This is a genomic window from Spirochaetales bacterium, assembly GCA_016930085.1.
GTDB lineage: Bacteria > Spirochaetota > Spirochaetia > SZUA-6 > JAFGRV01 > JAFGHO01.
The window spans coordinates 57,672-115,342 of sequence record JAFGHO010000093.1; the positions used below are offsets into that span (position 1 = coordinate 57,672).

General features: G+C 49.8%; 40 protein-coding genes (2 of these 40 cut by a window edge). 19 read left to right on the plus strand and 21 right to left on the minus strand.

Features of this window, described 5'->3' with window-relative positions; genetic code table 11:
- The 4 genes from JW881_16080 to JW881_16095 form a co-directional block, all read left to right on the plus strand.
- Positions 1-197, plus strand: partial view of a caspase family protein gene (locus tag JW881_16080; GenBank protein ID MBN1699038.1) — the 3' portion only. Its footprint begins 2,695 nt before the window's first position; the window shows 197 of its 2,892 coding nt (coding positions 2,696-2,892); its start codon lies off the left edge, out of view; its stop codon occupies positions 195-197.
- A gap of 12 nt (positions 198-209) precedes the next feature.
- Complete coding sequence (nadD, locus tag JW881_16085; GenBank protein ID MBN1699039.1) at positions 210-884, plus strand: nicotinate (nicotinamide) nucleotide adenylyltransferase; 675 nt, start codon at positions 210-212, stop codon at positions 882-884.
- A gap of 142 nt (positions 885-1,026) precedes the next feature.
- The gene (locus tag JW881_16090; protein ID MBN1699040.1) at positions 1,027-2,241 is read left to right on the plus strand and encodes an OmpA family protein; all 1,215 of its coding nucleotides are present in this window, start codon (positions 1,027-1,029) and stop codon (positions 2,239-2,241) included.
- A 38-nt stretch (positions 2,242-2,279) separates the two neighbouring features.
- Positions 2,280-3,995 carry a glutamine--tRNA ligase/YqeY domain fusion protein gene (locus JW881_16095; GenBank protein ID MBN1699041.1) on the plus strand — a complete coding sequence of 572 codons (1,716 nt, stop codon included), beginning with the start codon at positions 2,280-2,282 and terminating at the stop codon, positions 3,993-3,995.
- A gap of 71 nt (positions 3,996-4,066) precedes the next feature.
- On the opposite strand, the gene yccX is transcribed toward JW881_16095, so the two are convergent.
- Positions 4,067-4,378 (minus strand): acylphosphatase, encoded by a 312-nt coding sequence (gene yccX, locus JW881_16100; protein MBN1699042.1) that lies wholly within the window; start codon positions 4,376-4,378, stop codon positions 4,067-4,069.
- Between the two features lie 101 nt (positions 4,379-4,479).
- Between yccX and JW881_16105 the strand changes: the two genes are divergently transcribed.
- Positions 4,480-5,139 carry a DUF434 domain-containing protein gene (locus JW881_16105; GenBank protein MBN1699043.1) on the plus strand — a complete coding sequence of 220 codons (660 nt, stop codon included), beginning with the start codon at positions 4,480-4,482 and terminating at the stop codon, positions 5,137-5,139.
- Positions 5,140-5,227: 88 nt separating this feature from the next.
- Here JW881_16105 and JW881_16110 read toward each other — a convergent pair whose 3' ends face one another.
- From JW881_16110 to JW881_16125, 4 genes are all read right to left on the minus strand, one after another.
- Positions 5,228-7,216 (minus strand): pyruvate carboxylase subunit B, encoded by a 1,989-nt coding sequence (locus tag JW881_16110; protein ID MBN1699044.1) that lies wholly within the window; start codon positions 7,214-7,216, stop codon positions 5,228-5,230.
- 36 nt (positions 7,217-7,252) lie between these two features.
- Positions 7,253-7,444: a hypothetical protein gene (locus tag JW881_16115; protein MBN1699045.1), complete on the minus strand. Its 192-nt coding sequence runs from the start codon at positions 7,442-7,444 to the stop codon at positions 7,253-7,255.
- A gap of 8 nt (positions 7,445-7,452) precedes the next feature.
- A complete protein-coding gene (locus tag JW881_16120) occupies positions 7,453-8,946 on the minus strand; it encodes a methylmalonyl-CoA carboxyltransferase (protein ID MBN1699046.1) in 1,494 nt (497 codons plus the stop codon).
- A 299-nt stretch (positions 8,947-9,245) separates the two neighbouring features.
- On the minus strand, positions 9,246-12,779 hold the full coding sequence (locus tag JW881_16125) for an NHL repeat-containing protein (protein ID MBN1699047.1): 3,534 nt from the start codon (positions 12,777-12,779) through the stop codon (positions 9,246-9,248).
- Positions 12,780-13,118: 339 nt separating this feature from the next.
- Between JW881_16125 and fabZ the strand changes: the two genes are divergently transcribed.
- The 3 genes from fabZ to JW881_16140 all read left to right on the plus strand — a co-directional run bounded on the left by fabZ (position 13,119) and on the right by JW881_16140 (position 15,869).
- Complete coding sequence (fabZ, locus tag JW881_16130; GenBank protein MBN1699048.1) at positions 13,119-13,550, plus strand: 3-hydroxyacyl-ACP dehydratase FabZ; 432 nt, start codon at positions 13,119-13,121, stop codon at positions 13,548-13,550.
- Positions 13,551-13,829: 279 nt separating this feature from the next.
- Complete coding sequence (locus tag JW881_16135) at positions 13,830-14,372, plus strand: hypothetical protein (protein MBN1699049.1); 543 nt, start codon at positions 13,830-13,832, stop codon at positions 14,370-14,372.
- A 423-nt stretch (positions 14,373-14,795) separates the two neighbouring features.
- Positions 14,796-15,869 carry a dockerin type I repeat-containing protein gene (locus JW881_16140; GenBank protein ID MBN1699050.1) on the plus strand — a complete coding sequence of 358 codons (1,074 nt, stop codon included), beginning with the start codon at positions 14,796-14,798 and terminating at the stop codon, positions 15,867-15,869.
- A 46-nt stretch (positions 15,870-15,915) separates the two neighbouring features.
- Here JW881_16140 and JW881_16145 read toward each other — a convergent pair whose 3' ends face one another.
- Both JW881_16145 and JW881_16150 read right to left on the minus strand, forming a co-directional pair.
- Positions 15,916-19,947, minus strand: a complete 4,032-nt coding sequence (locus JW881_16145; GenBank protein MBN1699051.1) for an OmpA family protein — start codon at positions 19,945-19,947, stop codon at positions 15,916-15,918.
- A 203-nt stretch (positions 19,948-20,150) separates the two neighbouring features.
- Entirely contained in the window at positions 20,151-20,603 is a 453-nt protein-coding gene (locus tag JW881_16150) for a divergent PAP2 family protein (protein ID MBN1699052.1), read from the minus strand.
- A 175-nt stretch (positions 20,604-20,778) separates the two neighbouring features.
- On the opposite strand from JW881_16150, the gene JW881_16155 reads away from it, so the two are divergent.
- The 3 genes from JW881_16155 to JW881_16165 all read left to right on the plus strand — a co-directional run bounded on the left by JW881_16155 (position 20,779) and on the right by JW881_16165 (position 24,011).
- Positions 20,779-22,113: a tetratricopeptide repeat protein gene (locus JW881_16155; protein ID MBN1699053.1), complete on the plus strand. Its 1,335-nt coding sequence runs from the start codon at positions 20,779-20,781 to the stop codon at positions 22,111-22,113.
- 192 nt (positions 22,114-22,305) lie between these two features.
- The gene (locus JW881_16160; GenBank protein ID MBN1699054.1) at positions 22,306-23,691 is read left to right on the plus strand and encodes a hypothetical protein; all 1,386 of its coding nucleotides are present in this window, start codon (positions 22,306-22,308) and stop codon (positions 23,689-23,691) included.
- Positions 23,692-23,699: 8 nt separating this feature from the next.
- On the plus strand, positions 23,700-24,011 hold the full coding sequence (locus JW881_16165) for a hypothetical protein (protein MBN1699055.1): 312 nt from the start codon (positions 23,700-23,702) through the stop codon (positions 24,009-24,011).
- A 284-nt stretch (positions 24,012-24,295) separates the two neighbouring features.
- On the opposite strand, the gene JW881_16170 is transcribed toward JW881_16165, so the two are convergent.
- The 6 genes from JW881_16170 to amrS all read right to left on the minus strand — a co-directional run bounded on the left by JW881_16170 (position 24,296) and on the right by amrS (position 36,920).
- Positions 24,296-25,663 (minus strand): MFS transporter, encoded by a 1,368-nt coding sequence (locus JW881_16170; protein MBN1699056.1) that lies wholly within the window; start codon positions 25,661-25,663, stop codon positions 24,296-24,298.
- Between the two features lie 119 nt (positions 25,664-25,782).
- A complete protein-coding gene (locus JW881_16175) occupies positions 25,783-28,671 on the minus strand; it encodes a PAS domain S-box protein (protein MBN1699057.1) in 2,889 nt (962 codons plus the stop codon).
- A gap of 1 nt (position 28,672) precedes the next feature.
- Positions 28,673-29,896: an ABC transporter substrate-binding protein gene (locus JW881_16180; protein ID MBN1699058.1), complete on the minus strand. Its 1,224-nt coding sequence runs from the start codon at positions 29,894-29,896 to the stop codon at positions 28,673-28,675.
- 291 nt (positions 29,897-30,187) lie between these two features.
- Positions 30,188-34,150, minus strand: coding sequence for a 4Fe-4S binding protein (locus JW881_16185; GenBank protein MBN1699059.1), 3,963 nt, complete (start codon positions 34,148-34,150; stop codon positions 30,188-30,190).
- Complete coding sequence (gene amrB / locus JW881_16190) at positions 34,134-35,726, minus strand: AmmeMemoRadiSam system protein B (GenBank protein ID MBN1699060.1); 1,593 nt, start codon at positions 35,724-35,726, stop codon at positions 34,134-34,136. Before amrB ends, JW881_16185 begins: the two co-directional genes overlap by 17 nt.
- A gap of 222 nt (positions 35,727-35,948) precedes the next feature.
- The gene (gene amrS, locus JW881_16195) at positions 35,949-36,920 is read right to left on the minus strand and encodes an AmmeMemoRadiSam system radical SAM enzyme (GenBank protein ID MBN1699061.1); all 972 of its coding nucleotides are present in this window, start codon (positions 36,918-36,920) and stop codon (positions 35,949-35,951) included.
- Between the two features lie 210 nt (positions 36,921-37,130).
- On the opposite strand from amrS, the gene JW881_16200 reads away from it, so the two are divergent.
- Positions 37,131-38,564 carry a family 16 glycosylhydrolase gene (locus JW881_16200; protein ID MBN1699062.1) on the plus strand — a complete coding sequence of 478 codons (1,434 nt, stop codon included), beginning with the start codon at positions 37,131-37,133 and terminating at the stop codon, positions 38,562-38,564.
- A gap of 19 nt (positions 38,565-38,583) precedes the next feature.
- Here the strand turns inward: JW881_16200 and JW881_16205 are convergent, their stop codons facing one another.
- Positions 38,584-40,491, minus strand: a complete 1,908-nt coding sequence (locus tag JW881_16205; protein ID MBN1699063.1) for a PAS domain S-box protein — start codon at positions 40,489-40,491, stop codon at positions 38,584-38,586.
- Between the two features lie 276 nt (positions 40,492-40,767).
- Between JW881_16205 and JW881_16210 the strand changes: the two genes are divergently transcribed.
- Positions 40,768-42,669, plus strand: coding sequence for a CotH kinase family protein (locus JW881_16210; protein ID MBN1699064.1), 1,902 nt, complete (start codon positions 40,768-40,770; stop codon positions 42,667-42,669).
- Positions 42,670-42,768: 99 nt separating this feature from the next.
- On the opposite strand, the gene JW881_16215 is transcribed toward JW881_16210, so the two are convergent.
- Positions 42,769-43,611: an EFR1 family ferrodoxin gene (locus JW881_16215; GenBank protein ID MBN1699065.1), complete on the minus strand. Its 843-nt coding sequence runs from the start codon at positions 43,609-43,611 to the stop codon at positions 42,769-42,771.
- 484 nt (positions 43,612-44,095) lie between these two features.
- Between JW881_16215 and JW881_16220 the strand changes: the two genes are divergently transcribed.
- Complete coding sequence (locus tag JW881_16220) at positions 44,096-44,296, plus strand: 4-oxalocrotonate tautomerase family protein (protein MBN1699066.1); 201 nt, start codon at positions 44,096-44,098, stop codon at positions 44,294-44,296.
- A 221-nt stretch (positions 44,297-44,517) separates the two neighbouring features.
- Here the strand turns inward: JW881_16220 and JW881_16225 are convergent, their stop codons facing one another.
- Positions 44,518-46,854, minus strand: a complete 2,337-nt coding sequence (locus JW881_16225; protein MBN1699067.1) for a substrate-binding domain-containing protein — start codon at positions 46,852-46,854, stop codon at positions 44,518-44,520.
- A gap of 186 nt (positions 46,855-47,040) precedes the next feature.
- Here JW881_16225 and JW881_16230 point away from each other — a divergent pair, with 186 nt between their 5' ends.
- Positions 47,041-47,889, plus strand: coding sequence for a GGDEF domain-containing protein (locus JW881_16230; GenBank protein ID MBN1699068.1), 849 nt, complete (start codon positions 47,041-47,043; stop codon positions 47,887-47,889).
- Positions 47,890-48,024: 135 nt separating this feature from the next.
- Here JW881_16230 and JW881_16235 read toward each other — a convergent pair whose 3' ends face one another.
- On the minus strand, positions 48,025-48,741 hold the full coding sequence (locus JW881_16235; GenBank protein MBN1699069.1) for an AAA family ATPase: 717 nt from the start codon (positions 48,739-48,741) through the stop codon (positions 48,025-48,027).
- A gap of 157 nt (positions 48,742-48,898) precedes the next feature.
- On the opposite strand from JW881_16235, the gene aroA reads away from it, so the two are divergent.
- From aroA to JW881_16250, 3 genes are all read left to right on the plus strand, one after another.
- The gene (aroA, locus tag JW881_16240) at positions 48,899-50,152 is read left to right on the plus strand and encodes a 3-phosphoshikimate 1-carboxyvinyltransferase (GenBank protein ID MBN1699070.1); all 1,254 of its coding nucleotides are present in this window, start codon (positions 48,899-48,901) and stop codon (positions 50,150-50,152) included.
- 10 nt (positions 50,153-50,162) lie between these two features.
- On the plus strand, positions 50,163-50,693 hold the full coding sequence (locus JW881_16245; GenBank protein ID MBN1699071.1) for a nitroreductase family protein: 531 nt from the start codon (positions 50,163-50,165) through the stop codon (positions 50,691-50,693).
- A gap of 258 nt (positions 50,694-50,951) precedes the next feature.
- On the plus strand, positions 50,952-53,003 hold the full coding sequence (locus tag JW881_16250) for a hypothetical protein (GenBank protein ID MBN1699072.1): 2,052 nt from the start codon (positions 50,952-50,954) through the stop codon (positions 53,001-53,003).
- Between the two features lie 66 nt (positions 53,004-53,069).
- Here JW881_16250 and JW881_16255 read toward each other — a convergent pair whose 3' ends face one another.
- Both JW881_16255 and JW881_16260 read right to left on the minus strand, forming a co-directional pair.
- Positions 53,070-54,917, minus strand: coding sequence for a glycoside hydrolase family 3 C-terminal domain-containing protein (locus JW881_16255; protein ID MBN1699073.1), 1,848 nt, complete (start codon positions 54,915-54,917; stop codon positions 53,070-53,072).
- A gap of 11 nt (positions 54,918-54,928) precedes the next feature.
- Entirely contained in the window at positions 54,929-55,828 is a 900-nt protein-coding gene (locus JW881_16260) for a hypothetical protein (GenBank protein ID MBN1699074.1), read from the minus strand.
- 213 nt (positions 55,829-56,041) lie between these two features.
- Between JW881_16260 and JW881_16265 the strand changes: the two genes are divergently transcribed.
- The gene (locus JW881_16265; GenBank protein ID MBN1699075.1) at positions 56,042-56,245 is read left to right on the plus strand and encodes a hypothetical protein; all 204 of its coding nucleotides are present in this window, start codon (positions 56,042-56,044) and stop codon (positions 56,243-56,245) included.
- On the opposite strand, the gene eno is transcribed toward JW881_16265, so the two are convergent.
- Together eno and JW881_16275 are read right to left on the minus strand one after the other, a co-directional pair.
- Positions 56,227-57,522: a phosphopyruvate hydratase gene (gene eno / locus JW881_16270; GenBank protein ID MBN1699076.1), complete on the minus strand. Its 1,296-nt coding sequence runs from the start codon at positions 57,520-57,522 to the stop codon at positions 56,227-56,229. The genes JW881_16265 and eno overlap by 19 nt on opposite strands.
- 100 nt (positions 57,523-57,622) lie before the next feature.
- On the minus strand, positions 57,623-57,671 hold the end of the coding sequence (locus JW881_16275; protein MBN1699077.1) for an HAD-IIB family hydrolase. Its footprint extends 806 nt past the window's final position; the window shows 49 of its 855 coding nt (coding positions 807-855); its start codon lies beyond the right edge, outside the window; it ends in the stop codon at positions 57,623-57,625.

The window sequence follows — 57,671 nt, forward strand, 5'->3', positions numbered from 1 at the left end:
ACGGCGCGTTCACCCTCGCCCTGGTGGAAGGAATAAGCGGAAAAGCGGATTATATCGGTGAAGGAACCATTACCATCAATCAACTCGATCTCTACATCTCCGAGCGCGTCAAAAAGCTGACCGGGGGAAGGCAGACACCGGTCACCGCAAAGCCGGATACGATCAGGGATTTTCCCATAGCACTGGCCGGGAAATAAGGGATACGGAACATGTCGGATCTGCAAAGAGAAATCGACGAGGCCTTCTCGAAACGTTTCGGCCGGTACCGGGGGAGGGAAAAGAAAATCCAGGTCGCGATTCTCGGCGGGGCGTTCAATCCCGTTACCAGAGCGCATATCGAGATCGCGTCGTTTGTCCTCGATACCGTCCGGATTTTCGACGTCGTGTGGATTATGCCCTGTTTCACCCATATCTTCAACAAACGCCTGGCATCGCCGGAACATAGACTCACTATGTGTTCCATGGCCGCTTCAAAGGATGCGCGCGTCGAGGTGTGCGACTACGAAATAAGAAACGAATTTTCAGGCGGTACTTATTATCTCATGAAAAAGCTGCTCGATGAAGCATTTATAAAGGAAGGGTACGAAATCAGTCTCATTATCGGCCTGGATAACGCCAATGCATTTCATACATGGGTCGAGTACGAGGCACTGGAAAAACTCGTGAGATTTGTCGTCGTTCCGAGACAGGGAGTGGCGGTCGACAATACCGTGGAATGGTACCGCAAGCCCCCGCACATGTATCTTTCCGCGGACAAGCCGATAATGAAGGTTTCATCGACACAGGTGAGGGAATTATTGAAGGATAAAAAAGACATCGAAGCATCGCGATACCTCGATCCGGCGGTTTTTGCATATATTGTCGAACACGGGCTTTACAGGTGAACAAAGACAGCGGGGCAGAAAATTGCTTGACTTTTTTTATGACACTCTTTACAAATTATATACGTTTACGATCGCTTTTTTAAATAACAATAAAGCGTGCCGGACTTTTTCACCTTTTGTTCCATGAGAGGAGGAGCATTATATGAAACGAAATATTTTGGGTATCACGGTATTATGCTTTGGCTTATTATTTCTGGGATGCGGAACAACTCCGCAGGAACCTGAACCGACCGCCGAACCGGAAGCCGAACCGACTCCGGCAAACCTCGGGGCCGCCAAATTCGACACGAGCGCGATCTCTGCGTCAATCCGGGCGATTTCACCGGGCTTTTCTCCCAATGGAGACGGGGTTGTCGATACCATCGAATTTGAAATCGCAGCGAGTCAGACGGATAAATTACAATCATGGAAGGTTGAAATGACGCATTCCGCAAGGGGTGCACAGAAAACCTTTTCCGGCAACGGAGCGCCGCCCGAATCCCTGCTCTGGGACGGCAAAAAGAACGGCGGTCTTGCCGATGAAGGCGTTTACACGGGCGTGCTTACCCTCAATTACATAAACGGGAACAAACCTGTTTCTGAGAATTCGGGAAAATTCACCCTCGACAATACACCGCCGCAGCCCCGGATCGAGGCAAATCCCCTCCCTTTTTCACCGGACGGTGACGGCCGGAACGATATGCTTACCATATCCTTTTCCTCCGATGATATAAGCGGAACCGAAAGCTGGAAGATCGAAATATATAATGAAGAGAATGAATTGTTTAAAACCTTTACCGGCATGGCAATCCCTTCAGGCGGTGTCACCTGGGACGGGATCGGTGACGACAGTACGATCGTCGATATCGCGACGGATTACCGGGCAAAGATAACCATGACGGACGCGTGCAACAATACGGGAAGCTCAGAGACAAAGATTCCCGTGGATGTCCTCCTTGAAAGGACAAAAGACGGGCGATACCGGATAAAGATATGGGCCGTCGTATTCAACGCCTATGAAGCTGATTACTCGAGGGTCGACAGCGATAAAGTCAAAATGAACAAAAAAACCATCAGGACAATCACCCGACTCCTGAAGCGGTATCCGGATTACAGACTTCAGATCGAAGGCCACGCCCTCATGCCTAAATCAAAAATAAACGATAAAAAGGCGGCCGAAGCCGAGAACACCAATGTGCTCATCCCCCTGACAAAGAAACGGGCGGAAGCGATAAAAAAAGAGCTTGTCGATGAGGGCTGTGATCCGTCAAAAATTGAAACCATTGGTCATGGGGCAACCTATCCCCTCGTTCCCCATAACGATATGGTCAACAGGTGGAAAAACAGGCGCGTCGAGTTTTATCTCGTAAGGGATTGACAATACATCGATATATAAAAAGGGGGAGGAGAATAGTGATGGGAAACGAGGAGACGAATATTCAGGGAGAAGAAAGATCTCTGGATTTTATTCGTGCAATAATTGCCGAGGACATAAAAAACAACAAGAACGGGGGAAGGGTTCATACGCGGTTTCCCCCGGAACCGAACGGATACCTCCATATCGGCCACGCCAAAGCGATCTGTATCAATTTTGAGATCGCCCTGGATTATAGCGGTCTATGCAATCTTCGATTCGACGATACAAATCCCGAAAAAGAGGAGGTTGAATACATTGAGTCGATACGTGAGGACATACGGTGGCTCGGTTTCGACTGGGAAGACCGGGAATATTTCGCATCGGACTATTTCGAAGCGCTTTACGAGTACGCGGTTGCCCTGATTAAAAAGGGAAAGGCATATGTCGATAATCTGAGTCCCGATGAAATACGTGCATATCGGGGAACACTCACCGAACCGGGGGAAAACAGTCCCTACCGTGACCGCAGCGTCGAAGAAAACCTTTCCCTCTTCCAAAAAATGAAAAACGGGGAATTCGATGAAGGCGCCTGCGTTCTTCGCGCCAAAATCGATATGGCCCATCCGAATCTCAATATGCGCGATCCCACGATATACAGGATCAAAAAAGCGCATCACCATCGAACAGAAGATATATGGTGTATTTATCCGATGTACGATTTCACCCACTGCCTTTCGGATTCGATCGAGGGCATCACCCATTCGCTCTGTTCGCTTGAATTCGAGGACCACCGGCCGCTTTACGACTGGTTTCTGGACGAACTCGATGTCGAATGCCACCCGCAGCAGATCGAGTTTTCCCGGCTCAATCTCACCTATACGGTCATGAGCAAACGCAGGCTTTTGGAACTCGTGCAGAAGGGATATGTGTCCGGATGGGACGATCCGCGGATGCCGACGCTTTCAGGACTCAGACGCCGCGGCTATACACCCGCGGCGATACGGGCATTTATTGCCCGTGCCGGTATTTCCAAAACCCTGAGTACTGCCGATATCGCCATGCTCGAATACTATATCCGGGAAGAGTTGAACAAACACGCCCCGCGGGTGATGGCGGTCCTGAAGCCCCTGCGGGTCGTTATCGACAATTACCCCGAAGACAAAGTCGATTGGTTCGATGCCGACAACAACCCTGAAGACGAAAGCATGGGAACGAGGCAAATACCCTTTTCCCGTGTCATTTACATCGAACAGGACGATTTCCTCGAGAATCCGCCGAAGAAATTCTTCAGGCTGTCTCCGGGAAAAGAAATCAGACTCAAACATGCCTACTATATCACATGTATCGACGTGGTTAAGGATAAAAAAACCGGAGACATCATCGAACTGCACTGCACTTATGATCCCGAATCCCGCGGCGGATGGACGTCCGACGGAAGAAAGGTCCTCGGCACCTCACATTGGGTGTCGGCGGCCCATGCGATACGTGCCGAAGTGCGGATGTATGACCGGCTTTTTACAAAGGAGAACCCCCTCGATATAGAAGAAGGAGATGATTGGACGGTCAATATCAACAAGGAATCACTCGATGTGATAATGGATTGTATGATCGAACCCGGATGCGCGGAAACTCAGCCGGGACAGACATTCCAGTTTTTACGCCAGGGGTATTTTTGCGTCGATCCCGATTCCTCCCCAGGCCATCCCGTCTTCAATATGACGGTAAACCTCAAGGATTCGTGGGCGAAAATACAGCGTTCCATGACGAAAAAATAAATACGGCGATGATACGGCGCGCCGGTAAAAGGCACCACGCCGGGGGCGAACGCCTTCATTAGGTATTACGGCTAATATTCGACACCGAATGTTCTGTATGTGCCGGAATAGGGTATGGGGTGTGAATCGACTCTGTCGACCCGGGAACCGGTGGGCCCCTTTTTGAGCCAGGAAAGCAGGCGACGGAGATGTTCGACATCCCCTTCCGCGACAACCTCGACACTCCCGTCGTCCATATTTCTTGCATACCCGCAAAGAAACAGCCCCCTCCCCTGCATTATGGTGGAATATCTGAATCCCACGCCCTGCACCCGGCCGTATATACGGGCATACAATCCCTTGTTATTTGAAATATCCTGTTTTTTGCTTCTTTTCTCTTCCATGATAATATTTATCATTGTATAGTATTTGTTTGAGCATTGTCAATGACGGAAAACCGCAGGACGCAAATACCGGTATTGAAAAAAAAACGCAAGGGATTTCCATGTCGTTCAGAGACGCAATCGACGATTACCGTTTTCTCAGAAACAGACAGTATCCGCCAAAAGCACTCCTGAAGCTCGTCGGAGACAGATACCGATTGACGAGGCTGCAGAGAAACTGTTTGTTCAGGGGAGTCATTCAGGATGAGGTGGCCGCGACACGAAAAAAGAAAATGATCCGGCATGAAGCGGTAAAAGCACGTCCTTTAGGTATTGACTGGTATAACGTCCTCATCACGATCGAAAGTTATTTAAAGGGTTTTCCGGTTTTTATTTCGGACGACGGTGTGGTGAGGGATTCTTCCGGAATTCACGGCAGCTATCGTCCAACGAAAATAACGGAGCGCGCCATCAGCGAAATTTTCAGCGTTTTTACGGTCCTGTTACCCGGACGACTCGATCTCTATATCGATGCCCCTGTTTCACACTCGGGAGAAATGGCCCGCGATTTGCGCGGGTATTGCAAGGCGCGGTTTCATTTCCCGATTTCCATCGAAGTGGTACCGTCCGCGGATTATCCGCTGAAAAATTATACGGGTATTGTCATTTCATCGGATTCGATTGTCCTGGATCACGCCGAATCGGTCTTCGATCTCGTACGCCACGTGCTTGCGACGCGCTTCGAATTTACTCCTCCCGGACTCGATCGACTCGTTATATGAACACGAGATATCGATACGCCGTTCACAAGCGAGGATCGCGCCCTTCGAAAACGGTTATCCGTTTTCGAGAACCCGGTACGTACGGCCGCTATTCCTTTTCGATAACGGCGAGTACCGCGCCCTTTGCCACGGAATCCCCTGCCGAATGAGATATTTCCTTGACGACCCCGTTGCAGGGAGCGTCAATGTTGTTGTTCATCTTCATTGCTTCGATGACGAGGATCGTCTCTCCGGCCTTTACCTTGTCACCCACCCCTTTCTGGTAATCGACGATCATACCGGGCATCGGTGCCGTAACGACCGCACCTCCTTCAGCCACGGCGATCGCAACAGGTGTTTCAACCGGTTTTGATGCCTGCTTAACCGCCCCGGCGGATTTTTCAGCGGGTTTCTGATAGGTCGCCTTTATGGGAGGAGTGACGGATGCCTGCACATCCCCCTGTTCGTTTACTTCGACCTTGAAATATTCTCCGTCGACGAATACGTCGAACGCCCTGATATGTTCCGGTTTCTGGGGAACTTCCTTTTTGGGTTTTTCCGCAAGCTCACCGGCGAGTGCCTTTTCGATAAGCTCGTTTTCCTTTTTGACATCTTCGAGTGTTTTTGGTTTTACTTCGGGCGGTATTTCCTCGAGACCGTATTTCCATTTTAAAAACCGTTTACCCGTTACCGGGAAAAGCGCGCATACGAGCACATCGTCCATATCCTTTGCGAGATCCTTGACGTCTTCCTTCACCTTCCCGAGTTCCGGTTCGAGAATCTCCCCGGGCCTGCATGTTATCGGTTTATTGCCGCGCGGATAATCTTTCAGGGCTTTCTCCATTACTTCGGGATTTATCGGTACCGGGGTTTTCCCGTATAGCCCGAAACAAAGATCCTTTACCTGTTCGGTGATTTTTGAGTACCGATCGCCGTCCTTGTCGAAAAGAACATTGTTGACTGTCTGAATACCGACAATCTGGCTTGTCGGGGTGACGAGGGGCACCTGCCCCAGATCCTTCCTTACTCTGGGGAGTTCTTCGAACACGTCGTGCAGCCGATCGAGTTCTCCCATCTGTTTCAGCTGATTCACGAGATTGGAAAGCATTCCTCCCGGTGTTTGATGAAGCAGGACATTGATATCGATGACCGAAAGCCTCGTGGAATCGAGAAAATGTCTGTACTTGGGAACCAGTCCCTCGATTTCCTTGTCGATCTCGGCAAGTTGTTCGATATCGAACCCCGTATCGCGGTTCGTGCCCAGAAGCGATACCACGATCGGTTCGATCGCGGGATGGGATGTCCGGTAGGCGTACGGCGCCATACAGGTATCGACGATGTCGACACCGGCCTCGATCGCCTTCTGGAGGGCGAGATCGCCCATACCCGAGGTGAAATGAGTATGGAGTTGAATGGGTATTTTCACTTCTTCCTTCAATGTCCTGATAAGGTTGTAGGCATCATACGGTGCGATAAGTCCGGCCATATCCTTGATGCAGATCGAATCCGCGCCCATATCCTGAAGTTGCTTTGCCTTCTTTACATAATAATCGAGATTATAGACATCCCCGCCCATCCGCTGTTCGGTAAGGGAATAGCAGATCGATCCCTGGAAATGTTTTTTATTTTTTTGTATCACCTTGACGGCCGTCGAGAAATTCCTGAAATCGTTCAACGCATCGAAAACCCGGAAAATGTCGATTCCGTTGTCACACGCACGCCCGACGAATGCTTCAACGACATCGTCGGCATAATTCCTGTACCCGACGAGATTCTGGCCGCGAAGAAGCATGGACAGCGGGGTATTGACCAGATAACGTTTGAGGACACGGATTCTCTCCCAGGGATCTTCACCCAGATAGCGGTGTGCGGCGTCAAAGGTCGCGCCGCCCCATACTTCCATCGAATAAAATCCCACATTATCCATTGATTCCGCGATATGAATCATATCCTCCGTCCGTCCGCGCGTGGCGAAAATAGACTGGTGTCCGTCCCGGAAGGTAAGATCCTGTATTTTAACAGGATTCGCGGCTTTCGGCCTTTTTTTCCCATACTGCATACCGGTAAGTTCAACCTTTCCATGATTATCCGGCTTCATCGGTAACCTCCTCATACTTGTTTTTGAAAACGACCCCTATATCCGTTTCAGGACGCGACGCTGAATCAGATTTCTCATATGCATCATCGACTGCCGCCCCTGAAGCTGCCAGGGACTCGGCATACGTGCTACGACCGGCGGCCTGATCTGCTGCTGGAGTTCCTCCTCCGCTTTTACATAATAGAGGACCGCGGCGATTGCCGCTTTCTTTTTAAGGTCTGAGTCCATGTTTCCTCCTATACAGGTATATTACCATGCTTTTTGGGCGGAAGTACTTCACTTTTGGTACTCATGATCTCCAATGCGTCAATAAGCCGGTAACGGGTATCACACGGCCTGATAACCGCGTCGATGTATCCCCGCGCGGCTGCTATATACGGATTATAGAGGAGTTCCTCGTATTCTTTGATTTTCTCTTTTCTTCGTTCATCCTGATTTGCCGCTTCCTTGATTTCGTTTCTGTATATGATATTGACGGCCCCTTCGGCGCCCATCACCGCTATTTCGGCGGAGGGCCAGGCAAATACCATGTCCGCGCCCAGGTGGCTCGAACTCATCGCGATATAGGCACCGCCGTAGCATTTTCTCGTAATCACCGTCAACTTCGGGACCGTCGCCTCCGAATAACTCCAGAGAAGTTTGGCGCCATGACGGATAACCCCCCCCCATTCCTGGTCCGTACCCGGAAGATATCCCGGAACGTCGACCATCGACAGAAGCGGTATGTTAAAACTGTCGCAAAACCGGATGAACCTGCTCGCCTTGTCGGATGCGTTGATATCGAGGCACCCTGCGAGGATTTTCGGCTGGTTGGCGATTACGCCGATCACCCTCCCGTTGAGCCGGGCGAAACCGATAATGATGTTTTTCGCGTAATACCGGTGGGGTTCGAAGAATTCCCCGTTGTCGACAATCGTTCTGATGACATCCATCATGTCGTACGCCTGTTTGTTACTGTCCGGAATTATCTTGTCCAGGTTATGGCAAAGCCGCCGGGGATTATCCTTTGTATCGACGACAGGAGGTTCTTCCAGGTTATTACTGGGAAGAAAGGTAAGCAGGTATTTGATCTGTGTTATCGTATCCTCATCATCCTCACAGGCAAACTGGGCGCACCCGCTTTTAATATTATGGGCCATGGCGCCGCCCAGATCTTCATGGGTCGTTTCCTCCCTGTTGACCGCGCGCACGACATCAGGTCCGGTAATATACATATAGCTCGTGTCCTTTACCATAAACACGAAATCCGTCATGGCCGGAGAATAAACGGCACCCCCGGCGCACGGCCCCATGATCGCCGAAATTTGGGGGATGACACCGGAGGCGCGGGAGTTCCTGAAAAAAATGCTTCCATAGCCGTAGAGGGCGTCGACACCTTCCTGTATCCTCGCGCCGCCCGAATCATTGAATCCGACGACAGGCACCCCTGCCTTGATCGCCAGATCCATTATTTTACATATTTTATGCGCGTGCATCTGGCCGAGGGAACCGCCCCTGGCCGTAAAATCCTGAAAATACGCGAAAACCGGTCTTCCATTCACATAGCCGTGACCCGTTATGATCCCGTCGGAAGGGATTTCTTTCGTTTCCATGCCGAAATCCGTGCTTCTGTGCCTGACAAGCATGTCGATTTCACGAAAGCTTCCCTTATCGAAAAAAAGCCGTATTCGTTCCCTGGCGGTGAGTTTTCCAAGGTGATGCTGCTTCTCGACCTGGGCATCCCCGCCCATTTTTTGTATTTTGATCTGTTTTCGCCGTAACTGTCTTATTTTTTCTTCAACAATCCCCATAATTCCTCCACGGAGGTGTAATTTTTACCCTTAAAACCTGATATGGAAAAGGCGTTGAATAGATACCATATTATAATATTCATGTCAAGCATATGCAAGGGAGGAGAGAAAAGGAGGGGGCTTTTTTTGAAGAATGAGGAAAAAAGCCGGGTATTTGGCTTTATTTTAAAAAAGGGCTGTCCGATTTTATCGGACAGCCCCATTATCTGCAAGGTATAGGTAAATCATCCCGGATTACATCATATTCCTTCGAAGATAAGCGCCCGGTGGTTGTTCGCATCGATAACCAGAAGTTTATTTCCATCATAAAGCGTCGCCCCCGAGGGCCAGTTGAACTCGTTCGCCGAACAGCCCGCCGATCCCGTCGTAAAATTCGGCTGGCCTAAAACAACGTCCGCGGAAACGCCATTTGCAGCCGGAATCGAATTGAATATCAGTACCCGGTGGTTATCGAGGTCCGAGACGACAAGCTGATTCGATGTGGTGCTTGCGGAAAAATTCCACTGCCGCTTGAATTTGTTCGCGGCCGTTCCCGATCCCCCTGAAGTGAAGTTGTTCTGGCCGACGACCACATCGGCGGCCTGGCCGTTTTCGGTAGGGAAGGAATTCCAAATGAGGATCCTGTTGTTGTTTGCATCCGAGACCATCACTATGGTGCCGTCACTCCAGACATCGGAAGGGCCTTTGAGTGTCGTGGCCGAAGTACCGGAACCGCCCGAGGTAAAGCTCGTCTGTCCGAGTACCAGATCCGCGGAAGCCCCATTGGAAGCCGGAATTGTGTTGTAAATCAACACCCGGTTGTTGCCGTAATCGGCGACAAGCAGTTTGCCGTTTTCAGTAATCACGGCGGATTCCGGATTCTTTACCGTCTGTGCCGTTGTACCCGTCGTATTTGACGTGAAGGATGTCTGGCCCACGACGACATTCGCCGCGGCCCCGCTTGAAGAAGGAAGCGAGTTGTAGATGAGGATACGGTTGTTGTTGTAATCGACGATGGAAAGTTTCGTCCCGTTCGAACTGACCGTCTCGGGTCCGTTGAAGACCGTATCCGACAATCCGGCGGTGTTGCTCGTGAGATCGGGCTGTCCGATCACATAGTCCGCGGATGCATTGTTGAGTGAAGGCACCGAATTGAAGACAAGGACGCGGTTATTGCCGTAATCGGGCAGGAAGAGTTTGCCGCCGACAATCGCAACGCCCCCGAATGCCTGGCCGTAGGTGTTGGGTCCCACGGACCCGCCCTGATTTTCTGAGTTTGTGGTGAAATTCGTCTGGCCGATAACGACCGCGGCGTCCTGGTTGCTTTCGAGTTCGACATACGATTCGGCGTAATCGATACTGAATTGCACGGCGGCGGTATTGTCATTGCCCCCTGTATAATCGCTGCACACCCCGGCCGGAACGTCCACGATAACCGTTCCGCTTTCTTCCGGCGCCCCGTCCGGAGTGATGTCGAAGGTGAACACCGTGTCGTCCTGGGTCTGGAAATTCCCTTTCGTTCCACCCGTGACCTCGATATCTCCAAGCGTGAAATCAACGACCGGTTCGGTGAAGGTGACGGTCACCTGCACCGGCACCGCTTCGGTGGGACTTGATTCGGTGGAAGTAATAGTTACTGCCGGCGCCTCCGCGTCGTATTCGACCTCAAAGCGGTCGGCCGCGGTATTCTGGTTGCCCGCCCCGTCCTCCGCCGCTCCGGCCTCTATATCGATGGTAACGGTTTCATGCGTAGAGGCCGGCGTGATATTCGCCGTAAAGACGATATCGTTTGAGGTCTGGAAATTGCCCGCGCTCCCGTTTCCCACACTGATGTCGCCCGCTGTAAATCCCGCAACCTCTTCGCTGAAAACGATGGTAATCTGGATGGGAGCAGTTTTGGTCGGATTCGAGGCCCCCGAGGTGATTTCGACCGAAGGCGCACAGTTGTCGTATTCGATCGCAAATTGCGCGGCGGCCTCCATGGCATTGCCCGCAAAATCATCGGCAGCACCCGCGCCGATGTCGACGGTAATATAAACCTCCGAATCGGAAGGAACGATTTCCGCCGTATAGACGATTCCGTCTTCGGTCGAAAGGTTCTGTATCGAGCCGTTAGCCGCCTCGATATCCTCAGCTTCAAAGCCGCTTACTGCTTCGTTAAAGGTAAAGGTGAGGAGTATCGGACTTTCGGTTGCCGGATCGTCCGCCTCAGAGGATATAACCGCCGCAGGGACGACCTGGTCGTCGTAGACCACCGCGTACTGCGGGGCGGCCTCATTGCCGTTTCCCGCCGCGTCCGAGACGCTGTCCGCATCGATATCCACGGTAACGCGGGCCCCGATAGCAACGCTGATTTCCGCCGTGTATTCGATATTATCCTCCGTCGCGAAGTTTCCGGCTTCCCCGTATGCCACTATGATATCTTCGAGCGAGAAACCCTCGACCGGCTCGGAAAAGGTGATAGTGACGGGAATCGTCGATTCGGTCGTCGGGTCCGATACTATTGAAGCGATCGCCGCCTGCGGGGAAATGTCGTCATATTCAATAAGGAGGTCCTCCGCCGCGATATTCGGATTACCGGCGCCGTCGTTGGCCGCCCCGGCCGAGACGGAGACGGTGACCGTCCCCGCGGTTCCGGGGATAATCGCCGCGGTGAATACCGGGTTCTCCGAATCGTCGAAATCCGTGACGGTTCCGTTCTGTACGCCGATATCGGTCTCATCAAACCCGGTCATGAACTCGGAAAAGGTGACGGTCACCGGTATGGGATTCGCGTTTGTCGGAGTGGCGGACGTCGATATCGCCGCTTCCGGCGGGATGATATCGGTATAGACGATGGAGAAACGTTCGGCTTCCGTATTGCCGTTCCCGGCCCCGTCCCGGGCCGTACCGGCCGGAACGTCCACGGTCACTTCCCCCATCGCAGCGGGAATGATGTCGACCGTATATTCGATATTGTTTTCAGAAAGCAGGTTTTCCGCTTCACCGTTTCCCACGGCAATATCTTCAAGGCCAAAACCTTCGACCTCTTCGGTGAAGGTGATTACCACGGGAAGCGGATAGGCATCCGTCGGATCCGATGCGGTCGATGTGACGATCACCTCCGGAGCGGCGCTGTCAAAGGTCACGGTCAATACGTCCGAAACGAGATTCTCGTTTAAATCGTTGTCAGTACACACACCGGCCGGAATCCAAACGGCAACCCTGCCCTGGTCTGTGGGGACGATATCGGCGGAAAAAACGGTATCGTCCGCCGTCTCGCAGTTTTCCACAGCGCCATTGTCAACCATAATATCTTCCGCCCCGAATCCGGACACCGTTTCCGTGAAGGTAATAGTCACCGGTATCGGATCGAGATTGGTGATGTTCCCCGCCATTGTCGTGACGACGGCCGAGGGTATATTCGGATTATAGGTGATGGAAAACTGATCTGCCGGTTCGTTTACATTACCTGCCGCATCTTCGGCGACATTGCCGTATACGTCAATGGTCACGAGACCCTCGTCTATCGGACTTATCAAAGCGATATAGACGATATTGTCGGTTGCGTCGAAATCATCGACCGTTCCATTATTCACCGAAATATCTTCCGCTTCGAATCCCGTTACTGCTTCGCTGAATGTGACGGTCACGGAAAATGGAAGAGCGACCGTCCCGCTTTTTTCCGACGTAATGGCGACGGCCGGGGGAGTCGTGTCGCCTTCATCTCCCCCTCCCCCGCCGTGCGGGGACGCACAGGCAAACAAAATGACAATTAATAAAATAACGATTCCCGATAATGTGAAAGATTTCATAAAAGCCTCCATATCCGACCTCTACAATGAGCCGTCAAGGGCTTTTCATTTTTAAGAAGAAAATACCTATTACTTTCACATATTATTAAGATTTTTCGCGGGTAGAGATACTCTACTCAAAATATACAGCCGGTTACATGAAAAATCAATATTTTACACATATTTTCTTTCATCAATAATCGGCAGCATCGCGAATCCGCACAGAATGAGGATGGCGGCAAACCGCGCATCACGCAATGATAAATCCCGAAAAAACCCCTTGCATCACGCAGGCCTTCTCTATATACTGAGCAAATTATCTGAAAACCATACAAATATTCGTGAAAGGAAATAATATTCATGACGGATATGACATCGTTACTCCCGCACAGGGAGCCCTTTCTTTTTGTGGAAAAACTGGAAAAAACGACGAAAGAAGAAATCATCGGGTACAAACGATTTTCGAACGACGAGTTCTTTTTCAGGGGCCACTTCCCCGGTTACCCCGTGGTCCCCGGCGTGATTCTGGTCGAATCGATGGCGCAATGCGGCGGCGCGGGGATATGTTCGCAGGGAATTCTCGCCGAGGACGCACTCTTCTTCCTGGCCACCGTCAACAAGGCCAAGTTCAAACGCCAAGTCAGGCCGGGCGACGAAATAAAGATGGTTATCAGCAATCTCAGAATATCGCCCGGCATGCTCAGGCAGTCGGGGAAGGCGTACGTCGGTGAAGAACTCGCCGCAGAGGCGGAATGGATGTGTATCGTCGGATCAAAGGATCAGGCCGGCTAACATGCTTTTCTCACATACAGTAGCAAATTATTAAAAACTGTTTTTAAAATAAATAATTAATTCCTGTTGAATAATTATCCGGCTGCCTTTTTAAAAATTTCTCTTACGAAACACAGAGATTAATGATTATTTTTTTTTTTATATTACTTTTCTGGATTATATAACTATTGTATATCGGAATTTGTCGGGTTTTTTGTCGTTTTTATAATAAAAATCAAAGCAGCATGCACTTTTTATGCGTTATATCAAATATAATTACAATTATTCAAGGAGCCTCGTATGATAGAATCCGTTCGGCATGAATTTCATTGTATCATGACGGACAATTTAAGAGAGAGACTGCTCGACCTGACATTGTTCGGTTCGAGGTGTTCGTTGTCCGGTGTCGTTGTAAAAATATTGACCTGTATCGATCCTTTGATTATAAAGGAACACATTTGGGGAAAACAACAAATGAGCCGGTATCGAGCGGTTTCAGATGATCCCGATGAAAGCCGTAAACATGCGCATGTGTATTTTACCGAAGAAGTGTACCGGAAGATCAAGCTGCTGCATGCCGATTTGAATTGTTATAGTATCGCACAGCTTGTGCGGTGGTTGCTGGAGTTGTTTTTGGCGATGGTGGAGAGATATGGAAATAGGGTGATTGAAGAATTCGAGAAACGATTTATGCAATGGAGTCGTGAAGAGAAGGGATTACAAGAGTCCCCTCGAAGGAATTTGCGACAATTGTATAGGATAATTCAACATCTCTCTGAGCGAAATAGATTTATTTCTCTCTATACGGGTCATTATTCACCATTTTGGATACTTCAACTCTAAGAATACATCTTCATACAACACCCCGTTTATCACATATTCACTCCAGTCCGACCAAACGGAATAATCGCACCTGTCGTAAACTGATTACACCCATACACACAAAATACCGGGCCGGAAAGAGTTATTATTCAAAGAATCACTTAATCAACAGGAACTAATTATTAGAAATATCAAGAAATACTTAAAAAGGTGAGAAAAGCGCTAAAACCCAATGAAGAAATAGGTTTCTCACGATCAACTCAGAACACCATATTTTTTAGTTGACAATAAAAATCATCCGTGTTAAGATTTGTTCCGTTTACCGGTGAAAAAGGATCTTTTGCCCGAAAACGCTTACACACCTTTGGCCGACCTAATCATACCTGCGAATACCCTACCGCAAATGCATCCTTAATCATTTCACACCGGGAAAAGGAGGATTGTATGGCACATGTGTTTATTATTTTATGCAGGCGTATGAAGAGGTACTGCCTTCTGTTTTCGTTTTTTTTCGCCTTCGTCTTTTCCGTCACGGCCGACGGATTTCTTCAATGGCCTTCGGCCGACATTACCGTCTATGAACCCGGACAGAAAGCGATCATCGGATGGAACGGCGAACGGGAGGTGATGATTCTTTCAACGGACGTTTACGCGAGTACGCCGGCTTGGGTCGTCGAATTGATACCCTTTCCCTCGTTGCCCGACAATCCGGTGATCGGCAATTACGACGGATTCGACCTCATCGAGGAAATCATCAACCGCCGCGGCATGTACTGGGAAGGGGGGGACGTCAACATGGACGGAAGCGTCAATATCGTCGACGCCCTGATGGCGGCACAGCACTATGTCGGGATGATCATGCTGCCCCATGAATCGATAGGCGATGTGAACGGCAACGGATCGACGGACATCATCGACGCGCTTATGATCGCGCAGCGTTTAGTCGGGCTGAACACTCCTTCGTGGAATTCCCCGGGTTACCGGGAGTACGTTGAAATACTTTTCAGCGAACAGACAGACGTCCACGACATCACCGGACTCAGGGCCGAGAACGCGGATGCCCTCATATCGGCGGCCCGCGACCTTATCCTCCGGAAGGTTTCTACCCTCGATATTACTTGGGAGGAATTACGAAATACGGCGGGGGATTACATCGGCAGGGGGATGAACTACTGGGTCATCGATCTTCTCGAGTTGGGGGACAGAAAAAAAACAAGGGAACCGGTCGCCTACACATTCGATTCGGACAGCCTCTATTTCCCACTGAAAATTTCCTCGGCGACAAGCGGGGACACCGTGATATCACTCTTCACGATTACGGAAGAGAAACTCGACACGAAATCCGTGACGGGAGACTGGAAACACTGGATCGGGCAGTCGGGTTTTGCCGTCACTACGGCTGAAATGTCATCCATCTCTCCTGAAATTACCGGCCTTTTCACGGGAGAAGCCGTTTTAGGATACTACCAGTACAGCGGCCCGCTGGGAGAACTCGATTATGATTTTATCGCCCGTTAAAGGGGGCTTCAGCCCCCTTTAACGGCCGCGATTGACGATAGACGTTTTACTTCCCCTTGACAAGGATGAACTCCACGCGCCTGTTTTTCCAGCGGTTCTGAAGATCGCCGTGGGGGACAACCGGTTCGGTTCCGCCGACGCCCACCGTGCTGATCCTCGCCGCTTCGATTCCCAATTCGACAAGCCCGTTTTTGATTGCCTCCGCCCGTTTTTTCGAAAGGGGAAGGAGGTCGTTTTCCTGTTCGATTTTCGCTTTTTCCGGATTTGCCCATTCCAGACTTACCGCATGTCCCTCGATGATAATATTGTATGCGGCGTATTTCTTGAAAATCTCGGCGAGCCTGTTGAGAGTTTTGAGGTTTCTTTCCTTTCTTTCCGGTTCGACATCGAGATAATCCGGTGTATACGGCTTGAAGGTAATGCTCGGTATTCGTATCTTGTACCGGTCGCCCACTTTCATAACGAGAATATCGATGGGGATCGTATGGGTGACGAGGGCCTTGTTACCGAGGTCGTCGTACACTTTGAACTCCGCCTTGTAATCCTCCGCAGACTGGACCAATTCTCCCGTATCCGAAAGTCCGTTCCAGATAATCTTTTTCGACGGCTTTCCTTTACCCTGATACGAAATGAAATGAACGTTCGTGGGATCGAATATCTCCATTTCCCACCGAACGATTTCACCGGGATCGTTCACGTCGATGATGATGGTCAATTCGTCGTCGATTCCGTCATTGTCGGGTGAAAAGGGCTCGGGGAGTGCATTGAGCGAGACTTCCGGCGGAGAGACGTCGAGTCTGAATCGGGCCGACTCCGACCGGGGAAGATTTCCTTTTTTATATTCGACGCTCAACACCGCCGTATAGAACCCTTCGGGCGCGAGGGTTTTCTCTTTCTTCCCGTCCCATGTGAAGGAAGACGGTACCTGTTTGTCGCCGGAGAAAACTTTCTGCACCCCACCCGTCGCATGAACGAGCTCGAGTTTCCATTCGCCGATCCCTTCCTGGAGTCCCACATAGGCTTTGAAACCGATCGTATCGAGATTACCGTCACCGTCAGGCGACAACCCGTTTCCATCGACGGTGAGAAAAACGGATGTCTGCCGTGTATCGAGGAGGAGTCCGATAATCTTTTTTTCCGTCCTGTTTCCCGCCTTGTCCGTCGAATGTATCGCGTATGAATACTGGCCGTCCTCGAGCTTGTTGCCGTCGTCATCCCGGCCGTACCATTCGACGGGAGATGTCTTTCCCTTCCAGTAGTAGGTTCGTACGACCTCATTCTTTTTGTTCCTTATTTCCCCCTCCCACAGATCTTCCTCACTCGATGTCTGCCGGATCGATATGATATCTTTCCGCCCGTCGCCGTCGGGCGAAAAAAGCGTGTAGTCCGTGCCGATATCGATCGACGGGAAAACGGTATCGATATGGAAGGGTTGCGTTTCGCTTTCCGGGTTATTTCCGTTTTTATAGAGAACCTCAAGACGCGCCGTATACCGGCCGTCGGGGAGGGTTTTCCCCGATTCGTCCCGTCCGTTCCATTTATACTCGGAAGGTTCCTTTCCGGTCCCCGTTATCGTCCTTACCGTTCTGTTCCCCTCGTCCCTGACGGTAAGGGTGAAGCGTTCGATATCGGTCTTTACCTTGAGCTGGGGGATGATGGTAATCGTATCCACGGAACCATCGGCATTCGGGGAAAACCAGGTCACATCGGTCGAAAGAAGCACCGGCGTTTCTTCCGTGTTGAGTTCGAAAGCGACCTTGTTCGAGGTCCCGTAATTACCGGCCTTGTCCGTCGAATACACGAAGTAGGAATATCTGCCGTCCTGGGCGAGTCTTCCGTCATTCCCCCGTCCGTCCCATTCGACACTCAAGTCGGCCCTTCCGCGGAAGCCGTACTTTTTTACCACTTCATCGCTGCTCCCCCTGATTTCTCCGGTCCACTGGATTTCCTCGCTTGTTTCGTTCGCGAAAACGATCGTATCCTTGTTTCCGTCATTGTTCGGAGAAAAAACCTGCTCGTTCGCGTTGACCGTCGCGCGCGGCGCCGTATAATCGACGGTAAACTCCGGGGATACGGCGGAAGGGTTGTTCCCGTTCACGTAGACGAGCTGGAGGACGCCGGTGTAAGCGGTTTCGGACAGCACCTTTCCCCCTTCGTCCTTACCGTCAAAATCGATATGGCCTGAAATTTCGTCCGTACCGGAAAACGTACGGACGGTTTTTCCTTCCCTGTTCCGCACATCGAGTTTCCAGCTTTCAATACCGCGGGTGACGGGTATATCCAGGTTGAATCTGAGGGTATCCTTGATCCCGTCGTCGTTCGGTGAAAACTCCGAAAGCCCTATCGTGATATTGATCGGTGTCGCTTCAGTGTTGATGATGATATTATCCACCTTTTCTTCACGGACATTACCGGCACGGTCCCGGGCGGTCAGCCGGTACCGGTACACACCGTCGGGAACCAGAACCCCTTCCTTGTTTTTCCCGTCCCATTCAAATGTCTGTGGTTCGGTATTTTCCCAGCTGAATGTCGCTATCTCGTTTTCGTTCAAGTCCGTGACCGTTCCCGTCCAGAGATCCTCAACCGAACCGCTTTGTTCGATAACGATCGCGTCCTTGTTGCCGTCATTATTCGGTGAGAAAATGAGGTATGGCGTTGCCACCTCGGAGGAGGGCGTCGTTTTGTCGATGACAACGGTCCCCTCGTCGCTTTTTCGCGTGTTGTTATTGTCGTCCCAGGATTCGAGATAGTAATGATATGTCCCGTCCTCGACGATGGTTCCCGTATTCGACCGTGCGTCCCAGCGGATCGAATCCGGAATCGGGATACCCTGCTTTACATAAAACAGCCTGTCCATGACGTTTTTGAAGCTGACATTTTCGGGCCGGGCCTCCTTGTTTTCGATCTCCCGCACGACATTCCCTTCCTCGTCCGTCACCACAAAACGGTACCCTTTGACATAGCGCCGGTCGGTAATCGAGACGGGAAGATCGATATCATCCTGAACGCCGTCGTGGTTAGGAGAAACATACATCGTTTTTTTCGTTTCGATCTTTATCTCCGGGGGCGTTTCGTCGATCACGCCGAGGGGGATGTTGAACCCCCCGCCGATCCCGTAGGTCCCGTGCGAGATCGGTACAAAGACGAGATTCGCCTTGATCTCGCTTCTGCCCCATCCCTGGTCCGATATACCCAGAAAATCAATGTCTTCTTTGACCGGCAGCTTGAATTTGACGGCGGCGCCGAAGGAGTAAAAGGGCCGGTCGGACGCTGTATCTTCGACTTCGAGAAAATCATAGCACAGATTGCCGTAGAGGGAGAGGACATCGAATAACGTCATCTCTCCGCCCAGGGAAGCCCTCACGTTGAGTTCGCCGGGAAAAACGGGAATCGCGCCGGGGACACTGATATCCGGAGAAAGCGCAAAGGAAAAATTGTCCGTTTTAATGAGTTTGAAGTACGCCCCGATCGAAGGGGTAAAGGCCCTGGGGAAAAGTCTGACATCGTCCGTCGGTGTATAGCCGAGTCCGAGTCCGCGTAAAGCGATCCCCCACCTGAAATCCTTTAAAAAAAGGAGATCACCGGGAAGGTGTAAAATCCCGAGATCGAGGCCCACACCGAATCCCCAATTGTCGCTCTGAACCCCGAATTGCGTTCCGATACCCGCACCGACAAGAAAGTCGGGAAAAAGATCCTTTGAGAACGAGGCGTAAAGCCCGCCCAGCGTTCCCAGGTTCGGATCCCCGATCGGGGAGGTAACGAAGTGGCCGCTTGTACTGAAAACACCGAATTTCGTCGGGATCGTTATACCGAGGTTCCCGGCATGTCCCATCAGTCCCGAATCGAATTGCGGTAATCCGATATAACTCAGATCCAGGGTCGTCCGTTGCTTTGCCCCCGAAGCCGCGGGATTGATGATGTCGCCGACAGGCGATTCAATCGATGCCGTATTGATACCTACCGAGAGAAAATAGGGCGAATAAAGCTCTTCTATCGTTTGCGCGCTCGCGGACGCGGGCATGACAAATGCCAGAATAACCATATATACCGGAAAAACGGAAAAAGTCTTTTTTTTCATACGGTTCCTTCCATTAAAAATATTATCGTGTAAAAATAAAACAATCTTTTATTAAATATATTACAAATAAATTTGTTTTCAACCACTTAATTTTCTATCGGCCGGCTTCGGCTTTAAGCGATAACGCCCGATTTACGAGACTGCTTTCTTTCTTCATGCTGCCGGAAACACCCGTTCCGGACTTTACGGCCATTGGGAATGTATCAGGCAGGACCCGGTGAAAAAATCAGAAAAATGCCGACTGCAAAAATAGCACCGGTTATAATACCCGCGGCTATTTCCGGGACCGTATGGCCTACCATCAACTCCACATCCTCTTTTTCCCCGTCGGGAAGCAGACGAACCAGTTTTTGTATGATACGCGAATGGCTTTGAACGGTTCCGCGAAGCCTGTACGCGTCATAGATAATGATTGCCGCGAAAACAAAGGAAATCGCAAAAAATTCGGATGAAAACCCGTTATAAAGACCGATCGATATACAAAGGGCCGTCACAAAGGCCGAATGCGAACTCGGCATTCCCCCTGCGGTATGGAGGTATTTGACCATTATCCGTTTTTCTTTTATCGAATAGACGATAAACTTGAAAATCTGGCAGAGTACCTGCACGGCAACAGCCGAAAACAGGGAATTACTGAAAGGAAAAATCTGTTTCATAGCCAAGAGAGTACAAAAATATTTGATTTCTTGCCAGTTTTTTTTTAAAATAATAATTAATAAAAAAAGAAAGGAGACGGCTTCCCTGTATCCATGTTTCAATTTTCAGATAATAGACAAATAATGGCATGCATGATATAACAAACCAATGCGTAATGGAGGAAGCGGTAAAATTATGGAAGACAACAACAATAATCAGGAACTGACGGTATTTGATGAAATAATCCAGAATTATGAGGCAATGCTTCGGGAAGGAAAGGAACGGCAGGCGATTGTCGAACTGAAAAAGGCGGTTGAACAATATCCCGATAATTCGCAGCTGCTTCGGACATTAGCGGAAGGTTACATTCATACCGGCAATTATGAAACAGGAATTTCGTGCTATGAAAAGGTACTCAAAATCGAGGCATCGGACGATTTCTCGCTGAAGAGAATCGGAAAATGTTATCTGAAACTGAAAATGTACGAAAAAGCGGAAGTTTACTATAAAGAAGTCCTTAAATCCAATGGCGAAGATCATTATGCCCTGGACGGCCTCGGTGACGCCTATCTCGGCATGGGAGATACCGATGCGGCGATTTCGAACTGGGACAAGTCTCTCCGTAATATGCCGAATAATGTTTACATTCTCAATAAAATTGCAGACCAGTATCGCTACAGGGAAGAGTGGTTCAAGGCGATCGAATACTACGAGCGCGCCCACGATCTCGATCCGCGTAATCCCTATACGCTGGGAGGGTACGGGGATTGTTTTGCCGCACTCTCGGATCTCGATATGGCGATTGAAAAATATACGAAAGCGATCGAGCACAGTCCGAACAATGTCTATATTCTCACCCGGCTTGGCGACGCCTATAAAAGGAAAATGTGGTGGAACAGGGCGATCGAATATTATCAGCGGGCACTCTACCATGACCCGGTCAATACCTTCGCCCTGCGCGGACTCGCGGACACCTATCGCGGCAAGGAATGGAGCTGGCAGGCAATCGATACATGGGTACGATTTCTCGAAATTGAACCCGAAAACACCTACATTTTGAATCGCGTGGGCGATCTCTATAGAAGGGAGGGAAATTGGGAAAATGCCCTCGCCTGCTATGAGAAAATACTCATGGCGAATCCCCATGATAAATACGCGCTCAAGGGGAAATACATCGTGCTGCTTCATTCGGAAAGCAAGATCAAGGACAAACGGAAGGCGCTCGAGCGCATGCTCAACAAAATAAGGATCCTCACCTTCCGCGAAGACAGATCGACGCAGGACGAGAAAAAGGAGACGGAACGGGCGCTGAACGAAGTGGACCCGAATCTTCTCATCGCCACACTCAACCAGCTGGGCGACGAATACAGGCTTTCGGGTGAGTTCGAAAAGGCGCAGGAACTCTATAATGAGGTGCTTTCGATTACCCCTGAAGAACCGCACGCACTCCAGGGTCTCTCGAAACTCAGACTCGTCTATAAAATGGACGCCGATCAGGAGCTTAACCGAAGCAGCAAGGCCTTCGGGTGAAGGGCGGATTTTGACAAAATCCGTATCATTTATGATACAGGTTGATACTGATTCTTAACAACCATGTAGATTTCAGGTTATTATTTCTAACTATCCTGCAATCCCTGTTTATGACATGTAATAAGAATGATATAATGACTATTGAAAAGTGTTCTTCTATATTATATTCACATATTCATAAAGGAGGACATAGTGCTTCAAATCATATCCGGGAAATTCTTCAAAAGAAAAGATAGATATAAAAATGACGGTAAAGGTATTGCTTTTTCCAATTATTGCTGGATAAATACGATAAAGACGTGTATCGCATCGCTTGAACCTGTCGATACTTCGGGATCGGTTGCTTCTTATGTTATTACATATATTAATCAGATTGAAAAGGATCCCTCACCAGGTAGAGTCTCAATTGCCCGAATCGGTGATCCTGAAATCGTCGAACAATTCATACATCTATGCTCATTTGGACTTAAGGCTTTCTTTCACAATGACAGAGATACGGTTGCAGTTCATTGCAGGGAAAAAAATTTATATGCCGGAAATAGTAATGTTCCCGGCGAGTTCACCAATCGTTTCTTGAACACACATATACAGGGCAATATTAATGAAGTAAAACAATTTATTGATTTTGTTCAGAATGTTATTGGATTAAAAAGGAAAGAGTATCTTTCCGTAATGACCTGTCTTAAAAGCTTTACACATGCCCTCCAGCTTATCGGAAATAATATCGAACTTGCATATTCGCTTCTCGTCTACTCACTTGAATCATTAAACCATGAATATGATACTTATAATCCGAAATGGGAAGACTATGAAATTGATATCCGTACATCACTTGATGAAATATTGAGTAACCTTGAACCAGATATTGCTTCAAGTATACGAGAAACGCTTCTCAGTTCAAGCAACTTGAAACTGCAACGACGTTTTATTGACTTCGTTACCTCATACTTGCCCGATGATTTTTTTATTACAGAAGCGCCGGTATCAATTAAGACTCTTCGCAAATCTCAACTTCCAAACACACTTAAAAATGCCTATAAAATGAGGTCGCAATATGTTCATCTCCTGAAACCTCTTCATGGTCAATTAAAAGAACCTAAACTGTCTAAAGGCGATGTTTTTCAATGGAAAAATGATGTTTATTTGACGTTAAAAGGACTGTTACGAGTCGTCCATAAAGTTATATGGGAGTTAGTTGTTAAAGCGGAAAAAACTGAAAATGAAACACTACAATGGAGAAATGAGTTGCCCGGTTCCATTCGTGTTGAATTACATCCAAAACATTGGCTTGGGCGGCATAACGGATTCAAACCCGAACAGGCGGCTAAAAAGCTTTCCGGATTCCTTCATCAGTTTGAAAACTGCCGGATTCGTAATGAACAACTGATTGACATACATAATCTGCTTGAATTATATGAGAAGCTTATTCCAACAGCAAAACAGGTTTATGCAAGACAGATGTTGGTAATGTATTATCTCCATAATGTTCATGTAAAACCGGAAAATCGAATAAAAGGATGGGAAGTTTTTTTAAAAAGTATAATCATATTATTGAAGATTGCTCGTTTGAATCAATGATATTATTAATGATTATCGGCAATGACTTACCATGGAAAACCGAAGAATATAAATTTCAATGGATTGAATATACAAAACAGCGCTACAGTAAAAACGGCCTATCACTTCCCATTGTCATAGAAATTGCGGTGATTGTGAATCTTGCACAGTTATTTTTAAAAGAAGGTTTGCCGGAAAAATATGGAGAGTATATGCATGTGGCAATATGTGATGCAGCCGGATGGAAGGAATTGCAGTCATTTCTGCAGGACAGGATAAAAAAACGCGCAGAAACCGGTTATCAGGAGCTTTGTGAAACTGCCAGGAAAGATCTTGCATAACCGTGTTGATTAATTATTTTTTAAAAATTCAATAAATTTCTATCTTTATTTATTTGCATTAAGAAAATTTCTCGCAAAGCTCACGGAGCCCACAGAGTAATAATTATTCTTCTCTTCCTTTTAATGCAACCTCTGTGAGCGACTCCCTTTTCGCACAACTACCCTCTCACCCGGCTATCGCCAAAAACAACTCCTTAAACCTATCGTGTAACCGTTCTGAGGCATGCGACGCGTGACTTCCCGTCATTTGTGAGACGGGCGGACGCCCGTCACCCTGTCCTTACTCAAGCCTGCGATGCCCCCTCTTTTTTCAGCGACGGATAGAGAAAAAACACCAGAAATCCGATAACAGCCACAATTCCCGCGACAATGACGGTCAATCGCACGCCAAAGGGATTTTCGATATCCTTTCCGAAGGCGAGGAAGAGAAACGAAAGTGTCGCGAAGGAAAGGCCGAGCACGATCTTGACAAAGAACCCGTGAACCCCGAAATACATCCCTTCCCGGCGCTCGCCCGTTTCATGGTAATCCTTGTCGCATAATTCGGAAATAAAGACATTCTGAAGCACCAGAAATGCCGCAACGGGAAACCCGCACAACGCAAAGAGAACGTATGCCCAGATTTTCGGATCGCCCGGAAGGATCCCGATCAACCCGATAAGGATGAATAAAAGTCCGAAAGAAACCAGTGCCGTCATATATATCTTTTTTTTATCGACCTTTTTCGTTATCAACCATACAAGGATAAAAAAGATAAAAGCTGAGCCGAAAATGACCGTATTGAACAATGACGTATCGCCTTCCGCGTTGAGGAGGGAAGCATTGATAATGGTGGGAACAATATGCCTGAGGGCCGCCCGGACAGTATTGAATATAAACCAGAAGCACATGTTTGTCACAAGGAAAATGATAAAAGGCTTATTCTTTAGTGTCGTTTTTATTGATTTCCCAAGCGATACCGAACATGGCTGTGCATTCGAGAAACGCTTTTCATCCACACTGAATACGGCCGTATAGAGAAAAACAGCGGCGATGATACAGAGAACGATTATCGTCAATTGCATTGAACCCACGGGTCCGGCGAAAGAGAAAATGGAAATAAGCAGGGGACCGCATATTAGAACGAGAACCCCGCCGACAAGGGCAAATGCCGCCTGGACGGTTGTCAGGTTTATGCGTTCTTTTTCCGTATGCCCAAGTTCGGGAATCAGCGCGATATAAGGCGCCACATAGACGGTATAAAAAAAGAAATATATCCCCGACATGACGGCAAGATAAATCGCATTGATCCATGATGCATTGGAAACAGGCGGGAAGAAAATAAGCACGGTACTCACCGCAAGGGGCAGGCCGCCGAAAATAAGAAATACGCGCCTTCTTCCGAGCCCGCTTTTGGACCGATCCGACATCGACGCGATCACGGGATCCGCGACGGCATCGACGATTCTTCCGAAAATCATGACAACACCGACAACGGTTAAAACACCTAAAAATACCTGATCCGAAAGAAATTGCGGCATACCGATTGCGAGTTTTTCCTTGGGCGGAATAAAAAAATCCGCAGCGAAAAACAATATGATACTGTCACAGATCGCCTGTCCCGCATTGGACAGGTTGTAAAAAAACCGCCTTGGGCCCTTGAATGTTTCCATATCTCCCTCCTTGAACAAAGCGATATTGCACTCGTTATAAAACCAGCATAACCATAAAGGGGCCATATGTGCAAGAAAGTTTTTAAAAAATAAGGATTTTTTCCCGTTTTCGATCCGTTTCAATGAAGCAATTTGTTGATGATTGCCAGGAGCTCGTTATGACGGTATGGTTTTTGAATAAAGAAGGATGCGCCGTCCTTCAGAAGGTCCGCCGCGTTTGTGTCTGCCGAAAAACCCGAAGAAAGAATCACCTTGATATCGGGATTAATCGATTTTAATTCGTAAAAGGTATCATTGCCGTTTTTATGGGGCATGATCAAATCGAGAAGGACAAGGTTGATCCGCTTCATTTCTTCCTTATATATAGCAATCGCCTCAAATCCGTCTCCCGCGGACAACACGGTGTAGCCTTTTTCTTCAAGAAGGGTCGTAACGGCCTTTCGTATTGTCTCCTCGTCATCGACAACAAGAATACACCCCTGCCCCTGTTCGATCGATTCACTTTCAGGCAGCGCTTCCATCGATTCGGCATCCGTTACGGGTAAAAATATCCTGAATACCGTTCCCTTTCCGAGATGGCTGTACACGTGAATTTCTCCCCGATGCTTTTTTACCGTTCCGTAGACGGATGCGAGTCCCAGTCCCGTACCCAGCCCGTCCTGTTTTGTCGTGAAAAATGGTTCGAATATTCGTTCGAGTGTTTCCGTATTCATTCCCACACCGGTATCTTCGACGGTGATTTCACAATAGGTACCGGCCCGCAGATCGAATGCGCTTTTACGGCAATAATCCTCATCGAGATAAAGATTGCCTGTTTTTATCCGGAGCGTCCCCCCCCGCGGCATCGCATCCCGCGCGTTTATCCCCAGATTCAATACGGCATTCTGGATTTCCGTCAAATCGCCAAAAACTATCGGGTTTTCCGCGCTTAATTCCAGCCGTATCTCGATACTCTTCGAAATGCTTCTTTCGAGAATGGAAACGGCATTTTCTATACATTCATGTATACTGAATTCCGATTCCATCATCTTCCCTTTTCGCGAAAAAGCCAGCAATTTCCTGGTAAGATCGGCCGCCCTTCCCGCCGCATCGAGAATGATATCGACACTGTTTTTGACTTTCGGATCGTCTTTGACGATGAGTCCGACAAACTCGGCGGCGTTGATAATCCCGGTCAGCATATTGTTGAAGTCATGCGCGACACCGCCGGCGAGTTGACCGATCGCGTCCATTTTCTGTGAATGCCGGAGACGCTCCTGAAGCCGGTGTTTCTCCGTTACATCACGAAAGATCAGGACGACCCCGAATATATTGCCCTCTTTATCCTTGATCGGCGCACCGCTGTCCGCTATCAGGTACTCCCTCTCGTTCCGCGAAACGAGTGTCGAATTATTGGCGAACTCGACAATGCCATTACACCTCAGAACGCGGACGACAGGATCGTCAATCACCTCCTGCGTATCGGAATCGAACACATGGAATATTTCATGCAACGGCCGGCCGCGGGCGGCCTCAAACGACCATCCGGTGAGTTGTTCGGCCACCCTGTTCATCCGCGTGACCCGTCCGGAGGTGTCGGTTGCGATAACCCCATCCCCGATCGAATCAAGGGTAATCCGGAGATTTTCCTCACTCAGGCGCAACGCTTCGGCGGACCTTACCCGATCCGTAATATCCCGTGCAAATCCGATCACCGCCGTTCGGCCGCCGAACTCGATAAGTCCCATTTTGATTTCCACGGGAAAAACGGATCTGTCTTTCCGTATATGGCGGGTGACGATGGTAACGGGTTCTCCGGGCGTGAGTGTCGCGAATTCGCTTTTCAACCGATCGGGTGTCTTGTAGTTCATATCGATATCGCCGATATTCATCGAAAGCAATTCATCTTTTTCGTAACAGAGATTATGGCAGGCATGATTATTCACTTCGAGAAATCTGCCGTCGAAATCGACGAGGTACATCGCATCCGAGGCCTGCTCGATCAATGACCTGAAGCGTTCCTCGCTTTGTGCTATCGTCTTCTGCGCCGTTTTCAGATCTTTCATGAAGGTGATAATGTCCCGGGCCAGAAAGAGACCGAACAGGCTTAACGCGAAAAGTATGCCGCCTAATAGACTCCAGTTGGTAATGCCGTTCAACAGGTTCGAAGACGCTATGTCACTCCCGATATCGGCGAGAAGCGCCTGTTGAATCCCGGTCATGCTTTTTTCAACCTCGTCCAGATTTTTCTCGATATCGATAATCGTGTTGAAATACTCGACAATCTCCTGCTCGATACCGAACAATATATTTACTTTAAGGTCAAGGGAAGCAATAGCGGATTGTATGTCCGGTTCCTGCCCCAGAAGGATCGCGATATACTTGATTCGCGATTTGTTCAGCGATATTTCATTTTCGATCGCCTTCTTTTCCTTTTGATATGTTTCCATGTCGAGATTCAGGACGAGTTCGAGAAGCAGAATCTGTTGTTTCAAATACAACGACAGGAGATTGTATGCCTCTTCTTTCACCCGGGTCTTGACCGGATCGATCGGTTTTCCTTCGTAGAGACGGATTCCTTCTTCCTTCCGGAACGGTTCGATAATCAACCGCTCGACCTCTTGCGAAAAGCTGATACCGATTCTGGCAAGCTCTTCTTTTCTCCGGTTCAGATTAATGGCCGGATGATAGAGTTTGACCATGATCGAATTGTATTTTTTTATGGCGTCATCGAGATTCCCGATTTCACCTTTTCTGGTCACCATCATAGAACGAAGCGTCCCCAATATGTTCTGCGTGTTTTCCATGGTCAGATACATCTCGTTCCAGCCGGCCGTATCGGCGTTCTGAATAAAGAGTTTTTCATTGTTCTTAATATCGTGTATCAGGGTCGTGAGTTTATCGACATTGTGAAGGGCAAGGTTATTGTCGAGATTGACATGGTGAAAGTATTCGCCCAAGAAGATGCTCAAAATACAGGCGCCGAGTGCGATAACGACAATCAATATTACTTTTATGTTCGTACTCATTCTATTTGTTTTTCCGTAAGTCCGTTATTTCCTTTATTGAAAGCCATGTGCTTGTCGCCGGCACTTCGATCACGGATTCCCAGACGGCAAAGGGATATTCCTCCCGGTAGACGAGCCGTCCGAAATAGGTGGGGCTATCCATTTGTCCGTCGATGGCCCGGATAATGTTTTTCCCGCGTAATCCCGTAAAGTGAATTCCTTTGAGTGCGGCGGCGACGGCCGCCGGATCGGTCGTCCCTGCCTTCCGGACCGCCTGCCGCCATGCGGCAAACGAATCGAAACAACATATCGTATAACCGTTCGGGTACTCGCCGAATCGTCCATGAAAGGTGTCGACGAATTTTTTTGTTTCGGGATATTTCCCGGCAAGATAATTGAACGGCCCCCCGCGCGCGAGACTCCACATTCCCTCGGGAATGATCCGTCCGATTTCTTCCGTCAGATCATACGTGAAAAAACCGAAAACGGCCAGTTCCCGGAACAATCCGGCTTCCTTTGCCTGCAGAATAAAGTAACGGACGTCTTCTCCCCATGAGGCGATAACGAGCGCCTCCGGATTTCCCTTCATTACTTTTTGTATGATCGGTCTGAAATCCGTTTCGCCCAGGGGATGCCAGGCTTCGGCCGTCCATGTCAGACGTACGCCGATTTCCCTGAACTGCTTTCTGAATCCGTTAAGGACATCATGCCCCCAGGAATAATCCGGCCCCACCCACGCGTATCGTTTCCAGGGCATCAGGGAAGTGAAGATGCTGAAACTTCTCGTCTCCATTTGAGAAGTCGGTAGAAATTGAAACACATACGGATGGCCTCTTTCGACAACGATCGATTGCGAGTTTCCGATCGAAACGAGGTACGGAATCCTCTCTTCCCTGCACGCGCCGGAAGCCGCTTCAACGGCGGGACTGGATGCGCCCCCGAAAACAGCGACAATATGGTCTTCCCGTACCATTTCCTTCACATAACGATAATGCAGTTCGGGATTATTGCCGCCGTCCCTTTTTATCATTTTGACGGACATTCCTTTGAATTCGCCCGACGCATTTATCGATTCTACGGACAACTGCGCCGCCATATACATATTAACGGTATATTGTTTCGATACGCTTGAGAAATCCCCCAGAAATCCGACCGTCACCGTCTCTTCCGCACGGAGGGGAAATAACGTAAAAAAAAGAAAATACAGAGTAATGGTGAGTCCCGATAACGCGCCCTTTACCGTCATTCCCATTCCTTTGATTTCGTTATAGTAACAGAATGTTCATACCCGGCATTACAACACAAATGCTTTATCTATATTAAAATGCTATTTTTTAAGTCAATTCGACCGGCAGACCGGAATCCAATTGACGAATATCGTTTATTCCTCGACATATATATAATCCTTATTTTTTAACATATAGTCAAGGGTAAACATATGCATTTCTCCCGCCGTCGTTCTGCGGATGACGGGACAGGTAACGGCACCCGTATGAGCCGCAATTGTCGATAAAAAAAGTGTTTTTCGTTTTACTCCCTATCGCCCGAGTTTTCGGTAATACAAGGCTTCATGTCCGGAGAGCCGGCCGTTTCTGATAAGCTCTTCGATCCGTTCCGTATCGTCCCGGATATTCTCTCCCCCCCGACCGGCCGGCGGTTCTTCGAGGAGAAGAGAATCGTTTTGCGTGTCGCTTTGCCTCGGTTCGCCCGTTCCCGTGTATGAAACGCCGTCATCCGGTGAAAAAAGGAGTCCGCCCGCGACGAGCACGACGGCGAACAAAAAAACAAGTCCGGCGAACAATGTCCTTTTCGCCGACGCCCGCCCCGTATCGGTTCCACGGGACGCCCGGCTTAGTTTTTCTTTTTCAACATACCGCCCGATTCTGCACCTGTCACAGCAAAGACAGTCCGACTCATTCGCGTTTCCGACCCCGCAATCACAGAAACCCGGTACAATACGTGGAACGAGAAACCTTATCAACCGTATCCGGCCCAAAAGTGATAAGAAAGCGCCAGCGGGACAGAGGTTTCTGCAAAAAAAACGCCGGTAAAAGAACGAAAGAAACAAAAGCCCTCCGATAATTGCGAAACCGGTAGTATCCTTCACCCCGCCGAAGGCGGTGACGAGGGGATCCATGACGGAACATCCGCGGCCGGATGCGGTTGCCGCAATCATGACGATGAGGAACAGCATGATATATTTGATATATCGGGTCAAACGGTATATCCGTTTGTCCGGATCGCTTTTTATCCGGGCCGGCCGTAATTCACCGATCACCTCCTGAAGCGCTCCGAACGGACAGAGGTACCCGCAGTAAATATTGCCGAAAAGGACGACAATCACCGGTATTCCGACGATAAAAAAAAGGGAGACAGTCAAAACAGGACGAAAGATAAAATCCGCCAGGTTTACGATATGGCCGGCCGAATACTGTATGTTGAAAAGGACTCCCGAGACGAAAAAAATCGTCAGGAGGAAAACACGCCGGCCCCATACCGAAGGCCGCTTTCTCAGAACGAGAGCGGCAAAAACAAAAAGCGGAAACACGATGGCGGGCAGCCATACATCCCACCGGAAAACCCGCCGCACCGGTTCCTCTGCATCAAAAAGCCCGGTCGCACCGGCGAACTCCCTCGCGGCACGGGTAATGGTCAGAATTATCGCCTCACCGGTCATTGTCGCGCCCGTTGTCGCGTCCCCCGTATCGATTGAATCCCGTTTCACGACGTTCCGCCCGAAGATTAATGCGGGCAGTCTTTCCATCACCGGGCGGAGATACTCTGGCGTTTCGTTCGACGAGGTGATACGGAAGCCGCGAAGTATTCCTTCTTCGTCAATCATCACCGCAATGGCAATCGGTCCGCCGTACCCCGACACACCGGCGGCAAAATCATCCGTATGGAAAACATACCGCTTCCCGACGCCTTCACCCGCCGTGTAGTAAGAAATCCGTTTACCGTCCTCCCTGACTGCTTCCATGCGCCGCGGGGTATCTTCTCCCGTCAGTTCCCTCGCGGCCCGCTCGAACTCATCGCCGACGGACTTGTTGACGTCCGTCCTGAAGAACATTGAACCGGTAAGCATAAACAGACCGACCCCGAAAAGGGCGTAGCTTACCGGCCGCTTTATACGGTCAAAAACATCGCGGCGGTTAACCGCCTTTCCGTGCTGAATCGCAAAGACAGCCGGTATTAGATTGATCGCCAGAAGACACACGAGGATAACGGCACTCCCGTGCACGCCGAAAAGGGGAAGAAGGAACACGCCTGATGCGATGCCTCCCGCCGCACCGCCTGTATGGTCAAGAAATTCGATCGCCGATCCCGCCTCCGACTCGTTCATCCCGATATTGTGAAATCTGAAAGCGACGATGGGGATATAGGCGCCATTGACGATACCGCCTGAAAGTATTGCCGGTACGATCAACAGGCGGAGTCCCGTATCCGAGACGACCGGAACAAGAAAAAGCAGTAACATATGGCCGAGAATCACTGAAGGAAGAAACGTGCGCGGTTCCTTTTCCTTTTTCAGAAGGTATCTCCGCGTCAATATGCTTCCCAGACAAAGCCCCAGGAGAAACGCGGCGGACAGAAGACCGATATGGAGAAACACGGATCCGAAAAAGGACTGGTAAACGAACATAAGCAGGATACTCGTGGAAATACCGGTCACCCCCTGTGAAAACAGCAACACGGCATTATCGACCCGGTTACAGCCGGGCATCGCTTCACTCACCGCGCCTTTTCCGCCCGGCGCTTTCCGTTCTGCAAGCCGGTAGACGAAACGAAGCAGGCCGGCGAGAAGAATACCTCCCGCGAGAAGATATGTTCCGAACCGTATAACGGTGTCGATTGATTCCGTATCCGGAAACGGCAGCGACATCTGTTTTGCAGAGAAAACGAGACCGTGTAACAGTGCCTTTGGATAAGACCGGGTGTTGAGAAGAAGGCCGCGCCCCGTTTCACCGATGACCTCTTCATAGTGTTCCCGCTGCATGGCGGCGCGGTCCTGCCGGTAGACCTTCAGAAGCCCTTCCAGGGGAAACAGCGACTCAAGCCCGTCCGCCTTCATATACCGCTTTTCCAGGATATCCGGTTCGCCGCTTGCACCTCCGTTCGCGGAAGCGCAAAGCCAGCTCCGGTCACCCGGTATGATCAGTATCGTGGGGAAAACAGTTTTCAGGGTATAAAAGATCGATGCCCCGAGCCTCGCCGTCTCGCTTCCCAGAAAATTCTCCCCGCCCGGGGTTCCGACGGAAAATATACCGCGCGGATGCAGATGTTTCCCGATCGATTCATAAAACTCCTGAGTATAATACCGGTTAAGCACAAGCGTGGAGGCTTCCCGAAGGTGACATATCACGATATCGAAGGGTTCGTCGTTCGCGTCCAATACCTGCCGTATGTCCGAATCGGGCACCACGAGCTTTCCGCCCCACCTCTTCAATGCGCCGCCTGACAGATCGAGAACATGTTCCGCATAGGGGGGGTCTTCGGTTATCCATGTGACCTCATGTATTCCCGGAAGTTTCAAAAAAGCAAGACAGACGGGGAACGCCCCCTGCCCGATAACGAGTACCCGCCGTGCTTCGGGATTCTGCACCAGGTGGACGGCCGCCACCTCCGCCCCGTAGAGGTCATTCGGAAAAGATTCGCATACGCTTCCCCGGGTCATGACAATCGATTGATCCCCGTAGGTTCCGTAGAGGTATTCCGTCTGGGGTGTCGCGAATCGCCCCCCGTACACCCCCGAAGGCAGCAGCCGTTCCCAGGCGGTTCTGCTTTTCCATTCAGACAGAAGACTTCCGGTGCCGGACACGAGAATGAGTGCGATCGCAAGAAAGGGTAAAGCCGCCCTCACAAAATGTTTCTTTACGAAAGAAACACCGCCCGAGCCCGCGGCCAGGACAAGACAGGAGACCAGAAAGACGGTTTCATGCGTCAATCCCGCCATAAGCAGGAACGTGACGGCAACTCCCCCGGCGACATTGCCCGATACTTCCATAATATAGACGAGGGGAACGGAAAAGATCCGGGCACCCCCGGTTTGTCCTTCTTCGAGGTTCCGCGCCGCTATCCATCTGCATGAGAGGGTGAAAAACAATCCCGTACAAAGACTCACCGGCGCGCACGCGATCAATGTCACCGGAAACATACGGAAAATGGGAAAGAGATCGAAAGCCTCGATCCCGGCAAGCGGACGCGCGTTGAAAAACAGAAACTGCTGGAGAACATACGCCGGTGCATAGAGAAAAGGGAAAAATTCGAAATGGCGAAGCAAAGCCGGTGTGGCGGTACATGTGATACGGCCGAGGAGCGCGCCGACAGAAACCCAGAGAAGCCAGGAAAAGAAAAACATGCCGATGGCAAGCTCGCTGCCCTCACAGGTAACGAGAAACTCCCGAAATAAAATACTCTGAACGCCAAGGGCAAAGAAACCAAGGGCGAAAACGAGCAGGTATCGAAAAACAGTATCGGAGTGTCTATGGACGAAGGTCATGTCCCTCCTTGAATACGTCGGCTTCAAATACGAAAAACTCGCACCCGTCCTTCCACGAATCGCCGGGAAGCCCCGCTTTCAAGGCAAGATTGGCAAGTGTCTCTTCCAGCCCCCACCCCTGCTGGGGTGCGACCTGCGGAAGGAATACCGCCGAACGATCCATCTTCGAAAGAACAATCCCTTGCCTGCCGATCACTATTTCCTTGTATGAGTCAACGGGCTGCGGCATGGTGAGCACCGATATTTCGATTTCCAGTTCCCCCACTTCGTCCTTCGTAACGGGTTGAAACCGGGTGTCATGCACGGCGGCGTTCACGGCGTGTTTCATCACCACCTTATACAGCGGTGAAAGCGGAAAAACATCGCCGATACACCCCTTAAGCCGGCCGTCTTTGCTTAAGGTGACAAAGGCGCCCCGTATGGCTTCCATGGCCGGACTTATCCCGATTCCCAGCCCTTCCGGTTCGGGCATTTCTTTGTATTCCATGTAATACTCGAGGGTCTTGCGCGCAAGAAGCAGGAGATCCCCCTGTTCGATTTCCGAAAGGACCCCGGATATCGGTTCGGACGGAACATTCTCGGGCTTCTTCCACCCGCCGGTAATGACAAAGCTAGCGTAACTCACCGAGTTCGTCATATCCCCTGTTATTTTCCCCGACGTTTCATAATCCAGGAGAAGCGGCTCGGTCTCAGGTCCGCACATTGAAAGGAGTATTTCTATCGCGTCTCTCCCGCATATCGTCGCGCCGGTACGCTCGCAAAAAGAACGAAATCCCGCCGGGTCCTTTCTGAGAATATAATCACAGGCTTCCATATCGAGCTTTTCGATATTTCGTTCGACATCGTCGGTAAAAGGGAGATATCCGTAATTCGGACCGAAGTGAATGAAATCCGAACTCACCGCGACAAGTGTCTCCTCATCGACAAGTGAAAGCAGAAGCGCGGCAATGGTATCCGCCGTATAGGCATTCAAACGGCCCACAATGACCGGTACCAGGAGAAACTCGCCGATCGCGACCTGGAGAAACGGAAGCTGAATCTGTATACTGTGTTCGTATTCATGTACCTTTCTGATACTTTTGACAAAAACCGATGTTTTAAGCCGTTCGATGAACTCTCTATCCAAAGGAATGTCGCCCAGGGGCGTTCTGTAATGGGTAAACGGGGGAACACTCACATTGTTTTCCATGGGGTATCTGTGCGAAGGCCCGAGAATGACGACACGGTGAAATTGTTTTCCTTCGATCTGTTTCACGCCAATGGCCGCCACCTTGCCCGAATAGGCATACCCCGCATGGGGAAGAATAAGCCCGCTCACATGACGGTAGCCGCCGCGGGGAACCATTTCAAAAAAGGCCCGGATCCCGGTTTCAAGCTGCGCGCTTCTTTCATTATACCAGGTGCCGGCCAGCCTGGAAACAAGCACATTTGCCTCGCCGTCCGGCATACGCGGTGACACACTCACGCCGTCTTTAGTCTTTTCCCCGCCGCACGATACAAGGTGTAATATCGAAATCATACCGGCGACAATAAAAAACCCGATCCGTACATTATAATTGCGTCTTAATTTTCTCATTATACGATTCATTTTCCTTTCCTCACTCTCAATATTATCCCGCCCAGGGAGCCCGGCGCCGAATACTGCGTTTTCTCAGTACGATGATCCTTCCCGGATACGGTAAAAGAGTCGCTTCTCCTTCCGGCCCCCAAAGGAGGTGTCTTTTCCCCCGCAGCCGCAACCCCGGCATTGAAACCGCCATAATGGCTGATGCAAGAATTTTTATCACAGACCGTCTTCCTATTCCCATATTCCGTAAACCTCCTCCCCGCACCAGGGACATTGACCCTGCGTGATATTGTTTTCCAGAATGACATACCCCCTCCGGCCCACAAGCAGTCCGCCGCACTTGTGACATCGGGTATTTTCCGCGTCGGGGGCGAGTATGTTTCCGATATACACATGATAAAGGCCGTTTTCCCGGGCAATCCCGCGGGCGCGTTCCAGCGTATCGAGCGGTGTGGGCGGAAGATGACGAAGCCGGTAGTGGGGGAAAAACCGTGAAAAATGAAGGGGGGTTTCCCTTCCCATATAGCCTGCAATCCAGCGGCAAAGACCGCGTATATCCTCGTCACTGTCGTTGAGTGTGGGAATCACAAGGTTTGTCACCTCGACGAGAACCCCCGCCTGTTTCGCCCGGATGAGGGTGTTGAGGACCGGTTTCAGGGTTGCATCGCAGATCTCCCGGTAAAAGGAATCGGATAAGGCTTTCAGGTCGATGTTTGCCGCATCGATATAGGGGAGAAGATGGTCAAGGGGAGCCTCGTTGATATAGCCCGCCGTCACGAGAACGTTATAAAGCCCCGCCTCGTGCGCAAGAACGCTGCCTTGCAGTGTATATTCGTAAAAGACAACAGGATCCGTATAGGTGTAGGCGACGGACGCACATCCGTCACGGCGCGCTATCGCCGGGATCGATTCGGGAGGAAGATGATAGGCGGGAACATCCTCGGGATCGGCCTGGGAAATCTCCCAGTTTTGACAGTTTTTACAATGCAGATTGCAGCCAGCGGTTGCGAGTGAGAATATCCATGAACCGGGAAGCATGTGAAAAATCGGTTTTTTCTCAATCGGGTCTTTATGAACCGCACACGGGTATCCGTAGGTTACGGCGCAAAGCTTCCCGTCTCTGTTAACGCGGATTCTGCATTCACCCCGCCGTCCGGGAGGGATAATACAGGCTTTTGGACATAAATCACACTGAACATTCATGATATATGTATAAAAAAAGGATACCCTTTCGTCCGCATTAAGTCAATCCGGCCGCTTGTACATAATCGGCTGTCAGCAATAAATCACCGCTTTTAAAACAAGAATCCTGCTGTACCTGATATACCGCCAATGGTATACTGAAAGCAGGATGACGGGCGGTATCGATATATTATTATTTCATCATCCCTTCCATATAGTTGAGGAGGATCTATGAAAAATATCCTGCTTGCGGGATTTATCATTTTTTTGCCGATATCAGGCTGTGTAACGTCCGGACCGCCTGAAACCGGAAGTCCCTGGCAACTTGTCTGGAACGACGAGTTTGACGGCAACAAAATCGACAGGAAAAAATGGACATTCGATACCGGGAACGGTTTCTGGTCGGGCGATGAATGGGTCGCCGGATGGGGAAACGCGGAACTCCAGTATTATACGGATAATCCGCAAAATGTATCCGTTGAAAACGGGCTGCTCACCATACGGGCCATAAAGGAACGTGTTACGGGGAAAGCGGGAGCAAAGGAGGAGAGCTTTTCCTATACATCGTCAAAACTGACGACAAAAGGGCTGTTCGGCAAAGTGTACGGAAAGTTCGAGTTTCGCGCGCGTTTTCCCAAAGGAAAGGGGTTATGGCCGGCCCTCTGGATGATGCCCGAAACGAATCAGTACGGCGGCTGGGCCGCTTCCGGTGAAATCGATATTTTCGAAGGCCACGGAAGCGATACGTCACGTACTTCCGCGGTACTCCATTTCGGTGCGGAATGGCCGGATAATAAATTCGCGGGCGATACCTACGTGTTTCCCGACGGCGGTTCGACGACGGACTTTCATACCTACGCACTTGAATGGGAACCGGGTGAAATGAGGTGGTATGTGGACGATAAACTCATTCTCACCCAAAACCGGTGGTTTACAAAACGGGGAACCTACCCCGCGCCATTCAACAGGAAATTCTACATTATCATGAACATGGCGGTGGGCGGCACATTTGACGGTAATCCCGATGAATCGACCCCCTTCCCCGCCGTCATGCAGGTCGACCACGTCCGCGTCTACGAACTAAAAGGCGGCGCATATCCAGTGCATCCGAAACCGCCGGACGAGATCCCCCCGGAGCCGCGGCCCGCCGCCGCCCGCCCCCCGCTCGAAGACGGCAATGAGGTCTACAACAACACGTTCACACTCGATGATCCGGATATACGGGACAACGCGGGACTCCCCGGAACCGCATACTGGTTTTTTCTCCACCTTCCGGAGTTTGGCGGGGACGGCAGACTCTCAATAGAAAAGGACGGCAGCCGCAATGTTGCGCGGATCGATATCGATAAGGCCGGCAATCAACCATATTCGATTCAGCTAATCCAGCGTGTTCCGCTTGTCAAAGGCCATACCTACAGGGCGCGTTTCAGTGCGAAGTCTTCCGGCGCCCGGCCGATACAGGTAAAAATAAACGGGGATGAGGACAACAGCTGGGTGGCTTATTCGAATATCGAACGGATCGAACTCGAAGACGAATGGAAGGATTATTCATTTACCTTTGTGATGTCCTATAAAACGGACCTCGAAGCGCGATATGAGTTCAATGTGGGGCTTGACGATAAAAGCGTCTGGATCGCGGATATCCGGCTCGAAGAAGATCAATGACGGAGAAAAGCGGGAACCCCTATCGACACAACACTTTATCAAGCGCCATTTCCAACTCTTTGATGGTAAACGGTTTCCTGAGTACCGCCTTGAACCCATAGGAGCCCGGAGAAGCCAGGACGGGGCTGTTTGAAAAACCGCTTGTCACGATTGCGTTGATTTCCGGATCGATTTTTTTCAACTCCCCGATAATGGTACTGCCGCCCCCGCTTCCCGGTATGGTCAAATCCAGAATTACCGCGTGAAACGGCTTCTCTTTTTCACGGTATGCCTGAAAAAGCGCAATCCCTTCATCGCCGTTACGCGCAACGACCGGTTCACATCCCAGATAACCCAGGCTGTTTTCCATTGCCATACGGACCATTGCTTCATCATCGATCACGAGAATTCGTTTTCCTTTTTTTTCGATACCGGCAGACGCATCGAGTTCTTCCTTTTTTTCCGGGACACTCCCGACGCCGGCGGGCAGAAAAAAATGAACCGTCGTTCCTTCCCCCTCTTTCGATTCCAGACTGATAAATCCGCCGTGCCGCTTGATTATGGAATAACAGATGGAAAGCCCCAGTCCGTTCCCGGTCGTTTTCGTCGTAAAAAAGGGAATAAAAACCTTTTCGAGATATTCCTCGGGAATACCTGTCCCCCGATCGCGCAATGAAACACATAAAAAACGGCCCTTTTTCCCTGACGGATGGCCGTTTTCTAAAACGGCATTTTTGGCGCTTACCGACACCACGCCGCCGCCGGGCATGGCCTGGAGAGCGTTGATCGCCAGATTTTGCAATACCTGACTGATCTGTCCGGCATCGACCTCACACGGCCAGATATCATCTTCGATGTTATATTCGAACCGGACGTTCGAGCCATGCGCGACAAAACCGGTCGAATCCTTGATGAGTTCACCGATCGGTGACTCCTCCTTGACCGGCGCGCCGCCTTTTGAAAAGGTGAGTAATTGCTCGGTCAGGCGCTTTGCCCCCTCCGCCGCTTTACAGGTCTGTTCCAAAAGCGGATACTTTTCACTGCAGGAAGCGCATTCCCGGAGAAGGAGGGACAGATTGCACTGGATCGCAGCGAGAATATTATTGAAATCATGGGCAATTCCCCCAGCGAGGATACCAAGCGATTCAAGATTGCGGGTTTTTTCCAATTCGTCACGGTATTGCACCTTTTCCGTAATATCGCGGGACACACCCATAATCGCGTAGGTCTTCCCCTGTTTGTCGAAGAGAGGAACGAGCCATGTGTCCAGCCAGACAAACGTCCCCAAAAAATCCGACCGGTTTTCGGTATGCAGCCCCTCTCCGGTCCTGAACACCGTTTCGATTCGCTCCCACATCCGTTCGAATACTTGCGGGGAAAAGAGTTCGGAAAGTTTTTTCCCGAGAATCTGTTCCGGTGTGGCACTGAACATTTTCGCAGAATAATTATTGACAAAAAGTACCGTCTGGTCGGGCGCCACACAGAACAACAAGTCCGGCAGGGCTTCCATCAGGGACCTGTAGCGTTTCTCGCTCTCTTCAATAAGTGTCTGTTTTTCATGTATGTCGCTTATATCGTTAAAAACAAAAACGACATATGATATTCCTCCCTTTTCGGGGAGAACGGGAAACGCGGTTATCGAAAGAACAATGTCGTCCGTTTTTTTCAGGCCGAACCGTTTGTCACACACGGACAGGGGGGTCTTAACCCGGCGGACACAGACTGTCTCTCCGCGAAACAAACGTTTCAGCTTTTCCGTGATTTCGGTCTCGTTTTTCCAGGGGGCATCCTTAAGAATGTTAAAGTTATTTTCCAGAAGTGCCGGATCCGTGACACCGAACAGGGCCTTGAACCCCTCATTCATTGTTACAAGGATACCTTTCACGGAAAAAAGGGCGGCCGGATTGGAAACAGTTTTCAAAAAATGATGCGGTGCTCCTTTGACCAAAACCACTCGACTCCTTTTTTTCACATCAAACCGTTATACACGGATTATAATTCAAGCGAATGCCGAATGCAAACGATCATTGGCGCGGTTTTAGGGGGATATGCCGGCATCCGAATCCGTGCGAACGTGATACATAAATTGTCCGGATACGGCGGAAACCACCCGGCGCAAGAAAATACAACCATACACGGCAAATGTGTACATTGTGTGTCCATGATTGCACAATGAACAAAGGCAATGTATAATTGAGAAAATTCACGAGAGGAGAATAGGAAATTGAAATCAAGCCTGTTAACAAAAAAAAAGATAACAAAAACAGCACCACTCTTTTTCTTTTTGTTTTTTTTATGCGGATTGACCTCATATGCCCAGATGCTGGGAGACGTGGACGGCAGCGGAACGATCAATATCGTTGATGCTTTAATCGTCGCTCAGTATTATGTCGGGCTCAATCCGGCGGGATTCAATCCGGCATACGCGGACGTCGACGGAAACGGCACTATCAATATCGTCGACGCCCTGCTTATCGCCAGGTACTACGTGGGACTCATCACCGAGTTTCCCGCAGGCGGCCCGACGGAACCGCCGTCCGGCGGAAGCGAGCCGAAAGCCTCATTCACTATCTCGAATGTCACCCCCGGATTGAACGAAATCGTCCAATTCGACGGATCCGGCTCGTCTGACCCCGACGGTACGATCGTTTCCTACCATTGGGATTTCAAAGACGGTACGGAGGCCGACGGGGTGAGGGTCTCGCACGCCTTCATCGAAATCGACGACTACAATGTCGTACTCACGGTCACCGACGACAGCGGCCTTTCGGACGACAAAAAGAACCGCGTCATGGTGGGGAGGCCCGCGGGCTGGACGGAGGACACCCATCATAAAAGCGCGGACGGGGATTACGAAACGGTATTCCCGGAAGACAGCGTGAACAGGATGGATATCACGATAAGCCCCGCCGATTTCGAGACCATGGAAAGAAACCTGGACACGCTCAACATCATGAGCACGGAAAATCCGGTGTATGTGCCCGCCACGATCAATTTCAACGGACTCACCTGGTGGCATGTCGGCGTCCGTTACAAGGGACAGTCCACGCTGTTCATACCAAAACAGGAAGGAAAACACAAGTATCCCTTCCATATAAATTTCGACAAACTGGAGGACGATTATCCGGAAATAGACGACCAGCGGTTCTACGGATTCAAGGAGCTTCTCGTTTCCAACAACTGGTTCGATTCGTCATTACTGCGCGACAAGGTCTGCGCGGATATTCTCCGCGACGGCGGAACCCCGACCGCGCGCGGTTCGTACTGGCGGATCTACGTCGACACCGGCAGCGGACTCAATTATTGGGGACTCTATACGATGTTCGAGGACCCGTCCGACCTCCTCCTCGAGACGCAGTTCACGAACCCCGACGGTAATCTCTACAAATCCGACGGGCAGGGCGGGGACTTCAGAACATTCACGGAAACCGCATTCACGAAGAAAACGAATGAGGATGAGGCCGATTTCAGCGACATCCGGTCGATGATCGATTCTCTCAACGCCCCGCGGAACAATGCGGCGTCATGGCGGGCCGGGCTCGAAGCGACATTCGACACGCACTTATTTATGAGATGGCTCGCCGTCAATACGTCGATCGTCAATTGGGATACATACGGATGGGTCACGAAAAATTATTACCTCTATCAGGACCTCGACGACAACGGACGGCTCAAATGGATTCCGTGGGACTTCAACCTTTCACTTTCGGAAAGCAACCCGTTTAATATAAACATCCCGATCCCCAGTCTTTCACTCGACGAGGTTTCGACCAACTGGCCGCTGATTACTTTTCTGATGGACGATCAGGTTTACCGCGATCTCTACCACCAGGAAATGGCGGCCGCGCTGGACGGCTGTTTCAATGAAACGGCGGTAAAGAACAAAATCAACCGGCTGCACAATCTTATCAGACCCTATGTCGTCGGAGCGGAAGGGGAAAGAAACGGATATACCTACCTGACGAACGGGGCATCGGAGTTCGATCAGGCGCTGACGGAGCTTCTCAATCACATAACTTCGCGCCGCCAGAAAGTCGCGTCGTATCTCCTTTCACCGTCCGCCACGCCCCCCCCCGAAGGCTCACGCCCCGCCAACCCGACAATGCCGTTTCCACCGTCACCGTGACGGGATGACACAGGAAGGCCCGGAGGAGTCCTCAGGGCCTTCCTTTTTTACACATCTGTTTTCCTTCGATGGAGGAATCATATCGATATATCCTTGTCGTTACATTTTTCTCTGTTTCGCGATGTCGTTCACCGATGCGTACGGGTGCGGATAACGCCCCTTTTCCTGCGTATAGGATTTCATCCACACTTTCGAATAAATCTGCACCGCTTCCCGCGGACAGAAATTGAGGCAGGCGTAACAGACATAACAGCCGATACGCTTTTGCCACACCGGCTTCCCGTCCCGCATGACGATCTTTTGAGACGGGCATACCTTTGCGCAGATCCCGCAGCCGTCGCATTTCGAATCGGCATAAAAATATTTTTTCACCTTCGCCGATAAAAAATGCACCATAAAGGGAATCAGACGGTCGAGGAAAAAGTTGAGGGGCGCGCAACCGGTGATCTTAACGCCGCCTGAGTCTTCCGCATGATCTTTTTTATGCAGAACGATTTCGGCAACCTCCTTTGATTTCCGGCGGACGGATGATTCGAACGCTGCTAATTCCTCCCCGGCCGGTACGGTAAATGCGCTCAATTTCGGGTCGTTCATCCCCATGGTTATTACAAACCGCGCTTTGAGGCGTTTTCCCTGTTTTTTCAGTAACGTATCGATAAGCGGAAACCCCCGGAAAATCGACCCGCCCCGCGTGGCGATCGCGAAAAAATATGAGGAGGATGTCATATCCGTCTTTTTCAGGAATTCCCGTACCACAGACGGGATCGTCATACCGTGACAGGGAAAAACAAAACCGACGTTCGGCGCTTCCGTGCCGGGACATCCGGCATCAAGCGCCCCGACCATGGGGACGAGGACGGAACGTGGAATCATCTTCTCCAATTCCCGTGCAACATATAACGAATTGCCGGTCCCCGAAAAATAAAAAAGCTGTGTCTTCATTGCTCGATTCTCCATATAACTCAATAAAAATGTCAGCTTCGAAGGAGGTGATTTGCCGATATTAATCAATAAAACGCATTCGTCTGACGGCGCACGTTCCGTAATTATTCCATAAACAAATCGATATGTTCCTCAACCAGATATTCCCTATACGCTTCATCATCCGGAATGAGTCTCTTTTCCCCTTTCAAAACACTAACGATGATAGTATGTCGAAATAAATGAGTCAAGCTTGCCGTTTATTGAGGGATGTGTGCTGTCGCGCACAAATAAGAAGAAAGCCCGGCACCAGCCGGCCCGTCCGGGACAGACACGGATGAATCGTTTTAGTCAAGGTTTCCCCGCACGGACTGTATACAAAGAAGACGTTATATCCGGTGCCGTTATCAGACGATTGACACATTACGGTTTTAGCGACAATATGAATAGACCGATTCTGTATATCCCGGTGATCGATAAAGACAATATCAAAGGAGTGACCAAAATGCCAAACGTAACGATTGACGGCCCTGAGATTTCCGATACCGAGACAAAACGCCGCCTTGTTGTTGAGGTGACCGATGCATTGGAAAAGGCGTACGGACTGCACCGCGACGCCTTCGTTGTCATCATAAAGGAGAACGCTCCGGAGAATGTCGGCGTCGGCGGCCGGCTTCTCGCGGACAGGCAGAAGCAAAAAGGGTGAAGTACCCATACGGTCTCCAGGCATGCCCGTGCCCGAAAAAAAAATGCCCGCGTCATGGCCGGTGTGAGGAATGTATCACATACCATAAAAATCGGGGAAAACTCCCCTATTGCGAACGAAGGTCGTTTATAAAGAAGATGGAAAAAAGGAAAAGCCGGGGGTGAGTTGTCTCTCTTCCGCCGGTATAACGCCGGACGCACCTGATATGGCGCGGTTGCCGGCTAGGTCGTCCAGGTATATCCCTTCTCCCTGAACAACCGTATACAGGCATCGACGACGTCCGGATCGTAGAGAATTCCTTTGAACCGGTCTATCTCATCGAGGGCGGCGTCAATCCCCAGGGCTTCCCGATACGGCCGGTGGGACGACATGGCTTCGACCACATCCGCGACAGTCATTATCCGCGCTTCTATGGAGATTTCATCGCCCTTCAGTCCCCTCGGATATCCCGAACCGTCGAGTTTTTCATGATGTTCGTACACGATATCCGCGATCGGCCATGGAAAATCGATTGTCTTCAATATATCGTAACCGACCTGCGGATGCTTCTTGATCATCATGAACTCGATATCATCGAGTTTTCCCGGCCGGTTAAGCACTTCCGATGGAACATATATTTTCCCCAGGTCGTGGACAAGACCCGCCATTCGTATCGATTCCACTTTGTTTGAATCGAGTTTCAATTCCTGGGCAATCGTTCTGGCAAGATCGGAAACCTTGTGTAAATGGCCGAATGTGTAAGGATCCCTCACTTCAACGGTTTGGGCCATGGTCTGGATGAATCCGCTCATGGCTTTTCGTAATTTTATGAGATGCTCGCTCAGGTTGTTTTTCTGATTCTCGACCTCATTAACGAGCAATGATGTCTGCAAAGCACTGCTGATATTGTCACTCAGAAATCCGTAAATCTGCGCCATCTCTATATTGAGTTCATAAACGATAAACCCGATTTCATTGAGGACTTCGACAATCACGGCAAACCTTTTACCCCAGAACGGCATGGTTTCGGGCACGAGCTTTTTGGCCGGAAACGGTTTCTCTTTCTCGACCGTTAACACAGGGCCTTTTTCATCATATGCAAGAAGAAGACGGGCTTCGCCTTCTATAAGGTTTTGCCGGTCGGAAAAAAAAGAAAGATAACACTCACTGATACCGAGTTCGGGTAATCTTTTTTTAAGCTCTTCAATCTGCTTTTCCTTTTCCAGCATCATATGCAAATCCTCACGAAGCGAGTTGAATCGCTGGTTTTCAACAAGCAATCCGCTGTGCCGGTATTTTTCCTCCTGAAGCATTCTTTCAGAGACCAGGACATACGCCCTGTAGCCCAATTCCTCCGTACATAAAAGCGATTCATGGTGGTTGAGTACCTTAAGCAGCTTGTCTTTAAGTCCGTCGACAAGCTGCTGCAATACGAAAATGTCGCCCCCGAGAATCTGTATGTTTTTGATCATTAAATCGAACTTTCGCATAAACCCGTCGATGTCACAGGATTTTATGCTTTCCAGAAAATCCAGACAAATGTCTTTCAGAAGTCCTTTTTCGTCGATCGAGAACCGTCGTTTAAACAGTCCTTCGGTCTTTTCGATGACTGCATCGATAATTTCCCGCTTTCGCTCGATCGTTTTATTGCCTTTTTCCTTTCCCTCTTTTCCCTTTTGCGAATATGCGGGAAACGAAGCGGTGACACAGCCGCACGATTCCCGCACGATCAGCGAGGACGGAACAACCATTCTGCCCGAAAGCTCTCCGCCTTTCATATGTCCGATCAATAATTCGACAGCGGTCCATCCCTGTTCATAGAGCGGCTGCTTTACCGTGGTAAGCGGGGGGCTGCAATATCTGGACAGATTGAGATTATCGAAACCCGTCACCGCCATCTCATCCGGGACCCGTATTCCCCGTGCCGTCAGTGCATCCAGAACACCGAAAGCCATATTATCGTTTGCCGCAACAATAACGTCGAACTTGTGATTCGTATCGTTGAATAGATAATCCACCGCCCTGATTCCGGAAGAGGAGGTGAAATCACCGTTCACGATCATCGATTCCTGAAGCCGTATACCCTTTTCCTTCAGTAGATTGCGAAAACATTCAAAACGTTCGTTCGCATCCGGGATATGCTCCGCTCCCTTGATAAACGCGAAGTGTTTGTAATGATGAACGTCGACAAGGTGATTCACCAGGTCCCTCATGCCGCTTTCATTATCGACACTGAGAGAAGGCAGGGAATCCAGCACATGTGAAATCGTTATAAGGGGTATGGGGCGGAACCGTTCGCAAAATCTCCCTATGGTTCCGTTGTCGACATAACGGGAAATGGGAGCGGCAAGGATAATAAGGCCGTCGAGTATATCGCTGTATGCCAGGTCGTACAGGATATTCCGTATTTCCTCATATTTGCGGCTGGAATGGATACTTCCTCCGTGATAACAGATGAGATTGACGTCGTTTCTCAAGGCACAATCCGCAACACCGCGCAGGATCGTATTCTGATATGGGCTGACAACCCAATCGACGAGTATCCTTATTGTCAACCTATTCTTGTCGTTTTTCGCCATATTTCATTCATTTATAGACGTTAAAGCGAACAATAACCGTTCTCTCAGGACGTTTCATGTTACCTTTTCCGATCGGGATATCTCACGATCGAACGACAACCAAAAAAACGGCTGTATACTTTAACTATAATTGATATAAAAGATGTTTTACAAACATTTTTTTTTTGATATAAGTAAGTTATGACCATGCGACAGTATAATAAACTCGTCCGCTATTTCCTCGAGAAAAAAGAAGATCATATTTCACGGCAGGAAAAAAAGGAATTCGAGGAGTTTATCAAGATCAATGAGGGGATGATCTATTCAAAAATTTTCTTCGAGTATTCCCAGTTGGAGATCGACAACAAACGGGCAAAAGACTTTCTGGAAAATGTCGTAAAGAACAAGATGAGGCTCGAAGCCGCGATGAATACGTCATTTGACTTCAGAGTTTCATTCCTCGATTATCTTATCAGAAACATCAATTCCATCACCCAGGCTTCCGAACCGCGGATCATCGAGGACAAGATATTTCGAAACCTCAATCAATTAATCGTAAAAGACGAATTAACGGGACTTTTTAATTTCAGACATTATGAAAACGAACTCGAAAAGGAGTTTTCCAGAGCCAGGCGATACGATCACCCGTTCAGTCTCGTTATCATGGATATCGACGATTTTAAAATATACAACGACAAGTTCGGTCATATCGAAGGGAATCACGTACTGCAGAAAATTTCACAAATCATCCTGGAATCAGTGCGGATTACGGATATCCCCTGCCGTTACGGCGGCGAAGAGTTTGCCATCATTCTTCCGCAGACAGGAAGCGAAGGCGCCTATTTTCGTTCTGAAAAAATAAGGGAAACCGTCGAACAGCAGAAGTTCAGGCAGAAATTGACAATAAGCGGCGGTATTGCGGTTTTTCCCGATGATACGGATAGATCAGACCGTACCCTTTTCGAATATGCGGACAAGGCACTCTACTATTCAAAGGAAAAGGGGAAAAACAGGGTAACCAGATTTTCTGCGGAATTTTTATCGAAAATCCTCTGAGTATGCCGGCTTTTCCTTATCAGCAAGATTGTACCCGGGAACTGTTCGGCACCTTCAACCAAGTATCGATACCGGATACGGATATAGCGACCGTAGCATTGCGAAAGCAACCTTTTCCAGGCCGAACAGGGCAGGTCAATCTTCCAGCATCTTTTTAGGATCCGCCATAAACTCCTTGTAAACCCTGAAATGATCCGTTTCTTCATATGCGATCTGTTTTACGGGAATGCGGTCGAAACTGTAAATTGTGGCGCCTTTGCACGCTAAAAGGATGGGGGAGTGAGTTGCGATGATAAATTGAGCGTGCCCGTGGTCGGTCATTTTACAGAGAATATCAAGAAGCGAGAGTTGGGATCTCGGTGAAAGGGCCGTTTCCGGTTCATCGAGCAGATATAACCCCTTCACCGTGTATCGCGACCGGAAAAATGCCATAAACGATTGCCCGTGAGATTTGGTGAGAAGTGATTCCCCGCCGAAATAATCAAGGACGCCCGGATCGGAGGAAGCCCATTCATCCAGAATACGGGCGAAATTGTTGAAAATGCTCGACGCAAAAAAGGAACCGGGGACCGGCCCGTCCGACCATTCATGCTCCACATAACGGTAAAGCATCTGTTCATAGGGATTGTTCGTACACCGCGCCCTTTCAACGCCCCGCCAAATATAGATTCCGCAACGGTAGGTGATCGCCTCCAGAAGCGTCGACTTCCCGGTACCGTTTTCCCCGACAAAAAACGTCACCGGTGTCGTGAAATCGATTGACCCCGTTTTATTGAGAATCTCGAGATTGAAAGGAAAATGCCGGTGCGTCGGATATTGTCCGGCATTGAGGGTAATCTTTTTCAGATGCATATCAGTGTTTCCCCGCGGGCTTTACGGCCATTGGTATCGTCATCGGTTTCAATATACCAGTATGGCGGTACAAAGTAAATCAATCTGCATGAAAAAATTACAATTTGACTCTCTTTGAATCTTTTTGTATATTCATCCATAAAGAGTAACGGAATTTATGAACATTACGGTAGAAAAAGCAAAACTCGCAGGTGAACTGATCATTCCCGCTTCAAAATCCCATACCATTCGGGCGCTTGTCATCGCAACTATGGCAGATGGAACTTCCGTTATTCAGTCCCCTCTTGATTCGGGAGACACGCGGGCGTGCGTCGAGGCATGCAGGCTTTTTGGTGCCGGCATCGACCTTCGTGAGACCGAATGGATCGTCCGCGGCAGGGGCCGCGCCCTTGCGACACCGGATAATGTCGTCGATGTGAGGAATTCGGGAACCACCCTGTACATCGCGCTCGGGATGGCCGCGCTCTGTGACGGATGGACGATATTTACCGGAGACGGTCAAATACGATCGAGGCCGGCAACCCCGTTGCTTGCCTCACTCGGGGATTGCGGCGCGATGGCCTTCTCCACACGCGGTAACGGCTGCGCCCCGATCGCCGTCAAAGGGGTCCTCAACGGAGGAAAAACCTCGATCCAATGCCCGACATCCCAATATCTGACCAGTCTTCTCATCAACTGTCCGCTTGCGGAGGGAGATACGGAGATCGATGTCACGCAACTGAATGAAGTACCGTATGTGACAATGACCATGAACTGGCTCAAGGAACAGGGTATCGTCTTTTCTCATGAAAACTATAAAAAGGTCTTTATAAAGGGAGGACAGCACTATAAGCCTTTTAAAAAAATTATCCCCGCCGATTTCTCGTCCGCCACTTTTTTCCTCTGTGCCGCGGCAATCACCGGTTCGAAGCTGACGCTTTTAGGGCTGGACATGGATGATTCCCAGGGAGACAAGCAGGTCGTGGAAATACTACAACAGATGGGTTGCCGGGTCAGCCGTCATGAAAAAAGCCTTGTTATCGAAGGGGGGGCGCTTAAAGGCGGAGAGTTTGATTTAAACAGTATTCCGGATTCATTGCCGGCCCTTTCGGTGACCGCGTGCTTCGCCGAAGGGACGACGCGGCTTTATAATGTAGAACAGGCCCGGCTCAAGGAAACGGACAGGATAAGCGTCATGTACGGAGAATTGAAAAAAATGGGCGCTTCCGTCGAAGAACGTCCGGACGGACTCATTATACAAAAAAGCCCATTAAAGGGAGCATCCGTTTGCGGCCATTCGGACCACCGTATCGTCATGGCATTGACAATTGCAGGATTGGGCGCGGAAGGTAAAACGACAGTCGATACCACGGAATCGGTCGGGATTACCTTCCCTGATTTTTTTACGTTGTTAAAGAAGGTTACTTTGTAAAGGGGCAACTATGGATATCAGAAGTCTTTTGGAACTCATGCGAGAAAGAAAAAGTACACGAAATTTCGAGGCGGATCGGCATATTCCTCATGTGAAGGAACAGCTTATCCTCGAAGCGGCAAGACTCGCTCCGAGTGCGGGAAACAATCAGACATGGCACTTTTTTATCGTCAAAGACCTGCAAAAAAAGCAGAAAATCGCCGAAGCGGCATTCGGACAGCACTTTATCGTTCAGGCGCCACTTGTCGTTATTGCAGCTATTAATAAAAAACGCGCGACAAACGGATACGGCAAGCGGGGGATCGAACTCTACGCCATTCAGGATACGGCCGCCGCGATCGAACATATGCTTCTCGCCGCGAGGGCGCAGGGAATCGGAAGCTGCTGGATCGGCGCTTTTTCGGAAGACGCCCTCTACGAGGCGGTCGGTATCGAGCGGGAACACTACCGGCCCGTTGCCATCATCCCATTCGGCTATTCGCTGGATGATCCCCCGAACCGGGGAAGACATCCCCTGAAACAGATCGTCACCGAACTGTAAGCGATTTTTAAATATCGACGCGATACAACCGGACGCCTCCTTTTTTTAAAAACACGCCCGATACGTCTATTTTAAGAAATCATCCCTTCCCGTAATCCGCAGAACCTCATATAACGCCTCCATGAAGGTTTTCCGCTCATCGATTCGAAAAAAAAAACGTTGCTTATTGAATTATTACGGATAACGATTATAGTTTAAGGAGAAGACCTATTTTCATTTGATTAAGCCGGCTTTACAGCAGGAGCGGGAGTAACGTCTATGAAAGAAAATTATATATCCAGAAACAAGGTGAGACTGCAATGTCTTGCGGTTGGTATTACCGTAACGCTGATTTTTGCCGTATTCAAAACACGGCTCGGCGAATTCCTTATCGGCCTGCCAAAAGACGTTGATACAAGTTACCAGTTTATCGGCACAATCTTCATGATCTCTTTTGCAATAATCGGATTTGTCCTGTTTTACTCCATTCTGAAACCCTTCCAGGACTTCTACAACCTGGCCGCTAAAGGCGAACCGGTTGAGCCCGAACTTTTCAAAAAGGCAAAACGTATATCCCGACGGGTCACCATCGGGCTTTTTACAATCAACATTGCCTGCTATACGACAAGCGTCATCCTCCTCCTCTTTGTCCTCTATTTGCCGCTCGCCGGTACGGATTTCGGCATGCGGTGTTTTTTCTTCAATGTGATCACCAATATCATCACGGCGATCACCGGCGCCTTTGTCGAGATCGCGATCGTCGAAGTCATCCTCAACAAACCCAAAAAACTCCTCGAAATCTATTCGATCACGAATGAAAGGGATCTCGGGCTGAAAGCGCGGCTTCTTCTCTTTACCGCGAGTATCATCATCTATATCTTTTCTTTTGTCGCGCTCCCCGCGTTCAACAAGATCAACGAGGAAACCACGTTTAAACGAGAGGTTGCCGCGCTGTTTGAAAGCAACGCCTCAAAGCAGGAAATCTTTGAAAAAATCGGGCCGGATTTACGTACCGATAAAACCACGGATTTTACCACGATTTCCCTTATCACCGGTATCGGGTTGTTCATTATCGTGCTGGGCTCCTCATGGATCATGTTCGGCGAGTTCGATTCACGGATCAACGAGATCAACGACCGGCTCCGGGAACTTTCCGCCGGGGAAAGCGACCTTGGTTCGCGCCTCCATATCCTCAGGTACGACGAAATCGGGAGAACGACCGGCCATATCAACAGGCTGATCGAAGTACTCTCCGAACTCTTCAATCGCATCAGGGACGCGATTTTCCGGGTACGGGGTTCGACGGAAGATCTCAATATCTCACTCGGTGAGGCGGGAAATGTCGTGAGCGGAATGATCGGGGAGATCGACAATGTGCAGGGCGCCATTTCCAAACAGCTTTCGGTGACCCGGACGACGGACGATAAACTCACCGAAACCCTCTCGTCGATAAAGATGATCGGAAACAGGATAACGGAACAGATGGGATCGATGGAAGAAAATTCGGCGTCGATCGTGGAAATGACGGAGAGTATCACCTCCGTTTATCGTCTTACCGAGGAATCGATGAAGATTACAAAGGAACTCGAAGAGGCATCGGAAGAGGGCAATGATTCGGTATCCGATACCATCGAGGCGATCAATGACGTGGCCAGATTTTCCGACAAGGTGAAAGACGCGATCGAGGTGATCGGGACGATCGCGGACCAGACGAATATTCTCGCCATGAACGCCGCCATTGAAGCCGCCCATGCCGGAGAGTTCGGCAAGGGATTCGCCGTTGTCGCGGATGAGGTGAGAAAACTTGCCGAACTTTCGGCGACGAGTGCGAATGAAATCCTCGACACGATCGAACAGATGACCCGGATGATAACGACGGGTGTATCGCTTTCCCAGAAATCGGGGGGATCGCTTGTCGAGATCACGGAAGGAATGATGAAATCAACACAGCTTGTGACCGAGATTTCGAGCGCCATGTCGCAGCAGTCCGCGGGAGCACACGACATCAACAGTTCATTTTCCCAACTGCTCAAGATAACGGAAGAGCTCGGTGAGTTCATCGAAAATCAATCGCGATTAAACGACGAGATTAAAAACAGGATGGCCGAACTCATGAATTACTCCCTGACCATGAAAGACGCGGTGGAGATCCTCATCCGGAGCAATATCACGGTAAAGGAGAAAGTGCGCGAGGTCACGGACATTTCGAAAAAAAACAATATGGTCGTGAATGAATTATACGAGCTTATCACCAGGTTCAAGCTGCGCGAATACGCCCCGGAAGAGACGAGAATCACCATCGCCGCCCAAATAGGGAATGAAAACAGGTAAAAGACCGTCGATCCACGTCGCCCGCCATCACTATCCCGTAGAACATCGAGAAACGAAAGAGGGCCTTTATCGGTAACTCAATCCGAATCCATACGGAAAAAGCGGGTCGGTCCCGGTATCTCCTTCATTAATCGGAATCTGGTCCATGGATCGGGGCCAGGTATGGGAGAGCTTACCCGTGGGATTATAATCCCCGAAGATCACGTCAGCGACACCCTGCCCCTCGGTACCCGGGAGCCAGGCGGCGATGAAAGCGTCCCAGGATTCAAGGGACGGTGTAATGATCATCGGTCTGCCGGAAATCAATACAACGACAACGGGAATTCCGGCGCCTTTCGTGGCGCGAATGGCTTTGATGTCCGCATCGGCTATACCGAGATCGCTGCGGTCACCCTTGAACTCCGCGTACGGCTCCTCGCCAATCACGATGATTCCCACATCGGCGCCCTCCGCGCCATTTCCGTTTTTTGAATAGGTCACCTTTGTTCCCGACGATACCGTATCCCTGACTGCCTGAAGAATCGTCGTCCCTTTCGTTATATTCCCCCCTCTTCCCTGCCACCCCATGGTCCAGCCCCCGCACTGAGCGCCGAGATCGTCCGCGTTCCGGCCCGCGACATGGATATGCCGGAGGTTCTTTTTCAACGGCAAAACTTCGCTCGAGTTTTTGAGAAGGACGAGCGATTGGCGGACACATTCCCGGGCAATCTCCCGGTGTGACGCCGAACCGACGGACTCGAGGAGTTCCCTCTTTGTGAGGGGATGTTCGAAAAGTCCGAGTTCAAACTTTACCCTGAGAATACGTTCGACCGCGTCATCGATTCGTGACAGTTCGACCGCCCCTTTTTCGACTGAGTTTTTCAGCGTGGAAATAAACCGCCTGTAATCGTCGGGCACCATAATCATGTCGAGTCCCGCGTTAACCGCGGTAGTCACATTATCATAATACGAACCGGGAAGCTGTTCGATCGCCTTCCAGTCGGAGACGAGTATACCGGAAAAACCGATTTCCTCTTTCAGCACATCGGTGAGCAGGTATGTGTGGCCGTGCAGCTTCTCGCCGTTCCAGCTCGAAAAGGATACCATGATCGAACCGACACCCCCCTCCACCGCCTTTATGTAGCCGGGAAGATGAATCTTTCTGAGGGCCGCCTCGTCACAAACCGTATCCCCCTGATCTTTTCCGTTCTCCGTCCCGCCGTCGCCGCAATAATGTTTCGCGCACGCGAGGATGGTTTCGTGCCTGAGGAGGGAATCGCCCTGATAACCGGCCACCGCGGCGGCGCCCATGATTTCCGCGAGTTCGCTTGTTTCGCCGAATCCCTCATAGGTTCTTCCCCACCGTTCGTCCCGAGGGACGGCGATACAGGGAGAAAAGGTCCAGTCGATACCGGTGGCTGCCACTTCTTCCGCGGTAATCCGGGCGGCCTCTTCGACCAGTCCGGGATTCCTCATGCACCCCATCCCTATATTATGGGGAAATACTACCGCGCCCCATACCTTTGCGTTTCCGTGAATGGCATCGATGCCGTATATAATCGGAATATTGAGCCTCGATTCGAGCGCCATCTGCTGATACCTGTCATACATGTCCGCCCAGGCTTCGGGGTCGGTTGTTTTCGGCTGCGAACCGCCCCCGCTCAAGAGCGAACCCAGACAATAACCGGCGATATCTTTCTCCGATACAAGATAATCCTTGTCGATCTGGGTCATCTGCCCGATTTTTTCTTCCAGGGTCATTCTGGAAAGAAGATCTTCGATACGTTCGGAAACCGGATTACCGGGATTTCTGTAGGGCGCATCGGGAGGGGGAACGGCACGTTCGATTGTCTGTTCTTTATACCCGGCACATGATGAAAAAAGGAAAAAACACAGGATAAAGGAAGTAAAAATGAAGCTAAGTACTTTTCGCATTACCGGCCGCCTCATTTTCCCCAGCCGTCACGGAATTCGATTGCATCTTTCAGATCGTCGTTCTCCGTTTTATCCCGCTTCTTGATCGCTTCGAGTTCCCTGATCGCCGTATCGATCAAGAATCGGGCTTCTTCCCTGTCCGTCATGTTTTTAAGCGAGCGGGTTCCCTCAAAATAGAAGTTTTTCTTCAATACATCCGATTCCTTTTCATAGTTATTTTTCTTTTTTTCCCGGTTTTTATTCCGTTTGTCCGCACTCCAGTTTCTCTTGTATAAATGCTTCGCACATTTTATATAAAAACTCTGCTTTTTTTTCTTCTCCCTTCCCTCTGCAAGATCCTTCTCATGAAGAAAGACAGCCTTTCTTCCAAGCGATACGGCGTAGTCGGGATTTCCAAAAGAAATCGGCCAGCCCGGCAGTTCGTCATAGAGTTCTCCGAGTACGAAAAAGGAATCGGCGTGTTCGTCATCGATGGATATCGCCTTGACAAGGAGTTTTTTCATGGGATCCGCCTTGAAAAGGGAATCCATAATGCCCTTCACCTGTCCCCATCTGCCTATATTTGCCGACTTCCAGTAATAGGCGAAGTGGCTGTTCGGATCAGCTTCGATCGCTTTTTCCGCGTATTCTTCTCCCTTCTCGAAAAAGGCAAGAATATCCTTTTTATCTTCGCCCCTGTCTTCGGCGGCATCGCCAAGATAGAGAATGGCGCGCGAAAGCCGCCAGAAAATCTCCGCCTTTTCTTTATTCGTCGCCGCCTTGCCGATAACCATCGAAAGCAGATCGTATTCCTCCTGGTAGCGAAAAGAATCATGAAGCGCATCCCCCTCTTCAATTTCCTTCTGAACAGCGCCGCACACGGCTGAAGCCGCCAGTATCAGTATTAATCCCGATAAAACACTGAATTTCATGTAATACCTCCTTCTCAATCTTTGATATTCCCGTTAGCTGAAGTAAAATAAACAGGAAACAAGGCCGGATCATCCGGATAGAACAAAACGGGACAGTCTGAGAAAATATATTCCGTTCACCCCGGTCATATCGGCCGGCTTTCAATCAGCGAAAACCTTTATATTTTTTAATTATATGATTTTTGGACCCGCAAGCAAGGGTTTCAATGAAAAGTGAAAAAAAAGGGGCGCCCGGAAAGCCGTTTTTCAGAAAAAAGGATCTCGTTTCGGCAGATATCACTGCCCCGAAGGCAGATATCACTGCCCCGCGGGCAGACATCACTGCCCGCGATCACCATAGACCGGATCTATTCCGATACCATTCGACTTTCCGGACACCACGGCCTGTCGTCCGGTTATTATTTCCCGATCGAGTAAAAGGTATCCTTTCCCGCATAGGTCGAATACCCCTCGAGCATATCTTCGATTCTCATCAACTGGTTGTATTTGGCGATTCTGTCCGACCTCGACATCGATCCTGTCTTGATCTGGCCCGTTTCAAGGGCCACGACAAGATCAGCGATAAAGGAATCTTCGGTTTCGCCGCTTCTGTGGGAGACTACGGCGGTGTAGCCGGCTTTCTTGGCCATTTCAACCGCTTCAAAGGTTTCCGTCAACGTGCCGATCTGATTCACCTTGATAAGAATCGAGTTCGCGATACCCTTCTCGATACCGGTTTTAAGCCGCTTCGTATTGGTCACGAAAATGTCGTCACCGACAAGCTGGATCTTTTTCCCGAGTATATCCGTCATATATTTCCAGCCTTCCCAGTCGTCTTCCGCCATCCCGTCTTCTATCGAAATGATGGGATATTTGTCGACCCAGGATGCCCAGTAATCGGCCATTTCCTGTGAAGAGAGTTCCCGTTTATCGGATTTCTTGAACACATATTTTTTCTTGCCCTTGTCGTAGAACTCGCTTGCCGCCGGATCGAGCGCGATGAAAACATTCTCCCCCGCCTTGTATCCCGCCTTGCCGATACTTTCAAGAATCACGTCGATTGCTTCATCGTTCGACTTGAGATTCGGCGCAAAACCGCCCTCGTCACCGACAGAGGTATTGTATCCCTTGCCTTTGAGTACCGCCTTGAGATTATGAAAAATCTCGGAGATGGTTCGAACGGCTTCCCGGATCGACGTTGCACCCACCGGCATCACCATGAACTCCTGGAAATCCACGGAATTATCGGCATGCGCGCCCCCGTTGATGATATTTGCCATGGGTACGGGTAAAAGAGATGCGTGATACGAGCCGAGATATTTGAAAAGGGGCAGTTCGAGATAATTCGCCGCGGCCCGCGCAACGGCCAACGAAACGCCGAGGATCGCGTTGGCCCCGAGTTTGCTCTTGTTCTCCGTTCCGTCGAGCGCGATCATCGTTCTGTCCACCTGTACCTGGTCCAGGGCGTCGAGTCCGCATATCTCCTCCGCGATGATTTCATTCACATTATTGACCGCTTTTGTCACTCCTTTTCCCATAAACCTTCCCTTGTCGCCGTCCCTCAATTCGACCGCCTCGTGTTCACCGGTCGATGCTCCTGACGGTACCGCGGCGCTTCCGTAAGACCCGTCCTCGAGTTCGACCTCGACCTCGACGGTCGGGTTTCCCCTTGAATCCAGAATCTCACGCGCGACAATGACATCGATCATACTCATACTGATATCCCTCCTTTTTTATTTTCTGTGATGCTGCATTTTATCTTAAAATACTCACTCGATATTAAAGAAAGTTGCCGTTAAGATCAAGCCTATAGCGTTATTTTTCGCCCGATACTATGACCTCTCCGGATTCACCTTCCACCCTC

Bases quoted from the DNA above. Each gene is read 5' to 3' on its own strand.
- JW881_16200 (MBN1699062.1), top strand. From the start codon at position 37,131: ATGAAAAATATCCTGCTTGCGGGATTTATCATTTTTTTGCCGATATCA.
- JW881_16185 (MBN1699059.1), bottom strand. From the start codon at position 34,150: ATGACCTTCGTCCATAGACACTCCGATACTGTTTTTCGATACCTGCTC.
- JW881_16140 (MBN1699050.1), top strand. From the start codon at position 14,796: ATGGCACATGTGTTTATTATTTTATGCAGGCGTATGAAGAGGTACTGC.
- JW881_16245 (MBN1699071.1), top strand. From the start codon at position 50,163: ATGGATATCAGAAGTCTTTTGGAACTCATGCGAGAAAGAAAAAGTACA.
- JW881_16110 (MBN1699044.1), bottom strand. From the start codon at position 7,216: ATGAAGCCGGATAATCATGGAAAGGTTGAACTTACCGGTATGCAGTAT.
- JW881_16235 (MBN1699069.1), bottom strand. From the start codon at position 48,741: ATGCATCTGAAAAAGATTACCCTCAATGCCGGACAATATCCGACGCAC.
- JW881_16180 (MBN1699058.1), bottom strand. From the start codon at position 29,896: ATGACGGTAAAGGGCGCGTTATCGGGACTCACCATTACTCTGTATTTT.
- JW881_16150 (MBN1699052.1), bottom strand. From the start codon at position 20,603: ATGAAACAGATTTTTCCTTTCAGTAATTCCCTGTTTTCGGCTGTTGCC.
- JW881_16175 (MBN1699057.1), bottom strand. From the start codon at position 28,671: ATGAGTACGAACATAAAAGTAATATTGATTGTCGTTATCGCACTCGGC.
- JW881_16225 (MBN1699067.1), bottom strand. From the start codon at position 46,854: ATGGCGAAAAACGACAAGAATAGGTTGACAATAAGGATACTCGTCGAT.
- yccX (MBN1699042.1), bottom strand. From the start codon at position 4,378: ATGGAAGAGAAAAGAAGCAAAAAACAGGATATTTCAAATAACAAGGGA.
- JW881_16105 (MBN1699043.1), top strand. From the start codon at position 4,480: ATGTCGTTCAGAGACGCAATCGACGATTACCGTTTTCTCAGAAACAGA.
- JW881_16090 (MBN1699040.1), top strand. From the start codon at position 1,027: ATGAAACGAAATATTTTGGGTATCACGGTATTATGCTTTGGCTTATTA.
- amrB (MBN1699060.1), bottom strand. From the start codon at position 35,726: ATGAGAAAATTAAGACGCAATTATAATGTACGGATCGGGTTTTTTATT.
- JW881_16135 (MBN1699049.1), top strand. From the start codon at position 13,830: ATGATAGAATCCGTTCGGCATGAATTTCATTGTATCATGACGGACAAT.
- fabZ (MBN1699048.1), top strand. From the start codon at position 13,119: ATGACGGATATGACATCGTTACTCCCGCACAGGGAGCCCTTTCTTTTT.
- JW881_16145 (MBN1699051.1), bottom strand. From the start codon at position 19,947: ATGAAAAAAAAGACTTTTTCCGTTTTTCCGGTATATATGGTTATTCTG.
- eno (MBN1699076.1), bottom strand. From the start codon at position 57,522: ATGAGTATGATCGATGTCATTGTCGCGCGTGAGATTCTGGATTCAAGG.
- aroA (MBN1699070.1), top strand. From the start codon at position 48,899: ATGAACATTACGGTAGAAAAAGCAAAACTCGCAGGTGAACTGATCATT.
- JW881_16220 (MBN1699066.1), top strand. From the start codon at position 44,096: ATGCCAAACGTAACGATTGACGGCCCTGAGATTTCCGATACCGAGACA.
- JW881_16215 (MBN1699065.1), bottom strand. From the start codon at position 43,611: ATGAAGACACAGCTTTTTTATTTTTCGGGGACCGGCAATTCGTTATAT.
- JW881_16260 (MBN1699074.1), bottom strand. From the start codon at position 55,828: ATGAAATTCAGTGTTTTATCGGGATTAATACTGATACTGGCGGCTTCA.
- amrS (MBN1699061.1), bottom strand. From the start codon at position 36,920: ATGAATGTTCAGTGTGATTTATGTCCAAAAGCCTGTATTATCCCTCCC.
- JW881_16230 (MBN1699068.1), top strand. From the start codon at position 47,041: ATGCGACAGTATAATAAACTCGTCCGCTATTTCCTCGAGAAAAAAGAA.
- JW881_16095 (MBN1699041.1), top strand. From the start codon at position 2,280: ATGGGAAACGAGGAGACGAATATTCAGGGAGAAGAAAGATCTCTGGAT.
- JW881_16125 (MBN1699047.1), bottom strand. From the start codon at position 12,779: ATGAAATCTTTCACATTATCGGGAATCGTTATTTTATTAATTGTCATT.
- JW881_16120 (MBN1699046.1), bottom strand. From the start codon at position 8,946: ATGGGCGGGGATGCCCAGGTCGAGAAGCAGCATCACCTTGGAAAACTC.
- JW881_16155 (MBN1699053.1), top strand. From the start codon at position 20,779: ATGGAAGACAACAACAATAATCAGGAACTGACGGTATTTGATGAAATA.
- JW881_16115 (MBN1699045.1), bottom strand. From the start codon at position 7,444: ATGGACTCAGACCTTAAAAAGAAAGCGGCAATCGCCGCGGTCCTCTAT.
- nadD (MBN1699039.1), top strand. From the start codon at position 210: ATGTCGGATCTGCAAAGAGAAATCGACGAGGCCTTCTCGAAACGTTTC.
- JW881_16165 (MBN1699055.1), top strand. From the start codon at position 23,700: ATGATTATCGGCAATGACTTACCATGGAAAACCGAAGAATATAAATTT.
- JW881_16255 (MBN1699073.1), bottom strand. From the start codon at position 54,917: ATGCGAAAAGTACTTAGCTTCATTTTTACTTCCTTTATCCTGTGTTTT.
- JW881_16250 (MBN1699072.1), top strand. From the start codon at position 50,952: ATGAAAGAAAATTATATATCCAGAAACAAGGTGAGACTGCAATGTCTT.
- JW881_16170 (MBN1699056.1), bottom strand. From the start codon at position 25,663: ATGGAAACATTCAAGGGCCCAAGGCGGTTTTTTTACAACCTGTCCAAT.